Raw genomic sequence first — 52,122 nt, 5'->3', positions numbered from 1 at the left:
CAATAAATAGTTGATATACAAGTGTTTGTGGTTTATTTTAAAAATCTAGCCTCTCCAAGAGGGGGGTATGCAAATCGCATAGTTACATTGATAGCGATGTATTATAAGGTATGATGGATGACGTACCATATACCATAAACGAGCATCGTAAGTGCTGTGCTTAAGCGGTAGCAAATCTACTTGGTAAACAGCTTTTAATTAAAACCACAACAAAAATTAACATTCTCCTTGCATAATAAAAACCAATTGTATAAATTTGCTATGCAAGCATAATAAATAATGAAGCAGAAAGAAACCGTAGATTATTTTCTTAAAGTAGTTTGGCAAAACGTATCGAACACTTATAACCAAGTTGCAGCTGGCTTTGGCATCACACAGGCTATTGGCTATATGTTAATTAATATCGAGGCCGATGGTACAGCGGTGTCTGCGTTGGCAGCATTACTCGGTGTAAAGGCCACAAGTTTATCGCGAATGTTAAACAACATGGAAGAATCGGGGTTAATCTACAGAGAAACCTCCGAAGGAGATAAACGGTCGGTAAAAGTTTACTTAACACCATTTGGAATAGAAAAACGAAAGCTTGCCCGCGATGTAGTCATTTCTTTTAACGAATACTTGAACGAAAGATTAAGTGTGAGAGAGCGAGAGCAGTTAATCTCCACTTTAGAAAAAATTAACCAGTTAACATTGGCTTATCCGCCAGCAAAAAAATAATATGAACAGAAGCATTAAGAAAGTAGCAGTTTTGGGGTCGGGTATTATGGGTTCTCGTATTGCCTGCCACTTTGCTAATATTGGCGTAGAAGTCTTATTGTTAGATATTGCAGCTAAGGCTGCCGAGGGAGAACAACAAAGCGCCCAGCAAAAAAATAAAATTGTAAACGAAGCTTTGCAAACTGCGGTGAAAAGCAATCCATCGCCCATCTATTCGCAAAAAGTGCTGCAGAAAATAAGTACTGGTAATTTTGAGGATGATATGCCGAAAATTGCCGCTTACGACTGGGTGATAGAGGTAGTGGTAGAAAACTTGGACATCAAGAAAAAGGTGTTTGAGCAAGTAGAGCAATATCGCAAACCAGGCACTTTGATTACCTCAAATACTTCGGGAATCCCCATTCATTTAATGGCCGAAGGCAGAAGCGATGATTTTAAAGCTAATTTCTGCGGTACACACTTTTTTAATCCGCCACGTTACTTAAGATTGCTAGAAATTATTCCAACGCCATACACTAAGCCCGAAGTGATAGACTTCTTGATGCACTATGGCGATAAGTTTTTAGGTAAAACTACTGTACGTTGTAAAGATACCCCTGCTTTTATTGCCAATAGAGTTGGTGTTTATTCCATCATGGCCCTACTACATTCCGTTGAAAAACTAGACCTAATTGTGGAGGAGGTAGATAAATTTACCGGCCCGGCATTAGGTCGCCCCAAATCTGCTACTTTCCGTACATCGGATGTAGTAGGTTTGGATACCATGATTAAAGTAGCCAAAGGGCTGTACGATAATTGCCCAGAAGATAAAGCACACAATTTATTCAAATTGCCTGCTTATGTAGAGAAAATGGCCGAAAACAATTGGCTGGGCGATAAAACCAAGCAGGGTTTCTACAAAAAAATAAAAAATGCCGAAGGTAAAAGCGAAATTTTAGCGCTCGACTTAAAAACACTGGAGTATAAACCTCAGCAAAAAATTAAATCAGCTACGCTAGAAATGACTAAAACCATTGAAAAGGTAGCCGACAGGATGAAGGTTTTTGCTGCGGGAAAAGATAAAGCGGGAGAATTGTTCCGCACTTCTTTCTTTGGGCTGTTCGAATATGTGTCTGACCGCATTCCAGAAATAGCTGATGAGCTTTACAAAATAGACGATGCCATGCGTGCAGGTTTTGCTTGGGAACTTGGTCCATTTGAGGTTTGGGATGCCGTTGGCGTAGCCGATGCCATTGAAGGGATGAAAAAATATGGCAACCAACCTGCAGCTTGGGTAAGCGAAATGGTGGCAGCTGGACATACTTCGTTCTATAAAATAGAAGATGGCGTAAAAAAATATTATGACATCCCATCAAAAAGCTATAAAGCCATTCCGGGTACGGCCGATTTTATCATCTTAGAAAATCTAAAAGCCAATGATAAGGTGCTCTATAAAAATGCCGGTGCTTCTATTATTGATTTGGGCGATGGAATCTTGAACGTAGAGTTTCACTCAAAAATGAATACCATTGGGGGCGATACTTTAACGGCAATCAATAAAGCAATTGATATGGCCGAGGCAGCTTATCGTGGAGTGGTAATAGGTAACGATGGTGCTAATTTTTCTGCTGGAGCAAACGTAGGAATGATTTTTCTGCTGGCCGTAGAACAAGAATGGGACGAGTTGAATATGGCCATCAAGATGTTCCAAAACACTTCGATGCGTATTCGTTACTCCTCTATTCCGGTAGTGGTAGCACCACATAATTTAACTTTAGGCGGCGGTTGCGAGTTTAGCTTACATGCAGATCATGTACAACTAAGTGCCGAAACTTACATGGGTCTGGTAGAGTTTGGTGTGGGCGTTATTCCAGGCGGTGGCGGTACTAAAGAGTTTGCCTTAAGAGCTTCTGATGAATTTACGGATGACCAGATTGTGCAAAATACGCTGAAAAGCCGCTTCTTAACCATTGGTATGGCAAAAGTGTCAACCTCGGCAGTAGAAGCTTACGAACTAGGTTACCTGCAAAAAGATAAATACGCCATTAGTATGAACCGTAGCCGTTTAATTGCCGATGCCAAAGCAAAGGCAATTGAACTAGCAGATGCAGGTTACACTAAGCCAGTGCAACGCAAAAATATCAAGGTATTAGGAAAACAAGGTTTGGGAATTGTTTATGCTGGTGCAAACACCATGTATTCGGGCAATTACATTTCTGAACATGATAAGAAAATTTCAGAAAAACTAGGTTGGGTAATGTGTGGCGGCGATTTATCAGTCCCAACAGAAGTAACAGAGCAATACCTATTGGATTTAGAAAGGGAAGCATTTTTATCGCTTTGCGGAGAGAGGAAAACGCTAGAGAGGATACAGAGTATTGTGACGAAGGGGAAACCGTTGAGAAACTAGGGGAACAAAGAGCAAGGAACAAAGAACAAAGACTGGATGCATAATTTTAGACAGTTGCAAATTTGGAAAGAGGGAATGGAAGTAACCAAGCAGGTTTACTGGCTTTTAGCGAGGTTTCCTGCTTCTGAAAAATTTGGGCTAATCTCACAAATTTCTCGATGTGCCGTTTCTGTTCCTTCTAACATTGCAGAAGGTTCGTCAAGGGCATCGAATAAAGAATTTGCACACTTTTTATCAATTGCTTTAGGTTCTTTATTCGAACTGGAAACACAGCTTCTGCTTTCCACAGAACTTGAAATTATAAATAAAGAGGAATTAGGATCGATAATTGAAATTATAATTCAATTACAAAAGAAGATATCGGCTTTTAGAAAAACATTGAATTAACAATATCGGTTAAGGCATTGGGTCTTTACTCTTTGTTCCTTAATCTAAAAGAAAATATAGGTTGAGCGACTTGGTCTTTATTCCTTGTTCCTTAATCTTTAATCCAAAAAAAAATGGAAGCATACATAATAGCAGGACTTAGAACGGCAGTAGGCAAGGCGCCACGTGGGGTATTTCGTTTTACCAGAGCTGATGATTTAGCCGCTGACGTAATTAAACAATTGGTAGCATCTGTACCGAATTTAGACAAGGAACAGATTGATGATGTGATTGTGGGTAATGCCACTCCAGAAGCGGAACAAGGCTTAAACATTGGCCGTATGATCAGTTTGATGGGCTTGGATACCGACAAAGTACCAGGAGTTACGGTAAATAGGTATTGTGCTTCGGGTTTAGAAACTATTGCTACCGCAGTGGCTAAAATTAAAGCAGGCATGGCCGATTGTATCATTGCTGGTGGAGTAGAGGTAATGTCGGGAATGCCGTTTGGTGGTTGGAAATTAGTGCCAAACCCAGATGTGGCAAAAAACAACCCAGATTGGTATTGGGGAATGGGCTTAACTGCCGAAGCAGTAGCCAAAGAGTACAACGTAAGTAGAGAAGACCAAGATGAGTTTTCTTTTAAATCGCACATGAAAGCCATAGAAGCCATTAAAAATGGTCATTTAAAAGCAGGTGTTGCGCCAATTACTGTAAACGAGACATATTTAGATGATCAATTGAAGAAGAAAACAAAATCTTATATAGTTGATACTGACGAAGGCCCAAGAGCAGATACTACGATTGACCGATTAGCAAAGTTGAAACCTGTTTTCGCAGCTAACGGATGCATCACGGCGGGTAATTCATCGCAAACTTCTGATGGTGCCGCTTTTGTATTGGTAGTTTCTGAAAAGAAGATGAAAGAATTGGGCGCAGAGCCAATTGCCCGTTTGGTGAGTTATGGCGTAGCTGGCGTGCCACCGAGAATTATGGGGATTGGCCCAATTGAAGCCATCCCGAAAGCGTTGAAAATGGCAGGCTTGCAGCAGGATGAAATTGGATTGATTGAACTGAATGAAGCTTTTGCGTCGCAATCTTTAGCCATCATCAGAACCTTAGGATTAGAGCAGAGCAAAATCAACGTCAACGGTGGTGCCATTGCTTTAGGCCACCCACTAGGATGTACAGGAGCTAAACTTTCGGTGCAGTTATTTAACGAAGCCAAACGCCAAAATCAAAAGTACGGTATGGTAACCATGTGCGTAGGAACGGGGCAGGGGGCAGCGGGGATATTTGAGGTTTTTTAAAGATAAAAGAGCAAGGAATAAAGAATAAGGATTTCTTGCAAAAGTATAAAATAATATAGGTTAAGGCACTGGGTCTTTATTCTTTGCTCCTTAACCCAAAATATAAATGTCAGTTAAAGTACTAAGTCATTATTCTCAGTTCTTTAATCCTTAATAAAAAAAATATAAGTATCGATTTAGGCGCTTGGTCTTTGTTCCTTGCTCCTTAATCCTTAATCAAAAAACAATGAGCAAAACAATCAAAGGCGGAGAATTCTTAATTAAGGAAACTTCTTATCACGATGTATTTATTCCAGAAGAGTTTGATGAAGAGCAGCAAATGATTGCGCAAACCTGTCGCGATTTTTTAACTGCCGAAGTTTATCCAAATCTCGAAAAGTTAGACAGTCACGCAGACCCAGAGTTGATGCCAACGCTTTTAACGAAGGCTGGTGAACTGGGGATTTTAGGTGTTTCAGTACCTGAAGAGTATGGAGGTTTTGGCAAGAATTTTAACACTTCCATGTTGGTGGCCGATGTAGTTGGTGCCGGGCATTCGTTTGCGGTAGCTTTATCGGCGCATACCGGAATTGGAACCTTGCCTATTTTGTATTATGGTAATGAAGAGCAGAAAGCAAAATATATCCCTAAGTTGGGAACTGGAGAATGGAAAGCAGCGTATTGCTTAACCGAACCAAACTCAGGTTCTGATGCCAACTCAGGAAAAACAAAAGCAAAGCTGAGCGATGATGGTAAACACTACATCATTAACGGACAAAAAATGTGGATCACCAATGGTGGATTTGCAGATATTTTTATCGTTTTTGCTAAAATAGACGATGATGAGAACTTAACTGCTTTTATCGTAGAACGCGATTTTGGTGGCATTACCATGAACCCAGAAGAACATAAAATGGGGATCAAAGGTTCATCAACCCGTCAGGTGTTTTTTAACGATTGCCCAGTGCCGATAGAAAATATGTTGAGCGACCGCCAAAATGGGTTTAAAATTGCAGTGAACATTTTAAATATTGGTCGTATCAAACTTTCTGCTGCGGCTATCGGAGCTTCAAAAGCTACCATTAGCACGGCGGTAAATTATGCCAACGAGCGTCAACAATTCGGTAGGTCGATTTCTAAATATGGTGCTATCCGTTATAAAATCGCCGAAATGGCGTCAAAAGTTTACGCCGTAGATGCCGCGAACTACCGTGCAGGACAAAACATTGACGATACTTACGATGCATTAGTGGCCGATGGAATGGAACCAGGAAAAGCAAAGTTGAAATCGGTAGAACAGTTTGCAGTAGAATGTGCCATTCTGAAAGTTTGGGGCTCTGAGGCGTTGGATTATGTAGTTGACGAAGGCGTGCAGATTTACGGTGGTATGGGCTACAGTGCCGATGCGCCAATGGACAGAGCTTATCGCGATGCTCGTATCAACAGGATTTTTGAAGGTACAAACGAAATTAACCGTTTGCTGACCGTAGATATGATGTTGAAACGTGCGATGAAAGGCGAGTTAGATTTGATGGGCCCAGCAACAGCAGTAGCAAATGAATTAATGTCTATTCCAGATTTTGGAGAAGAAGACGATACTTTGTTTGCTGCCGAGAAAAAAGTATTGCAAAACTTAAAAAAAGCAACTTTAATGGTGGCAGGTGCTGCGGTGCAAAAACTAATGATGAGCTTAAGCAAAGAGCAAGAAATATTGATGAACATCGCCGATATGGCCAGCTATGTTTACGTAGCCGAATCAGCCATGCTGCGTACCGAAAAATTGGTAAGTTTAAAAGGCGAAGAAGCTTGTAAAGGGCAGCTAGATTTAATGCGCATTTATTTAGTGGAAGCTGTAGATGGCGTAGCTAAAGCAGGTAAAGAAGCACTTTGGGCATTTGGCGAAGGCGATGAATTGCGCATGATGTTAGTTGGTTTACGTCGCTTTACCAAGATGGAGCCATTTAATGTAAAACAAGCTCGTCAAAATGTAGCACAACAAATTATTGAAGCTAATAAGTATATTTTTTAAAAGCTTAAAGACCATAGCTTAAAGACTAAAGTGGGGTTTGCATTGAGCATATATCTTAGCTTTAGTCTTTTTGCTTTCAACTATTGTCTTTCTAAAAACTGTTAAATTTGGTTAAAAATTGTAGCATCGGGTTTAAAAGTTTATTTTTGCTGAATGAAGTTGAAAACGAAGTTTTTACTGATGATGGCTGTGATTGTTACAGTAGTAAGTTCATGCAGTAAAGACGATTATGATGCAGAAAAACAACTGGCAAAAGATGATGCCCTGATTGTTGAATTTATTACTAAAAATAATATTCCAGCTACGAAACACAGTTCTGGACTATATTATCAAATTATTACACCCGGCGAAGGAGCTAGTGTAACCGCGAATTCTACCGTAGGTGTTAATTACGAAGGAAAGTTGTTAAATGGATCTCAGTTTGACAAGTCTTCTCAAATGGTTACTTTTCCGTTAACGAGAGTAATACAGGGTTGGACTATTGGCGTGCCTTTAATTAAAGTAGGAGGTCGTATTAGGTTAATTGTTCCCTCTGTTTTGGGATACGGAAATCAATCTCCGGGAGCAGATATTCCTAAAAATTCCGTTTTAGATTTTACTATAGATTTACTTCAAGCACAAAACTAATTTAATGCGTAAAATAACATCATATATCGTAGCACTTTTTAGTGCGGTAGTTCTTTTCTCTTCTTGTAAAAAAGAATATGAAACGGTAGAAGATTTGGATAATAAGAGCATAAAAGCGTATAAAGAAGCGCATAGCAATTTAACTTTTAACGATGTAAATGGCTACAGTTATGTAATTACTGATGCAGGTGCAGGTACCGATGTTAAAAATTCTGATTCTGTTTATTATTCTTATACCTTTAAATCTATTTCGGGCAATATTTACAATCAAACAAGCGATTTGATGACACCAGGGACTTTTTTGGGATATACAGATCGATTTTTTATTGGGAATATGGCCTATGTGTTTAAGCCAGTTCGCGAAGTATTTTCTAAATTGAAAAGAGGAGGAAAAGCTACACTTCTTTTACCTTCTAGAATGGCGTTTGGTAAAAATGGGCTGAGTGCTTTTGGCATAGGTTCTAACGAAACTATTATGGTTGAATTGGGGCTATATACTTATGAAAAGAAACATGAGGTTGATGCTTATGAAATGTCAACATTTATTACAAGAAACAACTTAACTTTCGATACAGACCCCTCTGGCATTCGTTACAAGATAGCCACCGCGGGCACCGGAACCGATATAATTGGCACACATTCTACACTGGTAGTAAATTATACGGGCAGGTACTTGGATGGAACTGTGTTTGATTCTGGAACTAATGTTACTTTTAGGTTAGATCAGTTAATTAAAGGTTGGCAAGTAATGTTGCCCGGTAAAATTACTGCGGAAGGAAAAATTAGAATTATTGTTCCTTCTCACTTAGGCTATGGAGCTAGGCCACTAGATTTTGATATAGAAGTTACCAAAGTAACGAACGATTAACATTAAAAAGTCCCGATTAGAGCTCGGGACTTTTTAATTTAGTGCTTTTTTGTAAGTTGCTAAAGTTCTTTTTCTAGCAAAGTCATGTGCTACTATTGGTACGGGTAACAAAGCCTTTTTATATGCTGGAGCCCATTTAAAAACGTACTGCATTTTTGGGTCGAATTTTTTTAGCTGCAACTCGGGATTAAATACTCTGAAATAAGGAGCGGCATCGTTGCCACTGCCGCAAGCCCATTGCCAACCGCCAACATTGCTGGCTTGCTCGTAGTCTAGTAGCTTTTCTGCAAAGTAAGCTTCGCCCCAACGCCAGTCAATTAGCAAGTGTTTACATAAAAAACTGGCAACTACCATACGTACACGGTTGTGCATAAAACCAGTGTTGTTCAGCTCTCGCATTCCTGCATCTACTAATGGGTAACCTGTTTCGCCTTTGCACCAAAGCTCAAATTCTTTTTCGTTGTTACGCCACTGAATATGGTCGTAGTTAGGTTTAAAAGCTTTGCTAGTGGTATGCGGGAAGTGCCATAAAATCATCATGTAAAATTCTCGCCAAGCTAATTCCGAAACCCATTTATCTGCTTTTTGGGCAAGTGCCTGGCTAGCTGCTTTTCTAATGCTCACCGTTCCAAAACGTAAATGCAGACCTAAGTGCGTAGTCGCATCTTTTGCAGGAAAATCCCTGTCTTTTTCGTAAGAAACTAATTTGGAGGCAAAGTTTGCAGCAGGAAACTTAGTATTACTGGCAGAAAATCCAATCTTTTTTAAAGTAGGAAACTCAAAAGCTTTGGTTTGGTATAAGTTTTTGAAATACTTGTTAACGGGATAAGACTTTAAATAAAATGAATTGAGCTTTTGTTGCCACTGTTTATAGTAAGGTGTAAAAACAGTATAAGGCGTACCGTCAGCTTTTTGTACTTCATCCTTCTCAAAAATTACTTGATCTTTAAATGTATGAAAAGCAATGTTGTTTTGTTCTAGCAACTCACCAATGGTTTTATCTCGCTTTCTGGCATAAGGTTCGTAATCGTGGTTAGCGTAAACCTTAGCTACTTTAAACTCATTAATAATTTCTTGCCAAGCATTTTCTGGGGTATTAAATTTAACCAATAATGAAGATCTTTTTTCCGCTAGTTTATCATTGATTTTTGATAGCTGTTGATGGATAAAATCAACCCGTGCATCTGCCCTGTTTGCTAATTTATCTAAGATATTTCTATCAAATATAAAAACTAACAAGATGGGGTTTTCGGCTTTTAGTGCATGGTAAAGTGCGGCATTGTCATCTAACCTTAAATCTCTTCTTAACCAACAAATATTAACGGTGGGCTTATTGTTTTTTTCGCTCATAAATAGCTCTTAATGCGTCTTCAAGGTTTAAATAGGTGAATTTAAAGCCTGTGTGGAGTATTTTTTGTGCAGAAGTGTTCGTGCTAATTAAAGGTAAAATACTTCGCTCTCCTAATATGGCCTTTAATACAAATTTAGGAATATTAAATGGCCAAATTGGTTTGTGCAGTACTTTGCCTAAGGTTTTGGTAAAGGTTTTATTGGTTACTGGCGAAGGAGCTGTGGCATTGTAGGCATCAAACATAGTTTTATCCTTTAGTGAATGAATAAAAATATTCACTAAATCGTCTATATGTATCCAAGGCATCCATTGTTGGCCAGAACCTAAAGCGGCGCCTGCAAAATAGTTGATGGGTTTTTCCATCGAGGTTAAAGCACCGCCTTTTTCGCTCAGTACAATTCCAATCCTTATTTTAACTGTTCTAATACCTAATGCAATTGCTTGGTCGGTTGCTTTTTCCCAAGCTAGGCAGCAATCGGCCATAAATCCGGTTCCAGGTTTACTTTCTTCCTCTAAAATTTCATCGCCTCTATCGCCGTAAATGCCCACGGCCGAAGCAGATATGTAATTTTCAACGTTAGCATTGGTTTCTTTTATTGCTTTAAAGATTAACCCGGCAGCCTTTGTTCTGCTGTCAATAATTTGTTGTTTGCGTTTTGGGGTCCAAGGTTTATCCGAAATACCTTCGCCTGTTAAATTAATGATGGTGTCAACGCCATTTAGGGCATCGTTATCTATCGTTTGTTGATAAACATCCCATATAAAAACCTTAACATCTTTTTGAGAAATGGGTTTTCTTGCCAAAATAGAAACTTGATACCCTTGGGCTACTAGTTTTGAGATAAGTTGCTTACCAATTAATCCGGTAGCGCCAGCAACGAGAATGTTTTTTGCCATATCAACTAAAACCCTAAAGTTAAGATTTAGTTTTTTATAGCGAATTACAACTTATTTTTTGTGTATTTCTTAAAGAAATCTATAATAGGTTGATTAGCGTTTTTAGGGTATTCGTGGCCTCCAGGATAAATAAATAACTGAAAATCGTTGCCATCTTTACCTGTGTAGGCAGTAATGTTGCTGTCTAGCTTTACCCCATTTTCGGTGCATCCGTTAACACGTAGTATTTTGTTGTAGGTTCTTTCTTGCCATTCTGGTTTTACCAAAGGGTCGTTTTTGCCCATTAAATGAAACCCAGGTTTGGGAGTGTTTAATTTTGCAATGAGCTTTCCGCCAGAAGTGCCAGTAGGTGCAAAAGCGGCAAATTCGTTGGCACGGGTGGCCCAAAGTAAGTAAGTAAAACCACCTCCGTTAGAGTGCCCGGTAGCGTAAATTCTGCTATTGTCTATTTTGTAATCGGCACGCAGTGTTTTTAGCATGGCATCAAAAAACTGTAAGTCTCTGTTTTCATTGGTTTGATCGGTCATTACCCAACCGCTTTTTTTGCCTTCGGGGTCGGTTAACATCCCTACGGTATTAAGCCCTTGCGGACAAATGAAGATGGCTTGCGGCCAAAGCTTTTCAAAGCCTCTTGTGCTATACATTTTTTGCATGGTGCCACCATGGCCATGAAATGTAAAAATAATTGGGGTTGGTTTAGTTTTGGCAGTAGCCGGAATATAAACTAATGCTTTTCTAGTTTCGCCGTTAATAGTCCATGTTAAAGTTTGGGGTAATTCTTGAGCTAAAGAGCTTCCAAAGGAGATGAACATTAATAATGTCCATAGCTTTGCTTTTAAAGTGTGGTTCGGGTTCATGCCTTCATAGAGTCTAATTTTAAGACAAAGTTTAATTATGCTGTATAAATTTTGTAAAAAAGCGGTTTTTTGATGCCTTTAATTGCTATTTGATATAAACAATGCCAGTTAAAAAGCGTTCTTTTATACCTATCTTAGCTGATAAGGGTAACCATATATAAAAGGTGTTTTTAAGGTTGAATTTTTATGGACTGTTGAAAATCGTAATATTTAATCTGTGCATGTATGGTTAGTAATTAAGTTGATAGGTTAATGTGTTTTAGATTATGGAGAAAGTTTTAGTTACACGACGTATTAGCGATAATGCCTTGGCATTTATACAAAAATCTGGTTACGAAACTACGATTTACACCGAGATTAAGAACATTGCTCAAAACGATTTGATAAAAATGTGCGAAGGCCATGTAGGGTTGCTAAGTGTTGGCCCTAATAAAATTGATGAGCATTTTTTAAGTTCCTGCAAACATTTAAAAGGCATTGCTTTAATGAGCGTTGGCTATGATAAGGTTGATTTAGATGCTGCAAACAGCTATGGTGTGCCAATTAGCAACACCCCAGATGTATTGAGTGAGGCAACTGCCGATACCGCTTTTTTACTGATGCTTGCCGTAGCTCGAAAGGCCTTTTTTATGCACAAGACCATTGCACGAGGCGAATGGCAATTTTTTAATCCAATGCAATACTTAGGACAAGAATTACATGGTAAAACTTTAGGTGTTTTAGGTTTGGGCAGAATTGGTTTAGAGTTGGCAAAAAAAGCCAAGGCAGCCTACCACATGAACATTGTTTACCACAATAGAAACAGAAACGAACAGGCAGAAAGGCAATTAGGTGCTAAATATTTAACTTTTGATGAACTCTTGGCTCAAAGCGATGTACTTAGCGTACACGTAAATTTAACCAACGAAACTAAGGGGCTTTTTGATAAGAATGCTTTCGGTAAAATGAAGCCCAATGCAATCTTTATTAATACCGCCAGAGGAGCAATACATCATGAGGAAGATTTGCTAGCGGCATTGCAACATGGAACCATTTGGGGTGCGGGCTTAGATGTAACCAACCCAGAACCAATGGATAAAAACAACCCTTTGCTAGATATGGAGAATGTATGCGTGTTGCCACACATTGGTTCTGCTACAGAAGAAACTCGTGAGAAAATGGCAATGATGGCTGCTCAAAATATAGTGGCTGCTTTAAGAGGTGAGCAAATGCCACAGGTAATTAATCCAGAAGTTTACGAAAGTTTATAAGCTTAGCCACAGCACTTGTCTCGATTATGGGATGCACACATTTGCAAATCGATCATTATAAATAAAAAAATAGTTGTGCATCTATAGCTAAAACTGTTAGCGTTTGTTAAAAATTTGAAAAGCTAGCTATAAAAGTTTTATTTTTATTTTATGATAGTTTCCATAAAGAACGAGCATCTAATTATTGATTTTTCTACTAAAGGTGCCGAACTGCAGCGCATTGTTGGCACAGATAGTACTATTAATTACATGTGGAACGGAGATGTAAAGTTCTGGGGCAAGTTTAGTCCGGTGCTGTTTCCTATTGTAGGCGCATTGAAAGACAATACTTACCTCTATCAGGGTAAAAAATACGAGCTCTCTCGGCATGGTTTTGCCCGAGATATGGAATTTGATTATGAGCTTATAAGCACTGCAGAAATTATCTTCAAGCTTAAAAGTACCGAAGAAACACTTAAAAACTACCCTTTTCAGTTCGAACTGCAATTGAAGTATAGGCTTCATGGCGCTAGTTTGCAATGTACTTACCAAGTGCTTAACCTAGCTAAAGAAACCATGCTTTTTGCTATTGGGGCACATCCGGCTTTTGCCGCCCCATTAAACAACGAAGGTGCTTATACAGATTATTACTTGCAGTTTAATAACGACGACGAACTAACTTTTCATCACATAGCACATAATTTAATTTCCGATAAAACAACTACTGTAGAGCTTAAAGATAAAATGCTGCCGCTAACACATGAGCTTTTTTACGAAGATGCTTTGGTGTTTAAAAACTTAAAAAGTAACCAGATACGTTTATTAAATAAGAAGAACTATAACGGGCTTAACTTTCATTTTGAAGGGTTTCCGTACTTTGGGGTTTGGGCGGCAATAAATGCCAATTTTGTTTGTTTAGAACCTTGGTGCGGCATAGCCGATAGCCTTAACCATAACCAGCAGTTAGAAGAAAAAGAAGGAATGGAAAAATTGCCGGCCGGGCAGACTTGGGAACGAAGCTGGGAGGTTTGCTGTTTTTAAGACTTTCCTTAATTTTACTTTTCAAATCTTTACCTTTAATAAATTGACTACCAGACGAAATTTTCTTAAACAAGCAAGCCTATTATCAACGGCTGCGGTATTGCCCAACGTTTTTCCAGAAGCTATCCAACGGGCATTGGCCATTAATCCAGCTCTTGGAACTACCTTTTACGATGCCGAGCACATTGTGTTCTTAATGCAAGAAAATCGTTCTTTCGATCACATGTTTGGTACGCTAAAAGGAGTGCGAGGCTTTAACGATCCGCACCCTCATATTTTGCCCAACCAAGATAAAGTTTGGTTGCAACGCGATGCCAAAGGAAATGCATATAGCCCTTTCCATATCGATCTTAACAGCACAAAAGTAACTTGGCAGGGTGGTTTGCCACACTCATGGCCAGATCAAATAGCCGCTCGTAACGATGGTAAATACGATAAATGGGTGCCTGCAAAATCGGTAATGTCATTGGCTTACTATAAACGTAAAGATTTACCTTTTTACTATGCCTTGGTAGATGCTTTTACCGTTTGCGATCACCATTTCTGTTCTTCTTTAACAGGAACCACGCCAAACCGATTATTCTACTGGACTGGCAATATCCGTCCAAATCCTAACGATAAATCTTTAAGGCCCGTAGTAAGTAATTACCAAGCAGAGTCGCATACCAACCGTTTTGTAGATTGGCCAACTTTTCCAGAATTGTTAGAAGATAATGGCATAGATTGGCGAGTTTACCAGAACGAAATTTGGACAGCCAAGCTGCCCGGAGAAACAGATGATTGGTTAGGGAACTATGGTGATAATGCCTTAGAGTATGTAAAAAGGCACCGAGTAAAACTATCGGCATATTTTAGGGAAAATGGCGATAAAACGGTAACTCCCAACTTATCTGCCGAAGAAGTTTTAGCGCAATACAATGCCTTAAGTGAGCGTGAAAAAAAATTGATAGATAAGGCTTTTACTACAAATATTAATGCGGCTAATTATTTAGATTTAGTATCGCATAGTTATGAAAACGAGGCCGGAAAAAGAGAAACTTTAAATGTGCCAAAAGGCGATATATTTTATCAGTTTAGGAAAGATGTAAACGAGGGTAAATTACCAACAGTTTCGTGGTTGGTAGCTCCCCAACGTTTTTCAGACCACACCAGCTCTCCTTTGTATGGTACTTGGTACGTTTCGGAAGCATTGAATATCTTAACCCAAAATCCAGAGGTTTGGAAAAAAACTATTTTCATTGTTAATTACGATGAAAACGATGGTTATTATGATCATATGCCGCCATTTGTAGCGCCAAAACCCAATACTACAGCTCGCGGAAAGGTTTCTGCCGGTATCGATACCGCATCAGATTACGAAGCTAACGAAGGAAGCCCCATTGGCTTGGGCTTCCGTGTACCTATGATTGTGGCCTCGCCATGGAGTAGGGGTGGTTTTGTAAACTCGCAAATTTTTGATCATACCAGTACGCTGATGTTTTTAGAAGATTTTTTGAAACACAAGACTGGAAAACAATTGAAGAGTGAACAAATTAGTACTTGGCGTAGGGCAGTTTGTGGCAATATGACTTCGGTGTTTAGGCCTTATCATGGAGAACCGTTTAAAACACCAAACGCTTTAATTAGAAATGAAGTTATTGAACATATTCAGAAAGTAAAACACAAGCCCAAGCAAGAAAGGCCACATTCGCTGAAAGAAGAAGATATTTTAAAAATTAACCGACACCATGCTTTCGAGAAAGGCTCATCAGCCTTGATGGCAGCACAAGAAAGAGGAACAAAACCCGCTTGCGCATTGCCCTATTATTTAACGGTTAATGCCCGTTTAAACGAAACTAGAACCAGTGTAGTTCTTGATTTCGCTACTAGCGATAAAAGTTTTGGCGCACCATTTAATGTGTCGGCCTTAAATACTTATAGTGGCGAGCGGGGCAGAAATTGGTACATGGCCGTTAAGGCAAACGATTATTTGGAAGACAATTGGGAAATTGCCGCCTTTGCCAACGGCAAATACGATTTGTCGGTACACGGGCCAAATGGTTTTTATCGCAGATTTTCTGGTAGTAAAGCCGATCCGAATTTGCTTTTAAAATGCCTGCCAGCGCAACAAGGGGTGTTACTTAAAGATACAGGCAACCTACAGTTGTATTTAGAAAACAACGAAACACACTCTTTAGAACTTGTTATTTCAGATCCATTTTATAAAGTAAACGGCCAAACTGTAAAAATTAAGGCCAGAAGCAAAAAAATAATTTCGCTCAACTTAAAAAAATATCACCATTGGTATAACTTCTTTATTACTGTTAAAGGATTTGAAAATTATAAAACGCATTACGCTGGCCATGTAGAAACGGGTAAAGAAAGTATAACAGACCCTTATATGGGCGGAGTTTTATAATCTTAGGATAATTTTTGCTAAATAATTTAGCTAAATTTGTGCTATGATTAAGGTAGATGAGGCAAATCCTGTTGCGGCTAAAGTTTTCGAGTTTATAGAATACACCAACCAATCTGTTTTTTTAACAGGAAAGGCCGGTACGGGAAAAACTACGCTATTAAAGAAAATTAAGAAAGAGAGTGCCAAAAAAATGGCAGTAGTTGCGCCTACTGGTGTAGCTGCCATGAATGCAAAAGGTACTACCATAAATTCTTTTTTTCAATTGCCGCCAGATTCCTTTTTTCCGGGCAATGTAAGTTTACAGGGGTTACAGCAGGGTATTGTTGCTATTCAATCGGTAGTTAACGAGATCAGTTATACGAACGATAAGCTGAAGTTATTTAATGAACTAGAGCTGTTGGTAATAGATGAGGTGTCGATGGTTCGGTGCGATGTGATGGATATGATAGATGCCCTGTTGCGTGCTGTTAGAAGAAATAACAACCCTTTTGGAGGACTGCAGTTGCTGCTCATTGGCGATTTATACCAGTTGCCACCGGTAACTAAACGCGAAGATTGGGCGTTTTTGAGTAGTGTTTATCCTTCTCCATATTTTTTCGATTCGGTGGTTGTTCGCCAATATCCGGTACTGCAAATTGAACTAACTACTGTTTTTAGGCAAACCGAACAAACTTTTATCAAAATATTAAATGATATTAGAAGTAACCAAATTGATGAAGAAGATTTGGCATTGCTTAACCAAAGGTTTAATCCCACGTTTAAAGATACCACAGCAATTAACCCGATAATTATTACTTCGCACAATGCCGAGGCTAATTTAATTAACCAACAAAAATTAGCTGAACTGGAAGGTGAAATCTACACCTTTGATGCAGAAATTAACGGTGAATTTAAGGAGTTTGGTTTGCAGGCAGAACAACAATTGCAATTAAAGGTTGGTGCGCAAATTATGTTCATTAAAAATGACACTGGCGATGAAAGAAGGTTTTACAACGGGAAAATTGGTAAAATTAAATCGCTAACCAGCGAAGAAATTTATGTTGCATTTGTAGATGAAGAAGATTTGTTGTTGAGCAAAAGTGCTTGGCAATCTTTTGAATATAAGTTGGATGACGAAGAGCAGGTGTCTCAAAACCAAATAGGCGAATTTTTACAATATCCTATAAAATTGGCTTGGGCAGTTACCATTCATAAAAGCCAGGGTTTAACTTTTGACCATGCCATTATCGATGCTGGTAAATCTTTTATTAGCGGGCAAGTTTATGTAGCATTAAGTAGGGTAAGAACCTTGGGAGGTTTGATACTTAAATCAAAGATTAATAAAGATAGTTTGCGTACCAATAACGAGGTGCTCAATTTTATGAAACCTTTATCGCTGATAGACTTAGCATTGCGTATGGAAAAGGCCCAAGAGCAATTTATTTTGCAATTGGTAATGGATCATTTTTGTTTCAACAACATTATTCATGAGCTTAATTTAATAGCGCAAGACCAAGAAATCATCAAGGCCAATATCCCAGAGTTTAAAGCGCAGCTTACAGAAGTTATAACAGCCACGCAAGCATTAATTTTGCTAGTAGATAAGTTTCAGTTGCAGTTAAAGCACCTGCATCAACAGCATGGTTTTAAAGAACAGCAAACAATTCAGGCCAGAATAACGGCAGCAAATAGCTACTTTGCAAAAGAACTTACTCAAAAAATTTTAAACCCTATTTTAAGAACAATAAGGGTAAAACCTAAAAATAAAATACAGCAGCAAATTCAATATCAGTTACAAAGAGTAAGAAAGCATATAGAAAACGGCATTACGCTGATGCACATTGGCACCACCTTGTTAGAAGAACAGCTTGTGCCAGAAAATTATGTAGCATGGATTGTAAAACATAGAAAACAGCAACAAAAAGTACAAGAGGGAGTGGTGGCTAACCCCGAAGCAATTACTTTACAGCTGTTTTAAAAAATGAAATGCTACTTGTATGGAGAAGCATTCCGCTATTTTACGGATTGATCTTCGCTACTTTGATGTTCTAATTGCTAAACAATTCCCTCAATAGGAAATAAGTGTTTTTCTGCGTGATAAGAAGAACGCACCAATGGGCCGCTTTCTACGTATTTCAAACCTTTTGTTTCACCAACTTCTTTGTATTTCGCAAACTGGTCTGGGTGGATCCAGTCTATAACTGGATGGTGCGCTTTGGTAGGTTGCAAATACTGCCCCAACGTTAAGATATGCACACCGTTTGCCACTAAATCGTCCATTGCTTCAAAAACATCTTCTTCAGTTTCGCCCAAACCAAGCATAATACCGGTTTTTGTACGTAAACCAAATTCCGAAATTCGTTTTAAAGCTTCTAAACTTCTGTCGTATTTAGCTTGTATTCGTACTTGGCGGGTTAATCTTTTCACGGTTTCCATGTTGTGCGAAACTACTTCAGGTCTTTCTTCTAAAACACGGTACAGGTTATCCCATTGGCCTTTAAAATCAGGTATTAAAGTTTCTAAGGTAGTAATTGGGCTTTCTCTTCTAATGGCTTTTAAGGTTTCGGCCCAAATAATAGAGCCCCCATCTTTCAAGTCATCGCGGTCAACCGAGGTAATTACGCAATGTTTTACTCCCATTAGTTTAACCGAGTTGGCTACGCGGTTAGGCTCGTCGGTATCAACCGCTAAAGGGCGGCCGGTGGCTACTGCACAGAAAGAACAAGAGCGGGTACAAATGTTACCCAAAATCATGAAAGTTGCCGTGCCTGCACCCCAGCATTCGCCCATATTAGGGCAATTGCCACTTTCGCAAATGGTATGCAACTTATGTTCATCAACCAAACTTCTCACCTGTGCATATTCTTTACCCACAGGTAATTTAACCCTTAGCCAATCGGGTTTACGAGCTTTTTCGGTAACGGGGGCAACAACTGGAAGTTCAATCATGTTGCAAAGTTAAGCAATCTTGTTGAATAGTTGTAACGTTGTAATGTTTGGCAGTTGTAATGTTTTGGGGGTTATTTAGCCTTTAATGGGCAAGGTAATATAAAACGTAGTTCCTTGGCCTAGTTTGCTTTCTACTTGTAAGTCGCCTTTGTTTTGCAAAATCATATCCTTACATAGAATAAGCCCAATATGATAACCTTTTTCACCGTAGGTACCAGTGTTGGGTTTATGTGTTAAATTAAAAAGGTTTTCTCGGTCAACCTCATTAATGCCAGGCCCCGTATCTTTAATGGTGCAAATTACTTTGTCATTTTCCACTATCGCATCAAAAATAATTTCATCGTTGGCCTTACAAAACTTAACAGCATTAGATAGTAAGTTTCTAATTACCACGTGTGTCATATTTAAATCGGCAAATACCGTTAAATGAGCGTTAACTCTATTTTCTACTTTTATGGCCTTTAATTTAATTTGCGAATCTAGTAACTCGATATTGTGGGCTATCACTTGACGTAGTTCAACAGCTATTGGATTTACTACTATGCCACCGAGTTGGTTTTTAGACCATTCTAACAAATTGTCTAGAAAGGCAGCCGTAGTATAGGTGGTTTCTTCTAGTTTAGAAAACAAAGCAGTTAGTTCTTTTTCATTTAAGGCACCTTGTCTGTACATTTCGAAGAGCATTCTTAGGTTGTTGATGGGGCCTCTTAAATCGTGAGAAACGATAGAAAAGAATTTGTTTTTTACCTGATTCAGTTTTTCTAGCTCTAAATTTTGGGCAAATACAATTTCCATTTGAGTTTTCAACTCTTCATTAAGCGCACTTAATTCTTCGTTTACTTCGGCAATTTCTTGCTTTTGCAGTTTTAATTTGGCATTTGAGGCTTTGCTTTCTGCATTTCTTTTGTAATAAAGTATTAAAAGTACGCCTACAAGAATAAGAAGAACAGAGATAATGGTAATTGCTATAACATAATCGTTGTTTTTAGCGGCAATTTTTTTGTTGCTTTTTTCGAGATTTTTGTTGTCTGTATTTACGCGGGCCAAATCGTCTAAAATAATTTCTTTTTTGATTTGCTTGCTATCTATACTATCTGTAATAGCGATGTGTTGGGATTGGTATTTTAATGCTTCGGCAAAGTTGCTTTGTGCTTTTTCTATTTTTACCAAATATTCGAGTGCTTGTACCACCAAGCCTCTAGAGCTAGATTCATTGGCTTTTTCTAGGCCTATTTTGGCACTTTCTTCTGCCTTTTTATAATCTTTTAAATGTAGATATGAATCTGACATCGACATTAAAACGACCGCTTGTTGATAAACATTTTTAATTTTTTGATTATTCTCTAAAGCTATTTTAAGATGTTTTAATGCCTGTTTATGTTGCTGTAGATTATTTAATACTAAGCCAATGCCCCAATTGCTTAAAGCAATACCGTTTAGGTCGCCAAGTTTTTCTCTAATGGTTAAACTTTTTTGATAGTAAGAAAGGGCCAGCCTAGGCTTGTTGAGTTTTCTGGCAGAACTGCCAAGAGAAAAAATAGCACTAGCTAAGCCTGCTTGATCATTAGGCGTCTCTTTAACGCTTTCGTACACCTGTCTAAAATAAATATCTGCGGTTTTATACTCTCCCAAATCAAAATAGAGCGACCCCAAGTTCATGATACATTGGTTAATGCCCCGTTTATAGTTAAGCTTTTTAAAGATTTGGAGTGACTCTTCGTAATTTTTTACAGATTCTTGCTTTTTATCTTGCCTATCGTGGACAAAACCCATATTCACCAAGCTTCTGCCAATGCCATTCAGATAATTGCAAGCTCTCGCTTTTTCGTTCCCTAGTTTAAAATAATATAATCCGCTATCTAAGTTAGACTGTACGGCATAGGCAATTCCTATATCTATATAAGCGTTGGCAATGTTAGAATCAATATTGTTTTTTTCTGCAAGCCGTAAATATTGGTTGGCATAATAGCGTTTCTTGATTGGATCAATAGACGTGTAGGCTGCGGATAGCTTTCTTAATATTTTAATTTGGGTGGTATCTGCATCGGTTGATTTGAGCTGTGCTAATAAATCGTCAACTTTGGATGTTTGCGCATTTGCAAATAAACCAATGCAATTCAATAATAGGGTGAAAAATATAAGCCGTTTTCCGTTTTTAAACACACTGAGCATAATTAGGTGGTTATTTGGCTAATAACTTTTTAAAGATAGATATTTATTCCTATATAGTGTAGCGAAAATGCGGGTTGTATAGCTAGTTTATTTATGGAGCAGTGTCAAAGTTTGATAGACCTATCACTTTTCTACCAATAGGATGATAACCAGGGGGGTGCATGGCCTATGAAATCAAAGAGTAAAATCACCGCTAGGTTTTTACGAGTTACGATATGTTTGCTAGCTGTTGGCAATAGTGCCGAATTGGCTATCCTGATTAAGAAATTAACTTAAGCATGCTTTGTATAAAGCTACTCAAAGGTTTTCTTTCTTTTAACCAGTTGAACGTAAATATGCCAATAATAGCCGTGATGATACCGGCCAATACATCTGCCAAATAATGGTGACTGGTGTAAACGGCGGCAAACCAAATGCCCAACATAACGGTAATAAAAAAGATATTCGCTTTGCGGAATTTACCTTTTGCAGCATAATAAACTACAATTAACGGATAGGCCGAATGTAAAGAAGGCATTGCCGCAAAAACATTTGAACCTTTGCTGTAAATTGATTTGAAGAGATCGGTGCCAAAGAAATTATCGAAACGAACTAGGCCAGCAGTATTTCCGGGTGTGTTGGCAATAAACTCGAAGCCGTGTTGCTGTACGTACCAAGGCGGGGCAGCAGGGTACAGGTAGTACACCACAAAGCCTAAAAGATTTACCCAAACAAAGGTGAGCAAGAAATTTAAAAAATTTCTTTTTTCGTTGCTAAAGAATAAAAATGCTGCAAAAGCTAAGGGAACCGGTACCCACATTAAGTAGAAAAACCCTGTTAGCATATCTAAAAACGAATTGGTATGCAATAACCAATATTCGTTTGGTGTAAGTATTTTTCCTGCTTGTGTTATGCCAAAAATGTTTTTCTCAAAGTTGTAAAGGTCTGCTATGTGTACGGCACCGTAATTGTAATTTGGGAAAGCCTTCATGTAGTCATAGATAATCCAATAAACAATAAAGATGGAAAACCCTATGATGAATTTTCTGGTAGTAGATGTAAGGTAGTACAGTGTATTAAAAATTCCAATGAGCACCAGTTGATCTGTTTTAAAACCAACTAAAAAATAAGATAATACTAGATATAATGCAGAAATGCCAATGGTTAAAGGCAAGTCTTTTTTAATATTTCTTTTTTCCGCCACGGGAATTTCTGATGTCATATAAAGTCAAAAGTAAAAAATGAAAAGCCAAAAGAGCGCACCTCGTTTAGCGAGCTTTCCTAATTACAGCTATTTTTTATCAAATCCGGATCTGAACACACCATCCCAAAACATCCAGCTTACGCCAAAACCTTTCGATGCATCTTGGTAGTGGTGCAACATGTGGTGGTGCTTTAGCTTTTTCCATAAACCGCTTTTAAAATTGGCATGATGTAGGGCGTAATGTACCATATCGTAAAACAAATACCCCCCAATAAAACCAATAAAAAAAGCATATACTTTAGTGTCTGGCAAAAGCCAGTCGAACAGGAAATAAAATCCTAAAGCCAAAGGTATGCTGGCCGATGGTGGCATTACCAAACGATTGGCATCATTAGGATAATCGTGATGCACCCCATGAAAAATGAAATGGATACGCTTGCCCCATTTGCTGGTTGGGTAAAAATGGAAAATCCAACGATGTAATACGTATTCAGTAATTGTCCAAATAAAAAGCCCAAAAGCCAACCATCCAAAAAATTCTAATACTGCAATTTTCACATCAAACAATGCCTTCCACGCCAAGAAAAAAATTAGCGGTACATAAATAATTAAGGGCACATAATACTTTACTTTCGAAAGTGGTTCTAGCAAGTTACTTTTGAACATTCTTGTCGACTCGCTAGAGTTTGAGATAAAATTCTTTGCCATGAGATTAAACTTTTATTCTTTCGGTTACCATTTTGTTGATATTGTTCGCATCGTAACCTTTAAATTCAACATATTTTACATTGGGTACCCAAAAAGTACCACCTTCAATTCTTAAAAAAATTCTTTCGAGCACCATTTTTTTGTTGTTTGCTGTTACGTAAACTCTGTATTTTTTATCTGTTGGCGATTTGGTCAACAATAATGGGAGCTTTTTATACGATACAAACTTTAACTCGTAATTGCCGTTGCCTAAGCTTTTACTAGTTACACCATAAGCAAATTTACGCTGTATATAGTTCAAGTCTTTTTTGCCTTCTTTATCGGCATAACGCATCCAAAATACATTTACAGGGTGTTCATTGTTTAAATCGCCTTTGTCGTTTACGTTTAACTGGCAAATAATGGTATTGATATTAGGATCTCGTTGAACGTAAAATAACTGGTTTTCGATATTTTTTGGTGTAGGAAAGGTTAGCGGCGAAGGATCGTTGTCTGGGGTTTGCGCATAGGCTGATGTTGGTTTCCCGAGATTTAAGCTTGCCATAACGAAGAAAAACACAATAGTAGCGGCTTTCCCGCTTTTTATACCAAACTCTTTGGCGTCTAAAGCCTTTTTTGCATCTCTTAACCTATTTACGGCTGTAATATTGGTCATAATTGCCATGAGCGTAATAGGTAAAGTAAAAATGCTCATGGTTTCAAAAATATGGAACTCTACACCAGGGATGTAGATTTTATAATCGGCACCTAAAAAGTTGTAGGCAATACCGCAAGCTATGGCAAAAACGCCAATGGTTACCACACGTTCTGGCCGTTGCATTAAGCCTCCTTTACATTCTACACCCAGGCCTTCGGCTCGGGCTCGGGTATAACTTACCATCATAGAGCCTATTAGCGCAATAAAAGCAAATAACGAACTTAGAAAGTAATGGTGTGACACTAGGTAATAGCAAATTCCCAAGAACATTACCATTTCGCTGTAGCGGTCTAAAACAGAATCGTACATGGCGCCAAACTTAGAGCTCATGTTGCCTAAACGAGCCACTTGACCATCTAACATATCAAACAAGCCCGCAAATAATACCAATGCACCTGCCCAGCCTACATATTCTAATTCGCCACGGTTAGATTTTTCTGCTCCAATAATAAAAATTATAGCTACACCAATATTTAATAACAAACCAATGGTGGTAACCATGTTTGGGGTTAGTCCAATTTTAATCAACCCCTTTACAAAAGGGTTAATTACTTTATATATACCTTGCTGTAGGTTGTCTCTTAGTTTCATTTTTTAAAAATCTAGTTTTATTCTAGCTCTAATGCCCCACTCCGTAACCTCCGGATTGTTGAGATAGTTAAATCTTTTAACCAAATCTACTCGCAGAAGTTTGAAAATATTTCCTAAACCAACGCTGCCTTCCATGTAGGGTTCTTTGTTTAAAGAGTAGGTTCTTTGTAAACCATTTTCAAATAGAGGCATTTTATAATTTCCTATTGGGTTTTTTTCAGGATTGTTTTCGTCTCTTAAACCACCGTAAATAGCTTTAAAGGCAACAATTTCACGTAATTTTAATTTGCTTAGCAAAGGTATCTTGTTTAAAAAGAAACCGTTAAAATTATGGTCGATATTTATGGCGGCATACCGATCGCTTACAAACTCTAAAAAGTTCATTAAGTTGTAAGAATTTAATTGGTACGCATAGGTTTGGTTGGCACGATGTATGGCTAACAAAGGAAATGGAACTTTGCCGGCAATGTAAGCGCCTTCCAAAGTAACATCAGTAAAACCTAGTTGAGAGAGATAGAAACGTTTATCTATACTACCCATAATGTTGTGGTAGTTATACTCGCCACCAAGAAAACCTTTAATGCCTGCAGTATATCTTAAATTAAAAATTGGATAACGGTCTATAATTGGTGTACGATAGATTTTACCTTGATAGAATTTTTCGTTTTTAGCATATCTAAGACCTACACTTAGTTCTGTGGTGTTTAAACGGGTAATATTTGTATGGTTAGCCGCATCGGTATATAACAATCCGCCTGCTGGAGTTTGTGCCCATTTTTTTAGGCCCACGGTGTAAGAGAACCTGTTTTCGAATTCTTTTACGTAATCTAAACGGTAAAAATCGTTGTACAATAACATGTCATTTACGCCACGCTTAAATGAGAGTAAAAAGTTGTCTTCTTGTACAAACTGTAACTCTTGCCCGGGTATTTTAGTATCTCGCTGAAAACTAGCCCTAATGTAGTTTTGAGGAAATTTGTAAATAGATTTATTGTTCAACGAATAAGTTCCCGATAAAAAGAACTTCCATTTTTCATCTTTAAAACCGTAAGCTGCATAGTTTTCGAAATAAAACCGTTTGCTTAATGCCGGTGTGGTTCTGCCTCCTACACGCAAACGGAAACCTTCTACATTGTTAAAACTATAAAATGTATTTGTTGGGCCAACTTCGTAAGGGCCAAAATCCCAATAGCCTGCAAACACAAAGGTTACCAGTTTAATTGTTTTTCTGAACGATGGCAGTTTTTGAAGCGTATCGATATTACTGTAAATTTTTAGCTGTTGCGGAGGTATCGAGTCTAAGCGGTTTTGTAACCAAAAGCCGTCAGTTTTTTTATTGGCATCTGCCAACACTTCTAATTTTTTGCCAGAAAATACGGTGTCAGGAATTTCAATGTTTGTTTTATATTGTTCGTAGTTTACACTTCTTTCGCCCGTAAAACCGATACCTTTATTCTTACTTATCCCGAAATCGGCAACCAAGTTGCTTTTGCTCAAATAGTACCTGTTGTCTGTATTTTTTTTAAAATCAAGCTCAATCTCCATTCCCCTCACAAAGTTAAGGTTAATGTTTTTGTTTACGCCAAACGCTGCTTTTTGTACGGCATAGTTGCCATCCATGGTAATGTAGATTTTGCCTTCGAACAACATATCGCCTTTGGTGCGTGGTGTAAATGAAAGCTCAACCGTATTTCCAGTATTACTTTTTACAGTATCGGTAATAAAGAATTTGTAAAAATTAGGGGCCGAGTTTGCTATTGGACTTAAAAATTCGTTGCTCATTACAGAAATATTATTGTCGTAGATGTTGATGTTTTGGTACATCCTATCGAAATAAGCTTTCATGCCCTCGTTGTCAATAAACCTATTGTCAAACTCTACTTGCTTTTCTGCTAAAACTATGGTTTTGCTTTTGTCTGGAGAGAAGCTTAAATATTGGTCGGCCAATTTTTCTTGGATATAAATTGGCAAGAGGTTTTTTCCACCAATTTTTGTTGAATCTTGTTCTTGAAATAAGAATTGATAGTTTCTGAAAATACGCTTGTTTTTAAATTTCTCCGAAACGTTGCTCATAGAGAACAACATTTTCTCGTACTCTTTGTACTGTACGGTTTCGTAAGCCTTCGGCTGGTTTTTATCCTTATTGTCGATAACTTGTCTAATGAGTTCTACTGCCGGATTGTCCTTGTTTTTGTACCTAACTTTTTTGCCTGCTATAATGGTAACTTCGTTTAACGATTGTGCGTTCGATTTTAAAAGAATATCTAGCTTTTGGGTTTGCCCTACTAAAATATTTTTGTACAAAACCTCGTAACCCACATAATTAAACTTTAGTTTATTGTGGTTTTCATTAGTGCTTATCTTGAAATTGCCATCTAAATCTGTTTGTGTGCCCAAGCGGGTATCATTAAAAAAGATAGACACGTATGGCAATGTTTCTCTAGTAACGGCATCTCTAACAGTGCCTGTAATGATAGTTTTCTGCGCAACTACCGATGATATGCCAATAATCATTACACTAATAAACATTAGTGCGTAAATTAATATTTTATGTGTGTGTTTCATTTCTACTAGGTGAAAATGAATTGCTTCTGCATGAAGTAATTATAAATAGTACCAATCAGTCCAGAAACGAGAATTTTTGAAAGCATGTAATTAATGCTTAAAAAATGAGTGAGCATGTAAACTCCTGTAGTTACAATCAAAAGATTGCCGCACCAGACTAAAATGTACTTTAAAATTTGAAGCTTTATGTCTTTTTCGTTAGCGCTAAAGACCCAATTACGCCCCATATAAAAGTTTACACAGCCACCAACAACTGTTCCTGTTACACTCCCTGCAACATACCAGATACCTAAAAAGCTTACACAAAACCATGTAACTAAGTAGTCTGCCAACGTTGCCGTTAACGACGAAGCTTGTGCTTTTATAAAGGTTAACATCTTCTTAAAATATGTTGAAGAAAATTATTATTTGCAATACGATGTTGGCATAAATCCCTGCCAAAACATCATCAGCCATTACGCCCCAACCACCGGGCCACTTTTCTAATCTACGTATGCCTAATGGTTTTAAAATGTCAAAAAACCTAAACAATACTAGCCCAGCAATAATGTATTTAATTTCTACTGGTACAAAAAGCAGTGTAATACACATTCCTGCAACTTCATCTATTACCACTCGGTTGTGGTCTTTGCCCCAAAGTACTTCTACTTCGTTGGCGCTTCTTACACCTTGCATGGTGAGCAACAAGGTTACTAAAACCGGTGTTAGGTTGGGTTCGTGTGTGCCTGCTTGTAAAAAGTACCATAAAATACAGGTAAATATTGCCGCATAAGTGCCCGCTCCCTTGCCTATATAGCCAATTCCTAAGCTGGTCGATATGATTTTGTGAAATCGCAATTTTTAATTTCTATGTTTCTAATCAAATCTTTCTTTTCGATGGTGCAAAACTATGGAAACTTTTTTTAAACCTAAAGTTTCCAATAGGTTGTTTGTACCACAGTTAAAGCAATTTACATTGTGCAGACAAATGATTAGGTGGTTAAGGAAACTGTTTAAGTTTGGCGAATCTATGATTTCACCTTTGTTAAACAGTTTCCTGGTTGGATAGGCTTATTTTACCCAGGCCTTGAGTATTGTTAATTAGTTTTCGTCGTAATAATCAAGCCCTAAATGAGTGATTAATTCTTCGCCCATGAAGTAGCGCAAGGTATTGTGCAGTTTCTCCAATTGTTTGAAGATATCGTTCTCTGGACGTAATCCTTCTTTAGTTTGTGGGGATTTTAAGTAGAACGATAACCATTCTTGGATACCACTCATGCCGGCACGTTTGGCTAAATCTGAGAATAAAGCCAAGTCTAAAACAATAGGAGCAGCTAAGATTGAGTCGCGGCACAAGAAGTTAATCTTAATTTGCATTTTGTAGCCCATCCATCCAAAAATATCGATATTATCCCAGCTCTCTTTGTTATCGCCGTGAGGAGGGTAGTAGTTGATACGGATTTTGTGGTACATATCGCCATACAAATCAGGGTTTTGCTCTGGCTTGAAGATATCTTCCAATACGCCTAATTTAGACACTTCCTTAGTTTTAAAGTTATCCGGATCGTCTAATACCAAGCCATCGCGGTTACCTAAAATATTATCTGAGAACCAGCCACGTACACCTAAAGAACGAGACATTAAGCCTGGAGCTAAAATGGTTTTCATTAAAGTTTGACCTGTTTTAAAGTCTTTACCGGCTACTGGCGTTTGTGTTTGTTTAGCCAATTCTAACATTGCAGGAATATCTACCGTTAAGTTTGGTGCTCCGTTTGCATAAGCGTAACCCAATTTCAATGCAGCATAAGCATAAATCATACTTGGTGCAATATCCGGGTTGTTGTCTTTTAGGCCTTGCTCAAAAGCAGCTAAAGTTTGGTGAACTTCAGAAGGCTCTAAGTAAATTTCGGTAGAACCGCACCACACCAATACAATACGTTCGCAATTGTTTTTAGCTTTAAAGTCTTTAATATCTTCGATTACTTGCTGTGCTAAATCCCATTTTGTAGCAGCTTCTTTAATGTAAGTGCCATCTAAGTTTTTAACGTAGTTTTTATCGAAAGCAGCTTTATAAGGTTTAATGGCTTCTAATTCATCTTTGATGTCGTATAAAAGATGCCCATCAATTACTTTAGCTTTCATTGCGGCATCATACACGTTATCTTCGTACACATCCCAACCACCAAATGCTAAGTCTTCTAATTTTGCTAATGGAACGAAATCTTTAATTAAAGGCTCGTTGTTGTCTGTTCTTTTACCTACACGAATGGTACCCATTTGTGTTAAAGAACCAATAGGTTTAGATAGACCTCTTCTAGCGGCAACTACACCTGCAATCATGGTGGTAGCTACAGCACCCAGACCTGGCATCATGATACCTAATTTTCCATTGGCTCCTTCTACTTGCTTTTTCATCTGTTTATTATTAATTATTATGTGTTAATCCTATTTAAGTTTTAAGTTGTAGGTTTTAAGTGTTGGCCATGGTGCTTTAGTGCCACTTACAACCTATAACTTATTACGTAAAACCTATTTCAACCAGTTATTCGCTTTGTACCATTTTACGGTTTCTTCTAGGCCGCGTTCTAAATTGTACTGTGGTTCAAACTGTAAATCTTTTTTTAAGTTTTCGATGTTGCAGGCCCAATTAGGTGCCGTTAACTCTTTTATTTTTTCTTTGTTTAGCGTTGGTGTTTTGCTGCTTTTGGCGTAAAACGTATCCATCAGCCCTGCTAAACCTTTTATAATTCCCAAAGGGATGTGCATTTTTAAGGTTCTTTTGTTCAATGCTTTTTTTAAACCATCTGCTAAGGCATACCTATTGTAAGTTAGCCCATCAGATATGTTGTAGGTTTTATGCACCATCTCCGATGTTAAAAGGCGTATGATGATTTCTGCCAAATCCTTCACGTAAATGAAGCTTAATTGCTGGTCAAACCTGCCAATATAGGGTTCTAAGCCTTGGTTAATGGTTTTGAAGAGAATGAAAATATCTTTCTCTCTTGGGCCATAAACCGCAGTTGGCCTTACTGTAACCAACGGAAGATTTTCGATTTTGTTTAAATATTCTTCTGCTAGTTTCTTGCTCAAGCCATAAAAGGTTATGGGCTGCGCAATTGCATTATCGTTAATAGCGGCAGTAAAATCTGTAATAGGCCCAATAGCCGCTAAACTACTTACGAATACAAATTTCTCTATTTTATAGCTTACCAGCGATGCCGCCAAAGCTAAGTTTCTGCTAAACTCGGCATTAACCCTGTTGTATTCTGACAAGGTTTTGGCCTTTGTTGTGCCAGCAGCATGTATAATATAAGCATACTGTTTTTCTTCCAGTGCTGCTTTTAGTTCATCAACAGCGCTAAAGTTTAAATTAACATAGTTGATGTTTAAATTTTTGAGATGTGAGATATCGCTATTTGGACGAACCGCGGCGTAAATTTCTAAGCCATGTTCAATTGCTGTTACAATTAAGTGATAGCCCACAAAACCACTAGCGCCCGTAATTAATACCTTTTTTTTCATTTTTATTGAATTGGTCAATGGTAAATAGTTGATGGTCAATGGATATGGTCTATCAGTCATTAACCTCTTATTTTCCCACTTTCCAAACTTCTTCTAAATTTTTTTCTCTAGTATTCTATATTCTCTGTATAGTTTACCACCTATATTTTCAATAGGACGGTTTACCATTTCGTTGTCTTCTAAAGTCCAGCTTGCTTCTGCATATTGGAAATTCTTAGCTTTAAAAGCCGTAATGATACGGCCATACAAACAAGCTTCAATTCCCAACTTTCTGTAACCATCAATTACGCCCAACAAAAGAATACGGATACCGTTTATTTTCTTTTTGCCCAACAAAAGCTTAATTAAACCTGTTGGAAACAATCTTCCTCTTTTGATTTTGATTAAGATTTGGTTGATGTCTGGAATGGCCAAAGCAAAACCTACTATTTTACCTTCTTGCTCAGCTATGTAGCAGAAATCGGTATCTAACACCAATTTCAAATCGTTGGCCGTGTAATCAAACTCTTTATCGGTCATGGGCACAAAGCCTAAGTTTTTATCCCAAGCTTTGTTGTAAACCTCTCTTAATGCGGCAGCTTCTTCCTTAAACTTTTTCAAGTTTATTTTTCTGATGACGATATTGCTGCGTTGTAGCCTGTTTTCTAATCCTTCCAATAAACTTACCGATCTATCGTTGTAGTTTCCGGCGGTATATTTGTAGGCTCTTAAATCTACTTTCTTGGTAAAACCGAAGTCCTCTAATAAATCTAAATAATAAGGTGCATTGTAAGGCATCATTGCCACTGGCGGTCCGTCAAAACCATTAATTAACAGCCCACAAATGTCGTTGGTAGAAAAGTTTACCGGGCCCATTACAGAGGTTTGTCCGTTTTCTTTTAACCAATTTTGAGCGGCATTTAATAATAAACTACTTACCGCTTTATCATTAACCGTATCGAAAAAACCAAAGAACCCTTCTGTTACATTTTTTGTAGCATTATGGTTTCCGTTAATAATTGCCGCAATTCTGCCCACTATTTTCTCGCCTTCTACCGCTAAAAACAATTGCATCTTAGCGTGGTCGTGAAACGGATGCTTGCCCGGAGTTAACATATCGCGTTGCGCAATATGGAGCTCTGGTACGTAAAAAGGGTCGTTTTTATAAAGCTCGTGCGGAAAATCGATGAACTTTGCTAAAAGCTTCTTGTCTGCTACAGCTACTAGTTGTGCCATTGCTATATAGAAGCTTTAACTAAGTCCACACTTGCTTCCTTAAATGCCAGTTTTAATTTGTCGATAGCTCTTTCTATCTGCTCAAAGGTATGTGTGGCCATTAAAGAGAACCTAATTAACGATGCATCTGAAGGCACTGCCGGAGAAACTACCGGGTTTACAAAAATTCCATTCTGTTGTAAGATATTGGTGATAATGAACGTTTTTGCATTATCTCTAATGTAGATTGGCAAAATTGGGCTTTCCGGATGTCCGATTTCGAAACCGGCCCCTAGCAATAGTTTTTTTGCATAATTAGTGTTTGCCCACAACTTGTCAATGCGTTCTGGCTCAGCTTCAATGATATCTAAAGCCGCAAGAACACTGGCTACCGAAGCAGGAGTCATGCTGGCGCTAAACATTAATGAGCGTGCCCTGTGTTTAATAAATTCAATGGTATCTTCATCGGCCGCAATAAAACCACCTAAAGAAGCTAATGATTTACTGAAAGTACTCATAATCAAATCAACCTCTTTAGTAAGGTTAAAATGAGACGCAGTGCCGGCACCGTTGAAACCAATTACGCCTAAGCTGTGTGCATCGTCCATCATAATATTGGCTCCAAATTCATTGGCAATTTTCACCATTTCTGGTAGGTTTACCATGTCGCCTTCCATACTAAAAATACCGTCAGAAACGATAAGTTTGGCCGCATCTTCAGGTAAACGACTTAGCTTGGCCCTTAAGTTGTTCATATCGTTGTGCGCATATTTTATAGAGCGAGAGAAAGATAAACGGCTGCCATCAATAATAGAAGCGTGGTCGTACTCATCTAAAATTAAATAGTCGTTTCTGTCTAGTAAACAAGAAATTACGCCTAAATTTACTTGAAAGCCGGTGCTAAATAATACTGCAGCGGGTTTATCAACATATGCAGCTAGTCTTTGTTCCAGCTCTAAATGGATATCAAGTGTTCCGTTTAAAAATCGAGAGCCAGCACAACCAGTTCCGTACTTTTCTATCGCTTTTTGAGCGGCTTCTTTAATTTTTGGGTGGTTGGTTAAACCTAAATAAGAGTTTGAACCAAACATTAAAACTTCTTTACCGTCGATGATCACTTCTGTGTCTTGGGCAGAAGATATTGAACGGAAATAAGGGTAAAGCCCTTGTTCCTTTATCAATTTTGCATCTTTAAATGCCGCTACTCTATCTTGTAATTTTTTACGCATATCCTTATGCTAATTAGTCATTTGTGGTTTTTTAATTATTAATTCATTGTAATCGCTAGGATGGATAAAGTGATTAGACGATCATCCATTAACTGTTGTTACTTTTCTTTGATAATATAAATTTAACAATTTAATGAACTTGAATTAATAAATCCCGCAAATTTAACAAAACTCTTTTCCATTTAATATGGTTCAAAAGTAATGCTTGTTGGTCTAAAAGTAATATTTTGATAAATCTGACATTAAAAAAACAAATAGGATTTATAATAGCTGAACGGCATTAAAGTGTACTTTTAATTGCGGTTAATAAAGAAAAACTAACCCTATCGCCGAAATATATGGAGCTTTGCTATTGGTTATTTTGTAATTCTTTTTGCAAATTTGTTTTTTAGAAAAAACATCAATACGTTTTAGGCTTTATAATTATGGTTAGTAATCTAGCGCAGCATTACCTTAGCGAAGGTTTGGTAAACGACCAACATATGAATGTGATGAGTAGTGCTGAAATTAAGCATGTTTTAGAATGCACCGAATGTTTTCGCTCTAATTCGTATGCTGTTATTGCCGTACAAAAAGGATCGGTTGTTTTTCAGAATAATTTCGTGTCGGTAACTTTAAAACCAAAAGATGTGTATTTGGTTACACCGGGAACTTTATTTGAGTTCGACAATATGTCTGACGATGCACAGTTTATTAGCATGGGCTTTAAGAAAGAGTACCTTAAAGAACAAGGCGTGTACTTAAATGGAGCAGAAATTATTCACCTATTGTCTTCAGATTTGCTTAATAAATTTTCTTTAAATGAAGAAGAGTTTGAAGACATCGTGGCCTCATTAAATTCGCTTAAGCGTAAAATGAAGCTGTCAAGCGATACGCCTCATCTTAAAGATATCATACGTCATGGTTTTCTTGCTGTGCTCTATGAAATACTAATTTTTTACAGTAAATATCGGGTTTTTACCCCCTTAAAACTTAATAGGCAAGAAGAGTTAACCACCAATTTTTTAAATCTGTTGAGCGAACAATTTAAGCTAGAGAAAAGGGTACAGTATTATGCCGATGCTTTGTTTGTAACTTCTAGGTATTTATCTACGGTAGTTAAAAAGGTTACAGGTAAAACTGCCGGAGAAATTATTGACGAAATGGTAATTAACGAGGCGAAGGTATTGTTGTCTTCTCACTTAATGAATGTAGCACAAGTAGCCGATGAACTGCGTTTTAGCGATCAGTCTTTTTTTGGGAAGTTTTTTAAAAAATATACCGGTATTTCGCCCTCTATTTATAAGGCTAATAATACCGTAGTGCTAAATGCACCTTTTTAAAAAATATTAAAAATGACAATAAAACTTGAGTTTTAATGCTTAATAATTTGATTTTAAGCACTAAATTTGCGAAAAATTTAATTATGGCAACCTCGAAAATAACCTATAAAGCCGATTTGAGAACCCACGCTGTGCATCTTAAATCGGGAGAAGAAATTATTACTGATGCGCCAATAGATAATCAGGGTAAGGGAGAAGCATTTTCGCCAACTGATTTATTGGCAACTTCGTTAGGTAACTGTATGCTCACCATTGTTGGCATTGCGGCCAAAAATCATGGGTTTAATATTGATGGTGCAACCGCGGAGATTACTAAAGTGATGGCAGAAAACCCTCGTAGGGTAGGCGAAATAATCGTAAATGTTCAACTTCCGGCAAATAACTACACAGACAAAGAAAAAGCGATCATAGAAAAATCAGCTAAAACCTGTCCAGTGGCGTACAGTTTGCACCCCGATATTAAACAAAACATAACTTTTAGTTATTAAGATAACGCATACCTTGAGAAAGTAAGCTTTTATATTTGGTTTAAAATGAGTAAAAAAAAGAAGTCGGTTGTTGAAACCGACGCAGATGTAATTTTAATTGGTGCAGGTATCATGAGTGCAACGCTTGGTGTGCTGCTCAAAGAACTTAATCCTGATTTAAGTATAGAAATTTACGAACGTTTAGATGTGGCTGCTGCCGAAAGTTCTGATGCTTGGAACAATGCGGGTACAGGGCACTCGGCGTTTTGTGAGCTAAATTATACCCCACAAAAGGCAAATGGTACGGTAGATGTTAAAAAAGCAGTTGCCATTGCCGAGTCTTTTGAGGTTTCTAAACAATTTTGGACTTACCTATTAGAGAAAGGAGTTTTAAAAGATCCTTGTTCTTTCATTAGGCATATTCCGCATCTTAGTTTTGTTTGGGGAAAGAAAAATGTTTCTTACCTAAAAACAAGGTACAACAATTTGAAAGCATACAACTTGTTTGCCGATATGGAGTACAGTGAAAATAAAGCAGAGCTTAATCAATGGATTCCTTTGATAATGGACGGGAGAGATGCTGAAGAGCCAATTGCCGCTACCAAAATGGAATTGGGCACTGATGTGAACTTCGGTTCTTTAACCAGAGAAATGTTTAACTATTTGGCCAAGCAAGATAAGGTTTCGCTCCACTTTCACCACGAAATACGCGATTTAGACAAGCAGGAAGACGGTAGCTGGGAAGTTAAAGTTAAAAACTTAGATGGCGGTAAGAAAAAGAAACGTTTGGCCAAATTCGTTTTTATTGGCGCCGGCGGCGGATCTTTGTTGCTGTTAGAAAAATCGAAGATTAAAGAAGGTAAGGGCTTTGGTGGTTTTCCGGTTAGCGGGCAGTGGTTAAAATGTACTAATCCAGAAGTTATTGCCCGTCACCATGCTAAGGTTTACGGAAAAGCTGCTGTTGGTGCGCCACCAATGTCGGTACCGCATTTAGATACTAGAATTATTAATGGTAAACAAGCGTTGTTGTTTGGCCCTTATGCGGGCTTCTCTACCAAGTTTTTAAAAAACGGTTCTTATTTCGATTTAGCCGCTTCTATTAAGTTGAGCAATATTCGTCCAATGATTTCTGCGGGCTTAAAAAGTATTGATCTCACTAAATATTTGATTGAGCAGGTACGTCAATCGCCAGAAGATAGGTTTGAGGCCTTGAAAGAATATATGCCAAATGCCGATTTTAAAGATTGGGAATTAGAGGTTGCAGGCCAGCGTGTACAGGTAATTAAGAAAAAACCTAGCGGTGGCGGTATTTTAGAGTTTGGTACCGAAGTGGTAAGCGCAGCAGATGGTTCTATTGCCGCTTTATTGGGCGCCTCTCCAGGTGCATCTACAGCGGTTTCTATCATGATAGACTTGATGAATAGATGTTTCAAAAAGCAAATGCAAACTGCCGCATGGCAAAGTAAAATTAGGGAGATGATTCCTAGTTTTGGGCAAAAATTAGCAGAAGACGACGGGCTTTGCAAAGAAACTCGCGAACGTACTTCGGCTGCGTTAAAATTAAACGAGCCAGCGGTTGCTTAGTATAAGTGGCCTTTTATAGCAACTAAAAAGCTCCGAAATTTTTTCGGAGCTTTTTAGTTTTGCGTAATATTTTTGGTATGCTGCTTCGGTAAATACCTTGTTCCGGGTCAATGCTCCTAAAATTTCTGCTTAGCCATTAATTAGTTCTGCCACTTCATACGCAGAAATATCGCTGTGCGAAGCATCTAAGATACATTCGCCATCTTTAATTAATAGTAACTGTGGCGATTCGTGGTGTACTTGAAAAATTTCAGCAATATAGGCCGATACGTTGCGGTGGCTAATCAAGTCGAGAAAGTAAAAGTTAACTTGAGCAGGTATGGTATCCCAATCTCTTTCGAAAGCCCTTTTTGCCATAGCGCTAACTGCGCAGCGGGTACTGTGCTTAAATATTAAGCTGTAGCCAGGGGCTGCTTTAAGGGTGTTAATTTGGGGAATGTCGGTTAAGTCGTTCCAGTGCGGCATTATTTTATTTTCTTCTTCCTTTTGCCTCTGGGTAAGAGCTAAAGGCAGGGCATAAACGGTTAGAGCACGATTCTAATACGGCAATGGCGCAGAATGCAAATAACAAGAGAATAGCTATTTTCTTCATTTTATTGATTTAGGAAAGCTAAGTTACAAAAAAGTTATTTAAAGTTTCGTTTTAATCTGGTGCTTAGAGACTAGAGGAGTACGCTGCCATTTTTAGTGCCGTAATTGCAGCTTCATCGCCTTTGTTGCCATGTTTGCCACCAGCCCTGTCTATGGCTTGCTCTTCGTTATTGGTAGTTAGCACACCAAAAATTACAGGTTTGCTGTATTTAATGCCAACGTTGGTAATGCCTTGTGCGGCAGCTTCGCAAATAAAATCAAAGTGCTTGGTATCGCCCTGTATTACACAGCCAATACAAATTACGGCATCAACATCTGTTGTTTTATGAAGAAGAATGTCTGCTGCGCCAGCAAGTTCAAATGTGCCGGGCACGGTTAACGACAAAATGTTATGCTCGCTTACTTCGTGTTTAAGCAAGGTGCTAAAAGCGCCTTGGTAAAGCGCACCAGTTATTTTTGCGTTCCATTCTGCTACTATAATTGCAATTTTATAGTCTTTGCCCGAAGGGATGGTGGTATGTGAAAAATCGGAAAGATTTTTAAGATGTGTTGCCATGCCGCAAATATAGGCTTTTCATTGTTGGGGCAAAGTAAGGGCGAAAGATTTTTGTGCATAAAAAAGCCCCGAACTAAATTCGAGGCTTTCAAATCCGTATTACGGAAAATTATTTTACTTGAGCAGCAACTCTAGCAATATAAGAATCAATCATTTGCGCTTCTTGGCTTTCTGGGAATTGAGTTTTTATTTTGGTATAACTTTCTTCGGCAGCTTTAAAGTCTTTTAAAGTTTCGTTAACCAAGCCTAATTTTTTAAGGAACATAGGAGAGGTAAACTTGTTGGTAGATTTGTCAATTGCTTTTTTGTAATAAGTAGCGGCTTGTTTGTAATCTTTTAGCTCGCTGTAAGCATCACCCAATAAGCCTAAAGCTAATGGATCTGTTACGGGACTACCGGTTGCACTGTATTTGCTCAAGGCATCAATTGCTTTTTTGTACTCGCCTTTACGCAAGTAAATACCGCCTAGGTAAAGGTTAGCCAAGTTAGCCGATTTTGTATTTTCATACTCCTCTGCAATTTTCTCCAAGCCAGGGTAGCCGCCCTCGCCATTGATGGCTTTATTGGCTAACGAGTCTATACCCACAAATTGTTCTGCTTTAAACATTTGATTAGCGGCTTCTTCGGCTCTATTTTTAAGATATACGCCCTGATACCAGATAAAAATACCAACTAAAACAATTATTGCACCAGCAATAAAAGCTAAACTTTTAGTGTTTTCTTGGATAAATGAACCTTTTTTTACCGGTTGTGCTGTTTCTTTCTGTGTTGCAGACATTTTTAGTTTAAAATTAAAGGATTGCAAAAATACATTTTTCATTTAAAGTATCAACTCTTTTTAAATCATTTAATTAAAGTTAAGTATATGAGCTAGTGTAAAAATGGGTAACTTTGACTTTCTATTATGCGGCTTAAAAATCTTACCCTACTAAATTTCAAAAATTATAGCACTGCCGATTTGCGCTTTACGAAGACGGTAAATGCCTTTGTAGGTAATAACGGAGCAGGAAAAACCAATTTGCTAGATGCCATACATTATTTGTGCTTATGTAAAAGTTATTTCAATCCGATAGATAGCCAGCAAATTAAAACAGGAGAAGAATTATTTTTGGTGCAGGGCGATTTTGATCGGGACGATAAGAATGAGAAAATTTCTTGTGGCTTAAAGCGCAATCAGAAAAAATCTTTTAAGAGAAACAAAAAAGAATACGATAAACTGGCCAATCATATCGGTTTATTTCCGGTGGTCATGATTTCTCCATACGATATTAACCTCATTATAGACGGTAGTGAGGAGCGTAGGAGGTTTATAGATAACGTAATTTCGCAGACTGATAGCAGGTACCTAGACGAGCTGATTGTTTATAACAAACACCTGTTAAATAGAAATGCCCTGTTAAAGCAAATAGCGGCAACAAGAACACTAGACGTAGCTTTGCTGCAAATTTTAGACGAACAGTTGGTGCATTCGGGTACGGTGATTTTTGAAAAGCGTAAGCAGTTTTTGCTAGATTTTATTCCTTTTTTTGATAAGCATTACCGCTTTTTAACTAGCGATGCCGAGCAGGTTTCGTTAACCTATCAGTCGCAATTGAACGAGCAGAGTTTTGAAAATCTTTTGGCACAGTCTATAGAAAAAGATAGGTTGTTAGAGCGCACTACAACGGGTATCCATAAAGACGAACTACAATTTGAGATTGCAGGTATGCCCATGAAAAAGTTTGGATCGCAGGGGCAGCAAAAATCTTTTTTGATTGCATTAAAATTGGCACAGTATAGCTATCTACAAAAGTTTAAGAATTTTAAGCCTTTATTATTATTAGATGATATTTTTGATAAATTAGATAATCATCGTATTCATAAACTAATGGAAATGGTTTCGCACCACGATTTTGGGCAAATTTTTATTACTGATGCAAATAAAGGCCGGGTGCAAACTGTTTTTAATGAAATTGCGGTAGAAATAGATTTGTTTGAAGTTGAAGATGGAGGGGTAGGGCATGCGTAAACCAAACGACATTACTTTAAAACAAGCTATTGATAAGCTGTTAAACCATTATAAGCTTCGTGGTAAGTTTGATGAAACAGGCATATTGGCCATGTGGCCCGAAATTATGGGAAGTGCCGTTGCCAACAGAACCAAGCAAATTTACATTCACCAAAAGAAACTATTTGTACGCATAGAATCGTCTGTGGTAAAAAATGAGTTATTGATGGTTAAAAGCGCTATTGTTGATAAGCTGAATGAAAAATCTGGCTCGCAGGTAATTACCGATATTGTTTTTTTATAGCTAGTCTTTGCGGCCACCAAAAAGTTTTGCTGCCAGCCAAACTACCAATGCAATTGCTAAAACAACAATGATAATTCCGGTCCACATACCGGCTTTAAAAATTCCTTCAATTAGTCCGCAACTGCTAAATGTGGTGGCTAATAAAGTAATTAGCGTTAGGGGCATTAATTTTTTCATACTGTTAAATGATTTTTAATACTTAACAGCATGAGGGTTAAAATGTTTTTAGAAAGGAGATTTTGTTTGGTGTAACGGGTTGCTAATTTGTGCTGCCTAAGTTGGCGCAAGTCTTGTGTGTGTTCGGGTTTGAGGGCAAGATGACTTGTGTCTGTTAGCATTTGCTTTGTGATCGTTTGTTTTCTATTCTAGTTTTAGAATAATAAGCACAAGTCGGGCTGCTGCTCGGTCTATGGCGCTAAGACTTGCGCTAAATGATTAACTTGGTTCAAGGAATACTGCTTTAAATAGGAACCCTTGTTATGTGTAGCCAGTATTAGTAGTTTAGTCTATTCTCTATGTCCATTTGTTGGTGTAATACTCTAATAATTTCAACTAAACTTTCTTTCTGATTGATTTTATAGAAAACGAAGTGTGATTTTACTTTTGAACGATAATAACCTTTTCGTACGTGATTGTAATCTTTTCCAAAGATTGGATTTTCGGCTATGAATTCAATTTCGTCAAATATTAGGTTATAATATCGGTCAGCTTGTTCTGTTGACCAAGTTTCAAAAGTATAAAGCCAAATGTTTTCGAGGTCATTTTGAGCTTCGTTACTGATTTTATACTTCATTATTTTACAAGATGTTTTTGATGAAGTTTGGACAGAAAAGCATCTCTGTTAAAATCTTTCACAAAGCCAGATTTTTCGCCTTTCTTTAATTCTTTAATGAGTTCAGTTTTTTTGGTTTCTTCGTATTCAAACATTCTCAAAGCAGCTCTCACAACCTCGCTTGCGGATGAAAATTTCCCTGATTGAACTTGTTGATTAATGAAGTTATCAAAATAATCTCCTAATAATATTGATGTATTTTTAGCCATAATTCAAATCTTTGTTCAAAGATACCAATTGTTGGTATTTTGCACAAATATTTTCTGTTGAAATTTGGGATGGCTGTTCAAAACTGGTTACCGCCTAAGTTTGGCGCAAGTCTTGTGTGTGTTCGGGTTTGAGGGCAAGATGACTTGTGTCTGTCAGTATTTGCTTTGTGATCGTTTGTTTTCTATTCTAGTTTGAGAATAATAAGCACAAGTCGGGCTGCTGCTCGGTCTATGGCGCTAAGACTTGCGCTAAATGATTAACTTGGTTCAAGGAATACTGTTTTACAAAGGAACCCCCGTGTTATGTGCTGTATTTCTCTTTTCCAAGTGTCTGTTTTTGTCCTGTTGTAAAAACACCGTTTGTCCCGTGCAAGTCTACATATTTTTTATTAGCTATAATCAGTGAAAAGTAATTGTCAACTTGCAATGATTGCTTGTTGATATTGTCAAGGTTATATTTTTCGTTTGGCCAAGTTTCATTTGTGACAAATAAGTCTGTCACCGACACTTCGTAACCCACAGTTCCAATTACAAAATCAAACCTGTCAAACAGTATATTTAGAAAGTCCTGAAAAAATGGAAGTTGGTCAATAGTTATACCTTGTTGGTTCCATTCAGGTGCGTCCAACTCCGAACCAAAGAACCAAAAGTCAACTGCAATGAATTTGTTTGAAACTTGTCTCAGCGATAAAATTGATTTTCGTTTTCCGTCAATGTCAACATAAATAGGAATTTGAGTTTGGTGGTAAACTTTTGAAGTCGGGTCTTTATCATTGTCAAGATAACCAATTTCAAACTCTGAAACCTTTTCTTTTAACTCGGTTTCAGTTGTCGCAAAGTCAACTGCTGGTTTGAAAGATTGTAGTGTAGTCAAAATGTTGTCAGCCAAGGAGTGTCTGTCCAACTCAAGTGTCAGCAGAAAGCTAATTTCTAAAAAAGGTCCACCTTGTAACCAAGTCATTTCGTTGTCGATTTAATATAGCACATAACGTTTTGCAGCTTGGCGAAGTGGCGGAAATCGAAGCACAAATGTTCAGTTTTGCACAAAAGTTCAATCGAAGAACTGAACTTGAATTTAGCACTAAACCCGCCATTTTGCCAAACTGCTGTTACAAGCTGCCCTTCTGTCTGTCGTGGTTATTTCGTTCATTGTTTGTCGTGTCGTTTTGCGTTGGCTTGGTGGCTCTTTTGGATTTTTTACTCGGCTTTGTGCGTTGGAAAAAATACAAATGTGCCACCAAATGTCTGTGCTTAGTCTTTTGTAAAGAAGTCTGCCATTAGTTCTGCTTGTTTTAAAACGGTCTCAATTGCTTTAGCTTGCTTGTCTGGCGGATAACCCCACTTAGTCAATGTCCGTTTTACAATTACCATAAGTCTTGCTCTTGCACTTTCTCTTATTGTCCAGTCAATGGTTGCGTTTGCTTTTACTTTTTCGGTTATCTCTCTTGCAATTTCCCTTAGTTGGTCGTCACCCAAAATAATTACAGCACTGTCGTTTATCTCTAAAGCATTATAAAAAGCAACTTCGTCTTTTGTTAATCCAAGTCGTTCTCCTTCTTTGTCGGTTTCTTTAATTTCCTTTGCAATGTTGATGAGTTCCTGTATAATTTCTGCCGTTGTCAGTAAGTTGTTTTGGTAGCGTTTAATAGCTCCTTCCAACATTTCTAATAGTTTTTTGCTCTTTACCAAATTGGTTTTGGAACGTGTTTTTATTTCGTCATTCAATAGTTTCTTTAAAAGTTCTAAAGCTAAATTTTGGTGCTTCATTCCTTTTACTTCTAAAAGAAATTCGTCTGAAAGCACTTCTAATCCAGATATTTCGGGCTTGTCAATTCCTGCTGCTTCAAAAATGTCAATTACGTTGTCGCTACTCAATGCTTCATCAACTATTTGTTTAATAGCTGTCTCAATTTCAATGTCCGATTTGCCAGTTCCTGTTCCTTCAAATTTTACAAGTCTTGCTTTTACAGCTTGAAAAAATGCAATATCATCTTTGATTTCCATTGCTCTTTCGTGTGGAATAGACAATGCAAAAGCCTGACTTAACAGCGTTACTTCTCTAATAAAACGTGTTTTGCCATCTTCCAAGCCTAAAATATGTTCTTCTGTTTGCAGAATAATAGACATTTTTTCTTTCGCCTCAACATTAAAAAATCGTCTGTAATTAAACTTGAAACTATTTGCATAGTAAGCTTCCGGTTCTTCGGCAACTATATCATTTTGTGTTTTTGCTTCTTCATTAAAAAACTGTTGAACTACTTCAAATTTTTCATTCATTAAGGCAATTGCTTTTTCCAAATCTAAAGTTGGTTCGCCTTTACCTCCAGCATCTGAATAGAAAGACAATGCTTTTTTAAGGTCGGTTGCTATTCCTAAATAATCAACAACTAAACCGCCTGGCTTGTCTTTGAAAACACGGTTTACCCTTGCAATAGCTTGCATTAAATTATGTCCTCTCATTGGTTTGTCAATGTAAAGGGTATGCAAGCAAGGTGCATCAAAACCTGTCAGCCACATATCACGAACAATCACCAAACGCAAAGGGTCGGCAGGGTCTTTCATTCGTTCTGCTAAATTTTTACGCTGTTGTTTGGTGGTGTTGTGGCGTTGCATTTCAGGCCCGTCAGCACTTGTTGAAGTCATTACAACTTTAATAACTCCTTTGCTTAAATCGTCATTGTGCCATTCTGGTCTTAGAGCGATAATTTCTTTGTATAAATTGGCTGCAATTCTTCGGCTCATTGCTACAATCATTCCTTTCCCGTCAAATACCTTTTGGCGTTGTTCAGAATGGTTTACGATGTCTTTTGCTAAATTTTTGATGCGTTCTTCATTTCCAACAATCGCTTCCAATTTGGTGTATTTGGCTTTTGCCTTTTGTTGGTCTGTGATTTCTTCGTCTTGTTCCAGTTCTGCATCAAATTCTTCAATCAGGCGTTTGCCTTCTTCATCTAAATTTACTTTTGCCAAACGACTTTCGTAATAAATACGAACGGTTGCACCATCTGCAACGGCTTGTGAAATATCATACACATCTACATACTGTCCGAAAACTTGAGGTGTGTTCACATCTGTGCCTTCAATAGGTGTTCCTGTAAAACCTATGTAAGTGGCATTTGGTAAAGCATCCCGCATATATTTAGCGAAGCCATACGCAATACGTTCTCCAATCTTTTCTTTGGTTTCTTTGTCTTTTACTTCTTTGATGGATGCTTCAAAACCGTATTGTGTTCTGTGGGCTTCATCTGCAATTACTACAATATTTTTACGTTCTGAAAGTTGCTCGTACACCGATTTTTGGTCTTCGGGTAAAAACTTTTGAATGGTGGCAAATACAATGCCGCCGCTTGCCACTTTTAGTAATTCTTTTAAATGCCCTCTGTCTTTGGCTTGAACAGGTTCTTGCCTTAGTAACTGTTTGGAATTGGCAAAGGTGTCAAATAGTTGGTCATCTAAGTCATTACGGTCAGTAATTACTAAAATGGTTGGGTTTTGCATTTCGGGAGCAGTAATTAGTTTTCCCGAATAAAAAACCATACTCAAACTTTTGCCAGAACCTTGTGTGTGCCAAACTACACCACCTCTTTTGTCTCCGTTTATTCCTGATGCAATAATAGAAGATTGCACCGCTTTATTTACTGCGTAATATTGATGGTAAGCCGCTAATTTTTTAACGGTTTCTATTTGTGTAATACCTGTTTTTGTATCTTCTTTTTTACTTTTTTCAAATACAATAAAATTACGAACCAAATCTAATAGGGTAGAAGGGTTCAACATTCCCTTGAGGAGAATTTCCAATTGTGGGATAAACCTTGATGCTTCTTTTTTGCCATCTGCTGTTTTCCAAGCCATAAAACGACTGTAGCCTGCAGAAACACTTCCTGCCTTACATTCCATTCCGTCTGATATTACGCAAATGGCATTGTAAGTAAACAAACTTGGAATGGTGGCTTTGTAGGTTTGTAGTTGGTCAAACGCTTTTCGCATTGTGGCGTTTTCGTCTGCGGCATTTTTTAGTTCTATTACAACCAACGGCAAACCGTTTACAAAAAGCAAAACATCGGGGCGTTTGTTTTGGTTTTTTTCTACTATGGTGTATTGATTAACGCATAAAAATTCATTGTTTAATGGATTTTCAAAATCAATCAAAGCCACCTCATAACTGCGTTCAAAGCCGTCTTGCTGATAAGGTATTTTTACTTTTTCTACTAATAGCTGATGAAAGGTTTCGTTGTTATGCAACAATTCTGGCGAATATATCCGCAACACTTTTTGTACGGCTTGCTCCTGTGCATCGTATGGGATAGTGGGGTTTAGTGCCGAAACCGATTTGCGTAAACGCTCCACCAAAACTATCTGTTCAAAGTTTTCTCTTTCTGCTTGCTCTGCACCCGGAGCAATAGCCAAGCCGTGGATGTACTGCCAACCCATAGCTTGAAGTACCTCCAAGGCGAAATTTTCTATTTTATCTTCAGTTATAGGTTTGCTCATTCTTCCGATTTCTTTATTTCTTCAATTAATAGATTTTGCAATTTGTCTTTGGGCAGTAAGAGTTGATACTCTGCTACACCGATAGGTTTATTGATGTCCTGCAAAGCAATTTCCACATCTAAGTGGTCTTTGTCGGCACAAAGAATAATACCGATAGATTGGTTTTCGTTTTCGCCTTTTTCTAACTTGTCTAACAGCGACAAGTACAAATTCATTTTACCTACATATTCGGCTTTAAAACTTCCGATTTTCAATTCAATGGCGACCAACGATTGCAAACCTCGATGAAAGAAAAGCATATCTACAAAATATTCTTTGCCGTTGTATTCTAAGCGATGTTGGTTGCCGATGAAACTAAATCCTTTGCCTAATTCTAAAATGAATGATTTTATTTTTTCGACTAATCGTTTTTCTAATTCCGTTTCTTTTACTTGCTCGCTAATGCCTAAAAAACCAAGATTATAGTTGTCTTTAAACACTTCGTTGGCATAATTTGAATGAACAGAGGGTAAGGTTTGCTCAAAATTGTGCGATTTGATTTGTGCTTGACTGAAACTGTCCATCTTTATAGCATTGAGCAACCAATCTCTACTCCAACCTTTTTCAATGGTTTGTTGAGCATACCATAGGCGAGTATTTTTGTCTTTTACCTTTTCCATTAACAAAATGTTGTGTCCCCAAGGTAATTTTGCCACCGCCTGTGGCAAATTTGCAACGCTCTGTTGCAAAACTGAGGTGTCGGGCAATTTTGCAACAGCCTGTTGCAAAATTGGTTGTTCGGGATATTCCAAAGCAAAACGAAGCATATAACTAAGGTTTCGTTCCGAAAAACCTTTCAGGTCAGTAAACTCGTATTTTAAATCTACCGCCAAGCGTGGTATTACCTTTGCCGCCCAACCTTCCTGCTGTTGGCGTTGAGCTATCATTTTGCCGGTTTGCCAATACAATATTATCATTTCGGTATTTACTGCAAATGCGGCTCGCAATCTTGCTTGCTGTATGGCGGTTTTTATATCGCCCAACAGTGTTTTGTAGTTTATATTTTCTATATCATTACTCATTTACTACTTTATTTAATTGTTTGGCAATCCAATAAGTTAGAAGCCTTCTCACTTATTGGATTGCCAAATTGTTTTAATCAATTTCTTCATTTGATAGTTGTTCTTTTTCGTCTGTTTCATACAGCAAATCTGTTAATTCTGATTTTAGATAACTATCACTTAGTAGTTTTAAGAAAAGTTCTTTTGATGTTTTTGAATGAAACTTTATTCTGTCTTCTGCATCATTAAATTTCAATCGCCTTTTCAATTTTGGATGACCAAGTATAAATGTTTTTAATCTATCAAATGGCAATGCTAATACAGGTGTATCGGCTTTTATTTTTACAATCTTTTTCGCAAACTTTTTTTCTTGTATCAGTTCTTCTAATTCTTCAACATTTTCAATTAATTCAGCTTCCTGAATTAGATCAAATTTAGTTTTGGCTGCCCTCATTAATATACCCGTATAACCGAAGCTACTTTCTAAACTTTTTATGCTAAAAACAATTACGTGATTATCTACCTGTAAAAACTCAAAAGTCTCATTTACTTTAAGTATATCACTTTCTAACCTCACTAATCCTGTTTCGGATTTTCTTAATCCAACAAATGAGCTATCTCTTTTTATTAGGCTTAAAGAGTAATGTTTTTTATATAAAGCGATTTTATTTGTTTCATTCCCAATTAAAAATACAAATCCTTCAATATTGCTAAAATCATCATCAATGAAAGAAAACTCTTGTTGCCCCTCTTGTGTAGTTACTACATTTAAAGGTTGAAGCCCTGGTAAAGGCTCTGGCAAATCATAGTAACAAACAGTATTTTTTCTGTCGGTATAATCAGTCAAATTACAATAATTCAACTCTCCATCATTGTTTATTCGTCCGTTTAAATAATTAAGAAATTTGGTTTTCAATTCATTTCTTACAGCTTCTTCCAAATTAGCAAAACGAATATCTCCATTTTTTAAGATGAGATACATTGATAAACTTATGTGTTCGTTGGCATCGTTTAAAAAAGATAGCCTATTCCTGAGTTGTTCTATTGTCATCGCACTGATTTTTTTGCATAGTGAATATTGTCATTTATTGGTCTTGGTAATATAGCATCGCCAATTTTTAAAGATTGTTTGGTAATTACTATTATGTCTTTTGTCAATTCGGTATCGAGTTGATAAACCTTAAATCCCATAATAGCCAATGTAGGGTTTGTATAAAAAAGATTAGTTCTTACATATATCCAGCCTATTAAAACAAGTAAAAGAATTAACATAGGCAATGACCTGGATTTATCCATATCAAGGCAGGCAAGTGGAATGATATATGTAGCTAAAAAAGATAATGTTTCAGAATTGAGATTTTTAATTGAGATTATCTTTTTAGATAAAAGTGTTGCTCCTTTGGTAATGCTATTATTGAAATCAAAATAAAAAAAAGCTCCTAACGCCATAAATACTAATGCAAACAGCGGTATTCCGTTTGTTACGATTAGTTGTTTAAAGCCAATAAACTGGCAATTATCCCCAAAGCAAAAAGGTATATTTACCTTTACAACAAAGAGAAGTAAAAATAGAAACCACAACGAAACGATATATAATTTTATCTTTTGAAACATATTTACTCTACATTATTACCTTCATCTTTTGGCATCATTTCAAATGCAGTTAATTCATTTTTATAAGCCTTTGGGTCGTTACTAAACAAAACTTCACTTGCAAAAAACGAATAATCGCCCATTGCAAATTCTCCATATTGCTCATCCCAAAAATCGTTGAAGCTTTCGTTCTCCTCATAGTCTATTTCATCTTCAATCGGTTTTAGGGGTTTGTCTGTTTCAAATGCTTCAATCAAAAAGCAACAAACAATTGAAGTTGCTTCAATTAAGAAATTGCCTGTTAATTCGTGAATTGAATTTTGTCGTTTTTGTAATTCTTCTACGGTTTTTCCGTGTGCCGTTGTGCCAATTTCATTTCTGAAATTTCCCATCTGTTGCCCTACATTGGCGATGGCTGTGCCTATTTGTAAAATGGTAGAACTTGAAGGATAACCCAATGCTTTAAAAGCTGTTTTTAAACAACCACTCATTGATGATGCTTTTTCTAAGGCTATTCCTTTTTTAGCACAAACCTCTTTTGAGACCCCTTCTAATAATGCTTTTGAGTTTTCAATGCACAAACTAAAATCAGTAGCTGCATAGCCTTCTATCCTTACAATATATTCATTGTAAGGCTCCCAGCTACCGTGTTTTTTTAATATCGTTTTTAGTCGTTGCATTAAATTTCAATTGTTGCTTCTTTGGTCATAAGTTTATTTAGCAAATTTGATTTTTGCTTTTCTAATGTTACAATTTGCCTTGTGTTGCATTTGCCTTTTTCAAATATTGGTCTAATAATGGTCGTGAAATCTTTCATTACTTCGAAATCAGGAACTGGTATAGTAAATTCTTTAATCAATCCAACACTTAAATTTTGTTGTGCTGAACCACAAGCCATATCGTTTAATATTTGTCTTGATGTTAATAGATGTAAGTAGAGATATTCAAAAGATATTTCTTTTTCATTTGCTATTAAACCACAAGCCGCTTGATTAAATGCTCCATTGTTAAGTAGTATTCCTAAACGTCCAACTGTCGGTGCGGCATAAATTGCAATAATGACTGTGTTTTCAGGAAATAATTTTGCTGATGAATTATTAATACCTAATTCAGTTATCTTAGAGTTACTTTCATAGAGAAAATTATCATTAAGTTCTTTGGTTGAATACCAGTTTATCTGTCCATTATAGTATTCTTTTACTTTTGTTAATGGAGTTCCTCCAGATGCTATTTTTATACAAACATCTTCTAATGGTTTTATTTCCCACGTTTCAGATACCTCTTGAATAAACAAGTTTTTAAAAAGAGTTTTGCTTATTTCTGCTAATGTTTGATTTTGCCTATTTAGTAATTCTATTTTTTGATGCAGAGAAAATAAAGTGTCTGCAATTGCTTTCTGTTCATCAATTGAAGGAACAGAAATTGTTAGTTGGGCCAACATACTATTATTCAAACTTGCCCTTGTTGTAATTGATGACATACCCGAAACAGTTGCACGAAATTTTGGAGAACGGAAATAAAAGCCTGCGTATTCGGGCAGTATTTCTACATTACCTTTTGGTCTTAACCGTTTTGTAAAACCGTTGAATGTTGCTTTAGGATAATCCTTTAAAGCTACACAACTCATTCCTAAATCTTCATCTGTTTCACTTGTTCTTGTCAAAAAGACATCGCCTCTTTTTATGGAGCAAGATTGTTGTTCTTTCTCGGTTGAGTTAACCAAACTGGTTAGCTCATTAGGCACAAAAAAGTTTTTGAAAATATCTGTAAAGCCAAGAAAACCGTGTCCAAAACCAAATTCGGAAGCTCCTTTTGAAAGCCCCGAAGCAAAGTCATACACTTCATCAAGATTATATTCTTTCCACTTGCTCATTATGAAATTTTAATTTTTGCAAGGTTTGTTGTAATAGCTTTGTTTAGTTCGGCTTCTTCTGCAATCTGTTTTTCTAATTCTGCTTTTAGTAAAGTAAATCTTTCTGCAAAATTAAAATCGTCTTCCTCATCTGCCAATCCTACATACCTTCCTGGCGTAAGTGTGTAGTTTAATTTTCTAACTTCTTCAATGGTTGCTACTTTACAAAAGCCCGCCACATCTTCATAAGTGCCTTCAGGGTTTCTGTAATTATGGTAAGTGCCTGCCACTAATTCAATATCCTCGTCCGTTAAATCTCGGTTACGTTTGTTTACCAAATAGCCAAGGTTTCGGGCATCAATAAACAGGATTTCATTTTCACGTTTTCTAAAGCCACCGTTCGTTTTATTTCTGGATAGAAACCATAAGCAAGCCGGTATTTGTGTATTTAAAAATAGTTTGGTTGGCAGGTTTACAATACAATCAACCAACCCTTTTTCTACTAATGCTTTTCTAATATCTCCTTCGCCTGTTGTGTTGCTCGTTAAAGCACCTTTACTCAAAACAAAACCTGCTTGTCCTGTAGGTGCTAAGTGATATAAGAAATGTTGTATCCAAGCATAGTTTGCGTTTCCTGTTGGTGGTGTTAGTTTTTCGCCTAACACTTTCCATCTTGCATCATCACGCAATAATTCGCCACTCCAATCGCTGTCGTTAAATGGAGGGTTGGCAATGATGTAATCAGCTTTTAAATCTTTGTGGGCATCATTTAAAAACGAACCCTCGTTGTTCCATTTTACATTACTGCTGTCGATACCTCGGATAGATAAATTCATCTTAGCCAATCGCCAAGTGGTTTGGTTGCTTTCTTGTCCGTAAATAGAAATGCGGTCGGCAGGGTTTAATGATAAACCTGTTTTGCCTTTTTTCTTGTAATAGTCTTGATGTTTATAGATGAATTTTTCGCTTTGTACAAACATACCACCACTACCACAACAAGGGTCAAATACTCGTCCTTCATAAGGTTCAAGCATTTCAACCAGCAATTTAACCACGCTTTGCGGTGTGTAGAATTGTCCGCCTTTTTTTCCTTCTGCTAATGCAAACTCACCCAAGAAAAACTCAAATACTTGTCCCAATAAATCCTTGCTTTGTGCTTCTTTCGTTCCTAAAGTTGCAGAACCTATAAGGTTTACCAATCCGCCCAAACTGGCTTTGTCCAGTTTTTCCTGTGCAAATACTTTGGGCAAAACACCACGCAAAGAGGCATTGTCCTTCTCTATGGCGTCCATTGCATCGTCAATGTCTTTGCCAATGGTTGGCTGCGTTGCTCTGCCTTGTATGTATGTCCATCGAGCCGTTGCAGGAACAAAAAATATTTTGTCTGCCAAGTATTCGTTTTTGTCTTCGGGGTCTGCACCTTCACTTTTTTGAGCAACCAATTTTTGATATTGTTCCTCAAATGCATCTGATATATATTTAAGAAAAATCAAACCCAAAGCAACGTGTTTATATTCGGCAGCATCCATATTTTTACGGAGCTTGTCGGCTGCTTTCCAGAGTTTTTTCTCTAGTGGTTCTTCTTGTTCTGTCTTTGCTGTTTTAGCCATTATATTGTCTTAAATTTTTATTCTTTATTTAGGTTGCAAAGTTACTTTTTATAATCCTGTTAATGTTAAAATTTGCCTTCAAACTGTCATTTGTCCACTTGTCGGGTGGGCTTGGGTGCGTTGGGGCAAAAGCAAATGTGCTGCATTGCGTTGGCTTTGAGCGTTGGGATGCAGCTCTTTTGATTTTGCTGAAGCGGTGGCATTTTTCCGTCCATTGTCAGCACGAATGTTTATTGTTGCACGGTTGTCCTACGCTTGCCTGTAACTTATATATACATCTCATAAAATGAGACATCTACATCAGTAAATGGTTGTGTTTGTCTCATAACTTATCCAATATATACAAATTATTATAAGTCATCAAAAGGCTTTTAATTTATTTAAACTTTGTATGCTTACCTGCGTGTAAATTTCGGTGGTTCTACTACTGTTGCACTCCAACAGTTCCTGTATATGCCGTAATTCGTTGCCATTTTCAAGTAAATGGGTGACAAAACTAGGGTATAGCCAACGTAAATGCTAACAGGCACAAGTCACCCTCACGCAATCCTAAAACACAAGACTTGCACCAAAATGGGGTTGTCTAACATAATTGTCGGTTTTGGCGTATTTGTCGTTTTAGGTATGCTGGTTCACCGTCGGTCTACCGTCGGTCCTCCGTCGTTGCTACGTCGCTGCCAAAGGGTTGGATTTCAATTGAAATACTATTTATTTTCTGAAAGTATTTGGCTAAATTAACTTAGTTAATGTGAGTTTTGGATGTTACATACTGATAATCAGCACACAACGCCAACGCACAGTCTTTCCTGCCCTTACCGATAGCGGTACAAGCTATGCCGGGCATTGGCACTCCATTTT

At 37.5% G+C, this 52,122-nt stretch carries 46 protein-coding genes; 16 read left to right on the top strand and 30 right to left on the bottom strand.

The window, feature by feature from the left end; genetic code table 11:
- The first annotated feature begins 279 nt into the window (after window positions 1–279).
- The 7 genes from B3I52_RS08350 (at window position 280) to B3I52_RS08320 (ending at window position 8,285) form a co-directional block, all read left to right on the top strand.
- The gene (locus B3I52_RS08350; RefSeq protein ID WP_293300308.1) at window positions 280–717 is read left to right on the top strand and encodes a MarR family winged helix-turn-helix transcriptional regulator; all 438 of its coding nucleotides are present in this window, start codon (window positions 280–282) and stop codon (window positions 715–717) included.
- Between the two features lies 1 nt (window position 718).
- Window positions 719–3,106 carry a 3-hydroxyacyl-CoA dehydrogenase/enoyl-CoA hydratase family protein gene (locus tag B3I52_RS08345; RefSeq protein ID WP_293300306.1) on the top strand — a complete coding sequence of 796 codons (2,388 nt, stop codon included), beginning with the start codon at window positions 719–721 and terminating at the stop codon, window positions 3,104–3,106.
- A gap of 36 nt (window positions 3,107–3,142) precedes the next feature.
- A complete protein-coding gene (locus B3I52_RS08340; RefSeq protein ID WP_293300305.1) occupies window positions 3,143–3,493 on the top strand; it encodes a four helix bundle protein in 351 nt (116 codons plus the stop codon).
- A 113-nt stretch (window positions 3,494–3,606) separates the two neighbouring features.
- Window positions 3,607–4,782: an acetyl-CoA C-acyltransferase gene (locus tag B3I52_RS08335; protein WP_293300304.1), complete on the top strand. Its 1,176-nt coding sequence runs from the start codon at window positions 3,607–3,609 to the stop codon at window positions 4,780–4,782.
- 226 nt (window positions 4,783–5,008) lie between these two features.
- Window positions 5,009–6,790: an acyl-CoA dehydrogenase family protein gene (locus tag B3I52_RS08330; RefSeq protein WP_293300303.1), complete on the top strand. Its 1,782-nt coding sequence runs from the start codon at window positions 5,009–5,011 to the stop codon at window positions 6,788–6,790.
- Between the two features lie 153 nt (window positions 6,791–6,943).
- Window positions 6,944–7,417, top strand: a complete 474-nt coding sequence (locus B3I52_RS08325; RefSeq protein WP_293300302.1) for an FKBP-type peptidyl-prolyl cis-trans isomerase — start codon at window positions 6,944–6,946, stop codon at window positions 7,415–7,417.
- Window positions 7,418–7,421: 4 nt separating this feature from the next.
- On the top strand, window positions 7,422–8,285 hold the full coding sequence (locus B3I52_RS08320) for an FKBP-type peptidyl-prolyl cis-trans isomerase (protein ID WP_293300300.1): 864 nt from the start codon (window positions 7,422–7,424) through the stop codon (window positions 8,283–8,285).
- Window positions 8,286–8,318: 33 nt separating this feature from the next.
- Here B3I52_RS08320 and B3I52_RS08315 read toward each other — a convergent pair whose 3' ends face one another.
- Genes B3I52_RS08315 through B3I52_RS08305 form a run of 3 tightly spaced genes read right to left on the bottom strand, consistent with a single transcriptional unit; the run spans window position 8,319 to window position 11,390 of the window.
- Window positions 8,319–9,635, bottom strand: a complete 1,317-nt coding sequence (locus B3I52_RS08315; protein WP_293300298.1) for a cryptochrome/photolyase family protein — start codon at window positions 9,633–9,635, stop codon at window positions 8,319–8,321.
- A complete protein-coding gene (locus tag B3I52_RS08310) occupies window positions 9,616–10,533 on the bottom strand; it encodes a TIGR01777 family oxidoreductase (protein ID WP_293300296.1) in 918 nt (305 codons plus the stop codon). The genes B3I52_RS08315 and B3I52_RS08310 overlap by 20 nt, the downstream gene beginning before the upstream one ends.
- Before the next feature lie 44 nt (window positions 10,534–10,577).
- Window positions 10,578–11,390: an alpha/beta hydrolase family esterase gene (locus tag B3I52_RS08305; RefSeq protein WP_293300295.1), complete on the bottom strand. Its 813-nt coding sequence runs from the start codon at window positions 11,388–11,390 to the stop codon at window positions 10,578–10,580.
- A gap of 266 nt (window positions 11,391–11,656) precedes the next feature.
- Here B3I52_RS08305 and B3I52_RS08300 point away from each other — a divergent pair, with 266 nt between their 5' ends.
- The 4 genes from B3I52_RS08300 to B3I52_RS08285 all read left to right on the top strand — a co-directional run bounded on the left by B3I52_RS08300 (window position 11,657) and on the right by B3I52_RS08285 (window position 18,015).
- The gene (locus B3I52_RS08300) at window positions 11,657–12,640 is read left to right on the top strand and encodes a 2-hydroxyacid dehydrogenase (protein ID WP_293300293.1); all 984 of its coding nucleotides are present in this window, start codon (window positions 11,657–11,659) and stop codon (window positions 12,638–12,640) included.
- Between the two features lie 150 nt (window positions 12,641–12,790).
- Window positions 12,791–13,660, top strand: a complete 870-nt coding sequence (locus B3I52_RS08295) for an aldose 1-epimerase family protein (protein WP_293300291.1) — start codon at window positions 12,791–12,793, stop codon at window positions 13,658–13,660.
- A 43-nt stretch (window positions 13,661–13,703) separates the two neighbouring features.
- On the top strand, window positions 13,704–16,058 hold the full coding sequence (locus tag B3I52_RS08290) for a phosphocholine-specific phospholipase C (protein WP_293300289.1): 2,355 nt from the start codon (window positions 13,704–13,706) through the stop codon (window positions 16,056–16,058).
- 43 nt (window positions 16,059–16,101) lie between these two features.
- Window positions 16,102–18,015, top strand: coding sequence for an ATP-dependent DNA helicase (locus B3I52_RS08285; RefSeq protein WP_293300287.1), 1,914 nt, complete (start codon window positions 16,102–16,104; stop codon window positions 18,013–18,015).
- Between the two features lie 77 nt (window positions 18,016–18,092).
- Here the strand turns inward: B3I52_RS08285 and lipA are convergent, their stop codons facing one another.
- From lipA to spt, 12 genes are all read right to left on the bottom strand, one after another.
- A complete protein-coding gene (gene lipA, locus B3I52_RS08280) occupies window positions 18,093–18,986 on the bottom strand; it encodes a lipoyl synthase (protein WP_293300286.1) in 894 nt (297 codons plus the stop codon).
- Window positions 18,987–19,061: 75 nt separating this feature from the next.
- Window positions 19,062–21,107, bottom strand: a complete 2,046-nt coding sequence (locus B3I52_RS08275; protein WP_293300285.1) for a tetratricopeptide repeat-containing sensor histidine kinase — start codon at window positions 21,105–21,107, stop codon at window positions 19,062–19,064.
- 310 nt (window positions 21,108–21,417) lie between these two features.
- Complete coding sequence (locus tag B3I52_RS08270) at window positions 21,418–22,359, bottom strand: phosphatase PAP2 family protein (RefSeq protein ID WP_293300284.1); 942 nt, start codon at window positions 22,357–22,359, stop codon at window positions 21,418–21,420.
- Between the two features lie 69 nt (window positions 22,360–22,428).
- Window positions 22,429–23,049: a sterol desaturase family protein gene (locus B3I52_RS08265; RefSeq protein WP_293300283.1), complete on the bottom strand. Its 621-nt coding sequence runs from the start codon at window positions 23,047–23,049 to the stop codon at window positions 22,429–22,431.
- Window positions 23,050–23,053: 4 nt separating this feature from the next.
- Complete coding sequence (locus B3I52_RS08260; RefSeq protein ID WP_293300282.1) at window positions 23,054–24,337, bottom strand: DUF4833 domain-containing protein; 1,284 nt, start codon at window positions 24,335–24,337, stop codon at window positions 23,054–23,056.
- 3 nt (window positions 24,338–24,340) lie between these two features.
- Window positions 24,341–26,902: a DUF5686 and carboxypeptidase-like regulatory domain-containing protein gene (locus B3I52_RS08255; protein ID WP_293300281.1), complete on the bottom strand. Its 2,562-nt coding sequence runs from the start codon at window positions 26,900–26,902 to the stop codon at window positions 24,341–24,343.
- Window positions 26,903–26,907: 5 nt separating this feature from the next.
- Window positions 26,908–27,279: a GtrA family protein gene (locus B3I52_RS08250; RefSeq protein WP_293300279.1), complete on the bottom strand. Its 372-nt coding sequence runs from the start codon at window positions 27,277–27,279 to the stop codon at window positions 26,908–26,910.
- Window positions 27,280–27,283: 4 nt separating this feature from the next.
- Window positions 27,284–27,739: a phosphatidylglycerophosphatase A family protein gene (locus B3I52_RS08245; RefSeq protein ID WP_293300278.1), complete on the bottom strand. Its 456-nt coding sequence runs from the start codon at window positions 27,737–27,739 to the stop codon at window positions 27,284–27,286.
- Window positions 27,740–27,982: 243 nt separating this feature from the next.
- Complete coding sequence (locus B3I52_RS08240; RefSeq protein ID WP_293300276.1) at window positions 27,983–29,296, bottom strand: inositol-3-phosphate synthase; 1,314 nt, start codon at window positions 29,294–29,296, stop codon at window positions 27,983–27,985.
- A gap of 114 nt (window positions 29,297–29,410) precedes the next feature.
- A complete protein-coding gene (locus B3I52_RS08235; protein ID WP_293300274.1) occupies window positions 29,411–30,403 on the bottom strand; it encodes an NAD-dependent epimerase/dehydratase family protein in 993 nt (330 codons plus the stop codon).
- Between the two features lie 93 nt (window positions 30,404–30,496).
- Window positions 30,497–31,618, bottom strand: a complete 1,122-nt coding sequence (locus B3I52_RS08230; RefSeq protein ID WP_293300273.1) for a hypothetical protein — start codon at window positions 31,616–31,618, stop codon at window positions 30,497–30,499.
- A gap of 2 nt (window positions 31,619–31,620) precedes the next feature.
- A complete protein-coding gene (gene spt, locus B3I52_RS08225; RefSeq protein WP_293300272.1) occupies window positions 31,621–32,826 on the bottom strand; it encodes a serine palmitoyltransferase in 1,206 nt (401 codons plus the stop codon).
- 425 nt (window positions 32,827–33,251) lie between these two features.
- Between spt and B3I52_RS08220 the strand changes: the two genes are divergently transcribed.
- Genes B3I52_RS08220 through B3I52_RS08210 form a run of 3 tightly spaced genes read left to right on the top strand, consistent with a single transcriptional unit; the run spans window position 33,252 to window position 36,199 of the window.
- Complete coding sequence (locus B3I52_RS08220; protein ID WP_293300270.1) at window positions 33,252–34,148, top strand: helix-turn-helix domain-containing protein; 897 nt, start codon at window positions 33,252–33,254, stop codon at window positions 34,146–34,148.
- 35 nt (window positions 34,149–34,183) lie between these two features.
- Window positions 34,184–34,636: an OsmC family protein gene (locus B3I52_RS08215; RefSeq protein ID WP_349678675.1), complete on the top strand. Its 453-nt coding sequence runs from the start codon at window positions 34,184–34,186 to the stop codon at window positions 34,634–34,636.
- A gap of 45 nt (window positions 34,637–34,681) precedes the next feature.
- Window positions 34,682–36,199: a malate:quinone oxidoreductase gene (locus B3I52_RS08210; protein ID WP_293300268.1), complete on the top strand. Its 1,518-nt coding sequence runs from the start codon at window positions 34,682–34,684 to the stop codon at window positions 36,197–36,199.
- Between the two features lie 129 nt (window positions 36,200–36,328).
- On the opposite strand, the gene ytxJ is transcribed toward B3I52_RS08210, so the two are convergent.
- The 4 genes from ytxJ to B3I52_RS08190 all read right to left on the bottom strand — a co-directional run bounded on the left by ytxJ (window position 36,329) and on the right by B3I52_RS08190 (window position 38,124).
- On the bottom strand, window positions 36,329–36,664 hold the full coding sequence (ytxJ, locus tag B3I52_RS08205) for a bacillithiol system redox-active protein YtxJ (RefSeq protein WP_293300266.1): 336 nt from the start codon (window positions 36,662–36,664) through the stop codon (window positions 36,329–36,331).
- A 4-nt stretch (window positions 36,665–36,668) separates the two neighbouring features.
- The gene (locus tag B3I52_RS08200; RefSeq protein WP_293300264.1) at window positions 36,669–36,791 is read right to left on the bottom strand and encodes a hypothetical protein; all 123 of its coding nucleotides are present in this window, start codon (window positions 36,789–36,791) and stop codon (window positions 36,669–36,671) included.
- A 63-nt stretch (window positions 36,792–36,854) separates the two neighbouring features.
- Complete coding sequence (gene ribH, locus B3I52_RS08195; protein ID WP_293300262.1) at window positions 36,855–37,346, bottom strand: 6,7-dimethyl-8-ribityllumazine synthase; 492 nt, start codon at window positions 37,344–37,346, stop codon at window positions 36,855–36,857.
- Window positions 37,347–37,455: 109 nt separating this feature from the next.
- Window positions 37,456–38,124, bottom strand: a complete 669-nt coding sequence (locus B3I52_RS08190; protein ID WP_293300260.1) for a tetratricopeptide repeat protein — start codon at window positions 38,122–38,124, stop codon at window positions 37,456–37,458.
- A 126-nt stretch (window positions 38,125–38,250) separates the two neighbouring features.
- On the opposite strand from B3I52_RS08190, the gene recF reads away from it, so the two are divergent.
- Together recF and B3I52_RS08180 are read left to right on the top strand one after the other, a co-directional pair.
- A complete protein-coding gene (recF, locus tag B3I52_RS08185) occupies window positions 38,251–39,354 on the top strand; it encodes a DNA replication/repair protein RecF (RefSeq protein ID WP_293300258.1) in 1,104 nt (367 codons plus the stop codon).
- A complete protein-coding gene (locus B3I52_RS08180) occupies window positions 39,347–39,637 on the top strand; it encodes a DUF721 domain-containing protein (RefSeq protein ID WP_293300256.1) in 291 nt (96 codons plus the stop codon). Before recF ends, B3I52_RS08180 begins: the two co-directional genes overlap by 8 nt.
- Here B3I52_RS08180 and B3I52_RS08175 read toward each other — a convergent pair whose 3' ends face one another.
- The 11 genes from B3I52_RS08175 to B3I52_RS08125 all read right to left on the bottom strand — a co-directional run bounded on the left by B3I52_RS08175 (window position 39,638) and on the right by B3I52_RS08125 (window position 51,264).
- Window positions 39,638–39,814, bottom strand: coding sequence for a hypothetical protein (locus tag B3I52_RS08175; RefSeq protein WP_293300254.1), 177 nt, complete (start codon window positions 39,812–39,814; stop codon window positions 39,638–39,640). It lies immediately after the preceding gene.
- Window positions 39,815–40,130: 316 nt separating this feature from the next.
- Entirely contained in the window at window positions 40,131–40,430 is a 300-nt protein-coding gene (locus B3I52_RS08170; RefSeq protein ID WP_293300252.1) for a type II toxin-antitoxin system RelE/ParE family toxin, read from the bottom strand.
- Entirely contained in the window at window positions 40,430–40,678 is a 249-nt protein-coding gene (locus B3I52_RS08165) for a type II toxin-antitoxin system ParD family antitoxin (protein ID WP_293300250.1), read from the bottom strand. Before B3I52_RS08165 ends, B3I52_RS08170 begins: the two co-directional genes overlap by 1 nt.
- 301 nt (window positions 40,679–40,979) lie before the next feature.
- Entirely contained in the window at window positions 40,980–41,639 is a 660-nt protein-coding gene (locus B3I52_RS08160; RefSeq protein WP_293300248.1) for a hypothetical protein, read from the bottom strand.
- 290 nt (window positions 41,640–41,929) lie between these two features.
- Window positions 41,930–45,169, bottom strand: coding sequence for a type I restriction endonuclease subunit R (locus tag B3I52_RS08155; RefSeq protein WP_293300246.1), 3,240 nt, complete (start codon window positions 45,167–45,169; stop codon window positions 41,930–41,932).
- Window positions 45,166–46,230, bottom strand: coding sequence for a PDDEXK nuclease domain-containing protein (locus tag B3I52_RS08150; RefSeq protein WP_293300244.1), 1,065 nt, complete (start codon window positions 46,228–46,230; stop codon window positions 45,166–45,168). Before B3I52_RS08150 ends, B3I52_RS08155 begins: the two co-directional genes overlap by 4 nt.
- Before the next feature lie 73 nt (window positions 46,231–46,303).
- Entirely contained in the window at window positions 46,304–47,260 is a 957-nt protein-coding gene (gene kwaB / locus B3I52_RS08145) for an anti-phage protein KwaB (protein ID WP_293300243.1), read from the bottom strand.
- On the bottom strand, window positions 47,257–47,823 hold the full coding sequence (gene kwaA, locus B3I52_RS08140) for an anti-phage protein KwaA (protein WP_293300241.1): 567 nt from the start codon (window positions 47,821–47,823) through the stop codon (window positions 47,257–47,259). The genes kwaB and kwaA overlap by 4 nt, the downstream gene beginning before the upstream one ends.
- A 2-nt stretch (window positions 47,824–47,825) precedes the next feature.
- The gene (locus B3I52_RS08135) at window positions 47,826–48,482 is read right to left on the bottom strand and encodes an abortive infection family protein (RefSeq protein WP_293300239.1); all 657 of its coding nucleotides are present in this window, start codon (window positions 48,480–48,482) and stop codon (window positions 47,826–47,828) included.
- A complete protein-coding gene (locus B3I52_RS08130; RefSeq protein ID WP_293300237.1) occupies window positions 48,482–49,675 on the bottom strand; it encodes a restriction endonuclease subunit S in 1,194 nt (397 codons plus the stop codon). Before B3I52_RS08130 ends, B3I52_RS08135 begins: the two co-directional genes overlap by 1 nt.
- Window positions 49,675–51,264, bottom strand: a complete 1,590-nt coding sequence (locus B3I52_RS08125) for a type I restriction-modification system subunit M (protein ID WP_293300236.1) — start codon at window positions 51,262–51,264, stop codon at window positions 49,675–49,677. The genes B3I52_RS08130 and B3I52_RS08125 overlap by 1 nt, the downstream gene beginning before the upstream one ends.
- Window positions 51,265–52,122: the final 858 nt, after the last annotated feature.

It is taken from the genome of Pedobacter sp. UBA4863 (genome assembly GCF_002399615.1).
In the GTDB taxonomy this organism is placed as follows: domain Bacteria; phylum Bacteroidota; class Bacteroidia; order Sphingobacteriales; family Sphingobacteriaceae; genus Pedobacter.
Note: the sequence above shows the minus strand (reverse complement) of the source record. Positions and strands in the feature narration are given on the sequence as shown.

Bases quoted from the DNA above. Each gene is read 5' to 3' on its own strand.
- B3I52_RS08325 (WP_293300302.1), top strand. From the start codon at position 6,944: ATGAAGTTGAAAACGAAGTTTTTACTGATGATGGCTGTGATTGTTACA.
- B3I52_RS08265 (WP_293300283.1), bottom strand. From the start codon at position 23,049: ATGGCAAAGAATTTTATCTCAAACTCTAGCGAGTCGACAAGAATGTTC.
- B3I52_RS08170 (WP_293300252.1), bottom strand. From the start codon at position 40,430: ATGAAGTATAAAATCAGTAACGAAGCTCAAAATGACCTCGAAAACATT.
- B3I52_RS08160 (WP_293300248.1), bottom strand. From the start codon at position 41,639: ATGACTTGGTTACAAGGTGGACCTTTTTTAGAAATTAGCTTTCTGCTG.
- B3I52_RS08335 (WP_293300304.1), top strand. From the start codon at position 3,607: ATGGAAGCATACATAATAGCAGGACTTAGAACGGCAGTAGGCAAGGCG.
- B3I52_RS08270 (WP_293300284.1), bottom strand. From the start codon at position 22,359: ATGACATCAGAAATTCCCGTGGCGGAAAAAAGAAATATTAAAAAAGAC.
- B3I52_RS08255 (WP_293300281.1), bottom strand. From the start codon at position 26,902: ATGAAACACACACATAAAATATTAATTTACGCACTAATGTTTATTAGT.
- B3I52_RS08130 (WP_293300237.1), bottom strand. From the start codon at position 49,675: ATGAGCAAGTGGAAAGAATATAATCTTGATGAAGTGTATGACTTTGCT.
- B3I52_RS08340 (WP_293300305.1), top strand. From the start codon at position 3,143: ATGCATAATTTTAGACAGTTGCAAATTTGGAAAGAGGGAATGGAAGTA.
- B3I52_RS08350 (WP_293300308.1), top strand. From the start codon at position 280: ATGAAGCAGAAAGAAACCGTAGATTATTTTCTTAAAGTAGTTTGGCAA.
- B3I52_RS08200 (WP_293300264.1), bottom strand. From the start codon at position 36,791: ATGAAGAAAATAGCTATTCTCTTGTTATTTGCATTCTGCGCCATTGCC.
- B3I52_RS08155 (WP_293300246.1), bottom strand. From the start codon at position 45,169: ATGAGCAAACCTATAACTGAAGATAAAATAGAAAATTTCGCCTTGGAG.
- spt (WP_293300272.1), bottom strand. From the start codon at position 32,826: ATGCGTAAAAAATTACAAGATAGAGTAGCGGCATTTAAAGATGCAAAA.
- B3I52_RS08150 (WP_293300244.1), bottom strand. From the start codon at position 46,230: ATGAGTAATGATATAGAAAATATAAACTACAAAACACTGTTGGGCGAT.
- B3I52_RS08285 (WP_293300287.1), top strand. From the start codon at position 16,102: ATGATTAAGGTAGATGAGGCAAATCCTGTTGCGGCTAAAGTTTTCGAG.
- B3I52_RS08300 (WP_293300293.1), top strand. From the start codon at position 11,657: ATGGAGAAAGTTTTAGTTACACGACGTATTAGCGATAATGCCTTGGCA.
- B3I52_RS08180 (WP_293300256.1), top strand. From the start codon at position 39,347: ATGCGTAAACCAAACGACATTACTTTAAAACAAGCTATTGATAAGCTG.
- kwaB (WP_293300243.1), bottom strand. From the start codon at position 47,260: ATGACAATAGAACAACTCAGGAATAGGCTATCTTTTTTAAACGATGCC.
- B3I52_RS08240 (WP_293300276.1), bottom strand. From the start codon at position 29,296: ATGAAAAAGCAAGTAGAAGGAGCCAATGGAAAATTAGGTATCATGATG.
- B3I52_RS08135 (WP_293300239.1), bottom strand. From the start codon at position 48,482: ATGCAACGACTAAAAACGATATTAAAAAAACACGGTAGCTGGGAGCCT.
- lipA (WP_293300286.1), bottom strand. From the start codon at position 18,986: ATGATTGAACTTCCAGTTGTTGCCCCCGTTACCGAAAAAGCTCGTAAA.
- B3I52_RS08250 (WP_293300279.1), bottom strand. From the start codon at position 27,279: ATGTTAACCTTTATAAAAGCACAAGCTTCGTCGTTAACGGCAACGTTG.
- B3I52_RS08210 (WP_293300268.1), top strand. From the start codon at position 34,682: ATGAGTAAAAAAAAGAAGTCGGTTGTTGAAACCGACGCAGATGTAATT.
- ytxJ (WP_293300266.1), bottom strand. From the start codon at position 36,664: ATGCCGCACTGGAACGACTTAACCGACATTCCCCAAATTAACACCCTT.
- kwaA (WP_293300241.1), bottom strand. From the start codon at position 47,823: ATGTTTCAAAAGATAAAATTATATATCGTTTCGTTGTGGTTTCTATTT.
- B3I52_RS08320 (WP_293300300.1), top strand. From the start codon at position 7,422: ATGCGTAAAATAACATCATATATCGTAGCACTTTTTAGTGCGGTAGTT.
- B3I52_RS08215 (WP_349678675.1), top strand. From the start codon at position 34,184: ATGCTTAATAATTTGATTTTAAGCACTAAATTTGCGAAAAATTTAATT.
- B3I52_RS08345 (WP_293300306.1), top strand. From the start codon at position 719: ATGAACAGAAGCATTAAGAAAGTAGCAGTTTTGGGGTCGGGTATTATG.
- B3I52_RS08295 (WP_293300291.1), top strand. From the start codon at position 12,791: ATGATAGTTTCCATAAAGAACGAGCATCTAATTATTGATTTTTCTACT.
- B3I52_RS08310 (WP_293300296.1), bottom strand. From the start codon at position 10,533: ATGGCAAAAAACATTCTCGTTGCTGGCGCTACCGGATTAATTGGTAAG.
- B3I52_RS08260 (WP_293300282.1), bottom strand. From the start codon at position 24,337: ATGAAACTAAGAGACAACCTACAGCAAGGTATATATAAAGTAATTAAC.
- B3I52_RS08125 (WP_293300236.1), bottom strand. From the start codon at position 51,264: ATGGCTAAAACAGCAAAGACAGAACAAGAAGAACCACTAGAGAAAAAA.
- B3I52_RS08190 (WP_293300260.1), bottom strand. From the start codon at position 38,124: ATGTCTGCAACACAGAAAGAAACAGCACAACCGGTAAAAAAAGGTTCA.
- B3I52_RS08175 (WP_293300254.1), bottom strand. From the start codon at position 39,814: ATGAAAAAATTAATGCCCCTAACGCTAATTACTTTATTAGCCACCACA.
- B3I52_RS08230 (WP_293300273.1), bottom strand. From the start codon at position 31,618: ATGGCACAACTAGTAGCTGTAGCAGACAAGAAGCTTTTAGCAAAGTTC.
- B3I52_RS08315 (WP_293300298.1), bottom strand. From the start codon at position 9,635: ATGAGCGAAAAAAACAATAAGCCCACCGTTAATATTTGTTGGTTAAGA.
- B3I52_RS08235 (WP_293300274.1), bottom strand. From the start codon at position 30,403: ATGAAAAAAAAGGTATTAATTACGGGCGCTAGTGGTTTTGTGGGCTAT.
- B3I52_RS08305 (WP_293300295.1), bottom strand. From the start codon at position 11,390: ATGAACCCGAACCACACTTTAAAAGCAAAGCTATGGACATTATTAATG.
- B3I52_RS08330 (WP_293300303.1), top strand. From the start codon at position 5,009: ATGAGCAAAACAATCAAAGGCGGAGAATTCTTAATTAAGGAAACTTCT.
- ribH (WP_293300262.1), bottom strand. From the start codon at position 37,346: ATGGCAACACATCTTAAAAATCTTTCCGATTTTTCACATACCACCATC.
- B3I52_RS08220 (WP_293300270.1), top strand. From the start codon at position 33,252: ATGGTTAGTAATCTAGCGCAGCATTACCTTAGCGAAGGTTTGGTAAAC.
- B3I52_RS08165 (WP_293300250.1), bottom strand. From the start codon at position 40,678: ATGGCTAAAAATACATCAATATTATTAGGAGATTATTTTGATAACTTC.
- recF (WP_293300258.1), top strand. From the start codon at position 38,251: ATGCGGCTTAAAAATCTTACCCTACTAAATTTCAAAAATTATAGCACT.